This window comes from Microbacterium tenebrionis (assembly GCF_020682665.1).
GTDB classification, from domain to species: Bacteria; Actinomycetota; Actinomycetes; order Actinomycetales; family Microbacteriaceae; genus Microbacterium; species Microbacterium tenebrionis.
This window is the reverse complement of sequence record NZ_JAGTTM010000001.1, coordinates 336338-391860: the sequence shown is the minus strand read 5'-3', so window position 1 is coordinate 391860 and position 55523 is coordinate 336338. Positions and strand designations below refer to the sequence as shown.

Sequence of the window (55523 nt, the reverse complement as noted above, 5' to 3'; positions counted from 1 at the left end):
AGGCGCGCGCGATGAGGAGGTTGTCATCGGAGTGGTCGCCGTTCATGTGGCCGAGGATGGCGTCTGTCACGTCGGCGTCGAAGATGTGAGGCATGGTCATCACTGTACGTCTGCCGCGAGGGCTCCGCCGTGCGCGGGACTTCTCAGCACCGCACCTTAGACTCGGTGGGATAGAACATCGGGGAGTCCGTACATGCACCTTCTCTCGTCGCGCCGGATGCGCGCCGTCGTCGCCGGCGCCGCTGCGCTCGTGCTGGTCCTGACCGGATGCTCCTCTGACGAGACGGTCTCGTACACCCCTCCCGCGCAGGTCGATCAGAAGCTCTCCGACGACACGGCGGCCCAGCTGCAGGCTGCCGTCGAGAACGCGATGCAGAAGACCGGCGCGACCGGCGCGATCGTCGGCGTCTGGGTGCCGTGGAGCGGCACCTGGGTGACGGGCCTCGGGACGCAGTCGGTCGAGGACCAGACCCCGGTGACCAAGGACATGTCGTTCCGCATCGGCGACACCACCCGCCTGATGACCTGCGAGGTGCTGTACGCGCTCGCCGACGAGGGCGTCGTCGAGCTCGACGGCTCCGTTCCGGAGTACGTCTCGGGCGTCGCAGGACTCGCCGATGTCACGCTGCTCGAGCTGTGCAACGGCACGAGCGGGATCGGGTCGTCCGAGGCCGCCGTCAGCGGCATGTGGCAGAACACCCCCGAGCGGGTGTGGGCGCCGCTCGAACTCGCCTCGTACGGCCTGGGAAAGAACCTCGCGGAGTCGGGCGTCTCGTACGGCGACTCGGATGCGGCGTATCTCCTGCTCGGTCTCGCCCTGGAACGCGCATCCGGGATGACGGCATCCGAGCTCATCGCGAAGTACGTCACCGAACCGTTGCAGCTCGAGAACACGTCGCTGCCGTCGAGTGCCGCGGCCGCCCCCGGGGACGACCCGCTCACCGGCAGCTACCTCCCTGCGATCGAGGGCGGTTACGACTGCACCGCGCCGGTCGACATCACGAAGCTCTCGTCGAGCACAGGATTCACCGATTCCGGTGTGGTCTCCACCATCGACGACCTGGGCCGCTTCAGCCAGGCTGCAGCCGCCCAGGCTCTGCGCGAGGGCAAGGAGCCGAGCCAGTTCGCGAATCCGCTCCCGACGGCCACGGACGCGCCATCGTGGTACCAGGCCACCGGCGGTGCATTCCTCGTCGGCCCGCTCATCGGCCAGCACGGCTGGACGCCGGGATACGTGAGCGCATCGTACTCCGACCCGGAGACCGGGTTCACCGTCTCGGTCGTGCTGAACTCGTCATCGATAGGCGGCAGCCCCGCCGCGTACCTCGCCTGGGAGCTCGCGGCGATCGCGTCCAAGGCGCCGGCCGCCGAGGGCCAGACCGCTCCGGAGTTCGGCCTGCCGTTCACCGCAGAGCAGTACCACGAGACGATCTCCAACCTCGCCGTCTGCGCCACGCCGCCCGCCGGCTGAGCGCGCGCTGCGGTCGCCTCTACCCTGAGGGCATGACCCAGACGGAGAAGTCTGATCGTGTCCGTCGTGCCGTCGTCCTCCTGACGGTGGCCGGTTCGCTCGTCGCGGCCGTGATCGGCTCCGGGCTGGTCGGAGGGACGAGCATCGCGGATGCCGCGGGCGGAGCGTTCGCGGCGGACGCCACGGTGCTCGCCCCGGCCGGCTTCGCGTTCTCGATCTGGTCGGTCATCTATCTGGGGCTGCTGGCGTACGCGATCTGGCAGGCCGTGCCCGCACAGGCGGCGAAGCCGCGTCACCGGGCGGTCGGGTACGGCGTCGCGGCATCCGCCCTGCTGAACGCCGTGTGGATCGTCTGCGTCCTGGCCTGGCGGATCGCCGAGTCGTTCGTGATCATCGTCCTGCTGCTGTGCGTGCTGCTCGCGACCTTCGTGCGCGCGTGCCGCAGCCCGCAGCGCCGCACGGTGGCCGAGCTCGTGCTGATCGACGGCGTCATCGGGCTGTATCTGGGCTGGGTGACGGTGGCCGCGGCGGCGAATCTGGCGGCGTGGCTGGCCGACATCGGCATCTCGGCGTGGTCGGAGGCGCCCGGAGTGCCCGGCACGCTGACGCTCATCGCCGCAGGTCTCGTCGCCCTGTTCACGGCGTGGCGCGGCGGGCGCTGGGCGCCGGCGGTCGCGACGGCGTGGGGCCTCGTGTGGATCGCGGTGGGGCGCTGGGCAGAAGACCCGGCTGCTCCCGTCGTGGCATCCACGGCCATCGTGCTCGCGGTGCTGGTGGTGCTGCTCGCGGCGTGGCGCTTCCGGGCGCGCACTCGTGTCGAGAGCGCGGACGCGGCTCGGGAACCCGCCGCGGCTCAGTATGCGACCGAGCGCTGAGCCGGACCCGTCGCCGACATGACGTGCTCGGCGAACAGGCCGGGCCACGCCAGGACGTCGTGCGGGGTGCGGGCGACCGCCAGGTGGCTGCCGCCGATCAGAGAGTGGAGCCGGCGGGCCGTCTTCAGCGGGTGCGCGCGGTCGCCCGTCCACGCGAGGATGAGCGTCGGCACGGTGATGCCGGCGATCACGGCTCTCGCGGGAAGATCCGTGGTCGCAGCCCCGCGCAGCACGGTCGGCAGCAGCTCCGGTACGACCTGGGGAGAGGTCGCGGGAGACCCTGCGATGGCCGGCGGCACAGGTGCGGTGCTGCCCGCCTGCGTCAGGGCGTCGACGCCGTCGCGCTCGACGAGCAGGGCGCCCGCCCGGTAGACGTCGGCCTGCGCCGCTCTGGTCTTCCACGCGGTCGGCGGCACGGCGAAGCAGAGGCTCTGGAAACGATGCGGCTCGCGCGCTGCCGCATGCAGCAGAGTTCCGGTGCCCATCGACGGGCCGACGGCGTGAACCCGCTCTCCGGGCGCGACCTCGTCGAGCAGTCGCAGCAGGTCGTCGGCGAGCCGGTCCCAGCCGTAGTCGGCGGGCTCGGTCGAACCCGTGGAGCGGCCATGACCGCGTGCGTCGTAGCGCACGACGCGGTGCGCGGGCAGCGCCCTCGCCAGATCGAGGCCCAACTGCGCGTCGCGCTCCCTGCTCGATGTCAGCCCGTGCAGCTGGACGACGAGGGGGCCGGTGCCGTCCGTCATGTCGAAGTCGATGGTGGCGCCGTCGAGAATCAGAGATGGCATCGCGGCTCCTGTTCACATGACTGGAATCGAGTGTCCCTAGACTACGGCGATGCGTCTCACCAACGTCGCCCAGATGGAGCTCCCCCAGGGAGAGCTGCACAGTCTGCGCCTGCGCATGGATGAGGGGCGGGGCGAGGATCTGCCGGTGTCGTTCGATCAGCGACGGCACGTCGAGGCGGGGGAGCGGCCGGGGTCGTGGATGGCGATCGCTTTCCGCGTCCGGGGCGCTGATCGCGATGCGCTCGCCGCGGCGTGGATGCAGGTCGTGCGCCGCCACGGCGCGCTGAACACGGTGTTCGATCGCACCGGATCCGGCCGGCTGGTGCTCGAGCGCAGACCGGTGACCGGATCGGTGTGGCGACGGCATCCCGTCCCGGAGGGAACCCGATCACGCGATGCGCTGCGCCGGATCCTGGATGCCGACTGCACGCCGCTCTCGCGCCCGTCGCACCTGCTCGCCCTTCTCGTGCCGGATGACGGCGAGGACGATCCGCGACCGGTCGCGGTGATCGGATCGGATCATGCGCACGTGGACATGTGGTCGCTGCTGATCCTCACGCGCGACCTGCTCTCGGCGAGCGAGGGGATGCTCGACGCGGAGCCTGCTGCGTCGTTCGCCGAGCATTCCGCGCTGCTCGAGCAGGCGCCGTCGGCGCCCGCCGAGATCACGGCGCGGTGGCACCGCGTCCTCGACGACGGCGCGGGGGCGATGCCGCGCTTCCCGCTCGATCTGGGCGACCTCGACGAGCTGAAGGACGAAGTGGTCGTGGTGCGCGACGTCATGGATGCCGCCGAGTTCGCCGACTTCGAGGAGCGGGCCGCCGAGCACGGCGTGCGCCCGACCGCTCTGGCACTGTCCGTGCTCACCGCGCTCACGCGATCGATGGCCGACGCTCCGCTGCGTGCCGTGTTCCCCGTGCACAGCAGGAACGAGTCGCGCTGGCACGACAGTACGGGGTGGTTCATCACCAATTCCGTGATCGAGTGCATCGATGACGACCCGGTCTCGTGCGCTTCGGCCGTCCGCGACGCGCTGACGCTCGGTTCGCACCCGCTCGCGCCGATCCTCGCCCCGTACGGCGGGATGCCGGAGGCCCCGGGGATGTTCGCGATCTCGTGGCTGGACACTCGCCGGCTGCCGGCCGTGCAGGACGATCTGTCCATCCAGTACGTCTCCGCGGTGACCCGCACCGACGGAGTGATGATCTGGTTCATCGTCAACGGTTCCGGCATGCACCTGCGCTGCCGCTACCCGGATACCCCGCAGGCGCGCGCCTCGGTCGGCGCGTGGCTGGACGGCGTCGTGCTCGGAATGCGCGCCACCGCAGGAGCCGCGGCTCAGCCGAGCGGCCAGCCGGTGTAGGCCTCGGCGAGGTAGGTGCGTCCTGCCTCGGAGTCGACGACCGAGCGGAGCTCGCCGAGCTGCCGACGGCTGTCGAACTCACCTGCCTCGGGCAGCTGGTGCGAGCGGACGACTCGGCGCCGCGTGAGCGCCGACCGCTGCGGGCGCATCATCGGGCTCATGCGGCGGCGCCGACGCGATGCGAGTTGCCTGCGTGCACGAGCGCGTCGATGCGGCGCTCGATGGCGTTGAACTCGGGCGAGTTGACATCGCGTTCGGCGGGCAGATCCACCGTGACGATCTCCCGCACATGCCCGGAGATGCCGTGCGCGGTGCCACCGGCCATCACCATCACCCGGTTGCCGAGGTAGACGGCCTCTTCGATGCTGTGCGTCACGAACAGCACGGTGATGCCGGCTTCGCGCTGGATGCGCTGGAGCTCGTGCTGCATCTCGGTACGAGTGAGGGCGTCCAGGGCACCGAATGGCTCATCCATCAGCATGACCGAGGGAGTGTTCGCGAGCAGACGTGCGATCGCCACGCGCTGCTGCATCCCGCCCGAGAGCTGGTGGGGAAAGGATTGGGCGACCCGGCTCAGCCCCACGGAGTCCAGCGCGGCGCTCGCGCGCTCCTTCACCACGGGCCTCGGCATCCGCGCCTGGCGTGGCCCGTACTCGATGTTCTCGCGCACGGTCAGCCACGGGAACAGCCCGTAGTCCTGGAATACCACTGCGCGGTCCGGCCCCGGAGCGGTCACGGCCTTGTCGGCGACGGTGAGCGATCCCGCGGTGATCGGCTCGAAACCGGCGACCATTCGCAGCAGCGTGGATTTTCCGCATCCGGATGCCCCGACGATGCAGACCACCTCACCGGCGGCGATGGTGATGTCGACGCCCTCGACCGCGGCGATCGGCGCTCCGGGGTAGGTCTTTCCCACGCCGCTCATCACGATGTCGGCGGCCTGCTTGACGGGGGTACTCATGAGCGTTTCCTCACTTCTGGATCGGTCGACGCCCGAAGGCGATGGTGAACACGAGCGACAGCAGCCGGTCGGCGATGAATCCGGCCAGGCCGATGACGATCATGCCGACGATGATGAGATCGGTGCGCGACTGCTCGCGGGCCTGCGTGATCAGTGCGCCCAGCCCGGTGCTGATGCCCACCGTCTCGCCGACGACGAGGATGACCCACGACAGCCCCATGGCGATCCTCATGCCGCTGATGATCTGCGGTGCGGCAGCAGGGAGGACGACCTTGTAAAGCGACTGATACTTCGGCGTCCCCAGCATCGCCGCTGCTTCCAGAAGACGTCCGGGAACCTGGTGCACTCCGCTGATCGTGTTCAGCAGGATGGGGAAGACCGCGGCGATGAAAACGAGGAAGACGGTGGAACGGTCGCCGAACCCGATGATCAGCAGCGTCAGCGGCGCCCAGGCCGTGACCGGGATCGGCCGGATGAGGTTGACGGTCGGTTCGAGCATCCGGAACAGCAGCCGGGAGCGCCCCATCAGCACGCCCAGCGGAACGGCGACGAGCACGGCGAGACCGAACCCCTGCAGCACGCGTACGGTCGAGGCGCCCAGATGCGTCCACAGTGTGCCGCTGAACGAGTCATCGAGGATGCCGCCCACGGCGAAGTCGGCGCCGCGTACGGCCACTTCGGCGGGTGTGGGCAGGAACGCCATCTTGATGTCGAAAGGCAGCGTCCATCCGTACTGCACGCCCAGATGCCAGCCGATGAGGATGAGGATGGGGACGGGGAGGGCGACACCCCACCCCCACGAAAATCTTCTCGGCTTCCGGCGCCGCTGCGGAGCCGCGATCGCGCCCTGGGTCGCTTGCGCGGTGACATCCGGTGGGGGTGTTTCGCGGGTCGTGGCGATCGTCGTGGTCATGATGCCCTCTCCTCTGGTCTCACTCGGCGGCGTCGACGAACGACGTGTCGGTGAGCAGGGACTGGTCGACGGCGGTCGAGATCTGATCGAACTCGAGCATCTCCTCGCTCATCGCGCGCAGGGTGTCCAAGTAGTCGGCATCCAGCTCCCATGTCGGCCAGATGTTCTCGATGGCGGTGTCTACGATCGCGCGATCGAGGGCGAACTCCTCGACGAGACCGGACGCCCAGGCGTCGGTGTCCTCAGCCATGTGCTCGACAGCAGCGACGTGGGTGTCGACGACGCTCTGCACGAGCTCCGGGTTGGACTCGATGAGAGAGGCGCTCGTGGCGAGCACGATGTTCGTCCGCCCGATCGCCGTGTCGTACGCCGACAGGAGTTCGTGAGCGCCGCCCTCGATGGCGATCGAGGGTCCGATCTCGGCGGAGATGAACGCGTCGATCTGGCCCGACGCATAGGCGGTCGCCATATCGCTGAACGGCAGGTTCACGAGTTCGACATCCGTCGCCGGGTCGATGCCCTCCGCCTCGAGGGTGCGCTTGAGGAGGATCTCCTGCGTCGCGCCCATCGGATATCCGACCTTGGCGCCCACGAGGTCGTCGGGTGACGTGATCGACTCGTTGGCGACGATGCGGGTGCCGCCGTCGGCTGCGGCGGCGACGATGCGGACGTCCTGTTCTTCGGCGACGCCCGTGATCACAGCCGCAGCCCCGGTGACGCCGAAGTCGATCGACCCCGACACGATGGCGTTCTTGATGTCGCTGGACGAGTCGAACAGCACGATCTCGAAGTCCAGGTCGTCGCCCAGCTGCTCGTAGAAGTAGGGGCTGAACAGGTGCGGCTGGGCGCGGAGAGTGCCGATCGTGATGGTCTGCCCGGAGGATTCGCCGGAGGCGTCGGCTGGCGAGGACGCCGAGCATCCGGCGAGCAGGATCGCGGCCGCGGCGACCGAGGTGAGGGCGAGGGCGGATGTGCGGATTTTCATGTGATCTCTCCAGTGCTGGTGGTCAGACGGCGGCAGGGATGGTGGACGATGCGCGGAAGGCTCGCCATCCCCCGCACTCGGTGATGTCGGGCTGGGTCAGGTCGACGGATGCGGTGAAACCGATCGTGCTGCTGCCGTCGGCCAGTTCGATCTCGCCGAGGGCGAGGGGGGCGGCGATGCTCTGCAGCAGGGATGAGAGGGCAAGCGGGGACATCCGCCACAGCTCCCCGGGGAGCTCCGCCCCGTCCGTCGAACGGACGACGGCCGGTCGCTCGACCTCACCCTCGACCAGCAGCATCCGGAAGTGTGCTGCGGTGCGGATGCTGCGGACGAAGCGCGCACCGAGCGCTTGCAGCTGCGGGTTGAGCGGCTCGCCGGCCATATGCGCACCGAAGACGGCGACCTCGACGCCGTCGATGTCGTAGCCGGTCGTAGCCGTGTCTCCGGTGGCGGTCGTCACGGGAGCCTCATCGAGGAACCGGGCGGCGAGGTCGAGGGCGACCTGGTCGTGGAAGGCGGGGACGACGAACGAGATGCCGAACGCGCCGACACCCGGCACCAGGCCCAGCGGCACGGCGACAGCGGCCATGTCCATGAGATTGACGAAGTTCGTGAAGGTTCCCACGGTGCTGTTGACCCGGATCGGGTCGGCTGCGACCTCGGCCACGGTCGGATGGATCGGCGCCGTCGGGATGAGCAGGGCGTCCGTTCCGGCGAGGACGTTCTCGGCGTGCAGCTTTGCGCGGGCCACCGCCTGCTGCGCGTCGATGACGGCGATGCCCTCCACCGTCATGGCGGCGGTGGCAATCGTCGCGACGGACGGGTCGGCGGATTCCGGATGCTGTGCCAGGAACTCCCCATACGACCAGGCGCGCTCGCTCACGAGGCCCCCGCCGTACAGCAGGGCGGCGGTGGCCAGGAACGGGGCGAGGTCGATCGTTCGCACCTGCGCGCCCATAGCCTCGAGCCTGGCGATTGCCGTGTCGAAGGCGGAGAGCGCGGCAGGGGAGAGGGAGGCGAGACTCGTGCGATCCGGAACGGCGATGGTCGGGCGAGAAGGGGCGGCGTGCCGGGCCGCGGCGCTCCAGGAGCGGCTCTTCGGGTCGCTCGGCGACGGGCCGACGACCTCGCGCATCACCAGCGCGGCGATGGACAGGTCGGCTGCGAACACGGAGACGGTGTCGTACGAGGGTGACGCCGGCACGACGCCGTCGAGCGGGAGCAGTCCCAGCGTGGGCTTGATCCCGAGGATGCCGTTGAATGCGGCGGGAACACGGCCGGAACCCGCCGTATCGGTTCCGAGTGAGAAGTCCACGAGCGCGTGTCCGACGGCCGCCCCGGAGCCCGAGCTGGAGCCGCCGGCCACGCGCTCGGGGTCCAGGGAGCTGGTCACGACCCCGTAGGGGCTGCGCGTGCCGACCAGTCCCGTCGCGAACTGATCCATGTTGGTCTTGCCGATGAGGATCGCTCCGGCGGAGAGCAGGCGCTCGACGACGGTTGCGTCGCGGTCGGCGATCCGGGAGAAGGCGGGATGCCCCGCGGTCGTGGGGAGCCCCGCCACATCGATGTTGTCCTTGACGGCGAAGGCGAGTCCGGCCAGCGGCAGGTGCTCGCCGGCGCGGACGCGCCCGGCGACGGCATCCGCATCGGCGCGCACTGCCGCCTCGTCGCGCACCGTGATCCAAATGGATGCCGGTGCGGCGTCGATCGCCGAGAAGATCTCCGAGATGTCGGCGGCTGCGGCGGCGGGGGCGGTGAGATCGATCATAGGTGCGGGTCCAATCCGGGAGTCATGTGCGAGATCTGCATGGCGCGCGCGGCACGCGCCTCAACGATGGACTGCGACTGACCGACGTGGGTGCGCAGGAAGTCCCGCGCTTCGCTCAGGCGACCGGTGAGCACGAGCTCGAGGATCTCGAGGTGCTCGCTGATCGTCGCGTCGACGCGGTCCTGGGTCAGGTAGTCGTGCATGCGGATGGGGCGGATGCGGCGGTTGACGCGCTCCAGTGCGCTGACGAGCTCGAGATTGCCGGCAGCCCGGAGCAGCGCGATGTGGAACTGCTCGTCGGCGTCCACGAAGCCGGCGTCGGGGGCGACGCCCTGCTCGAGCCGAGTCGTCCACACGAGCTGTTCGGCGGTGATCCTCTCGCGGTCGTGGTGCACGGTCGGGTCGTTCAGTGCCCGATCTATTCCCTGCACCTCGAGCAGGATGCGCAGCTCGTACAGATCCGTGAATTCTTCGAGCGTCGGGGTGTAGCGGAAGAGGGCTCCGTCGCGTTTGATCAGCAGGCCGTCGGCCTCCAGCCGGGCCAGAGCGTCGCGGACCGGGGTGCGGGACACGACGAAGCGTTCAGCGACGTTCTCCTCGGTGAACCGGTGGAAGGGCGAGAACACGGCGCTGAGCAGCTCTGAGCGCAGCTGCTCGTAGATGCGGATCCGGGCGGGGCGCCGATCTACGCTGCCGGGATCCGAAGATGTGGCCAGTGATGTATCCATTGATGGATATCGTGCGGGACGCGTGTTTCGAATGTGTGTACGCACTGTCGCTCGGGTGTAACAGGTGGCGTCCGTTTGTTACAGTCCGTTGAATCCGCGTTCCAACCCGCAGCGCCCAGCCGCGACCTAGAGTGAGCATGTGGCCGAGACCTACATCTATGACGCCGTGCGGACGCCGTTCGGTCGTGCGGGCGGTGCGCTCGCCGGCGTCCGTCCCGATGACCTCGCCGCCACCGTCATGCGCGCTACCGCCCTGCGCACCGGTCTCGACGCCGCGCGCATCGACGACGTGATCTTCGGCGACGCGAACCAGGCGGGCGAGGACAACCGCAACGTCGCCCGCATGGGCGCGCTGCTGGCCGGGTTCCCGACGTCTGTGACCGGTGTGACCGTGAACCGGTTGTGCGCCTCGAGCGTCGAAGCGGTGATCCAGGGGTCGCGGGCGATCGAATCGGGGGATGCCGAGATCATCCTCGCCGGCGGCGTGGAGTCGATGAGCCGCGCGCCGTTCGTGGTCGAGAAGTCCGCGAAGCCGTACCCCGCGACCGGAAACCAGACGATGTGGAACACCGCGATCGGATGGCGCATGACCAACCGGGCCCTGCCGACGGGTTGGACGATCTCGAACGGCGAAGCTGCCGAGAAGACCGCCAGTACGTGGGGCATCAGCCGGGAAGATCAGGATGCCTTCGCCGTCCGCTCGCACGAGCTGGCCGCTGCCGCGTGGGCGGCAGGGGTCTACGACGGCGAGATCGTCCAGGTCCAGGGCGCCGAGCTCGCCCGTGATGAGGGCATCCGTGACGGGTCGACCGTCGAGAAGCTCGCCGGGCTGAAGGCGTTGTTCGCCGAGGACGGCACGGTCACCGCCGGGAACTCGTCGTCGATCAACGACGGCGCTTCCGCCGTGCTGCTGGGCGCCGAGGGCGCCCTCGACATCGAACCGCTGGCGCGGATCGCCGGCCGCGGCGCGCACGGCGTCGACCCGGACGAGTTCCCGACCGCGCCGATCGAGGCCGCGAACAAGGCCCTCGCCCGGGCCGGACGCACCTGGGCCGACGTCGACCTCGTCGAACTCAACGAGGCCTTCGCGTCACAGTCGCTCGCGTGCCTGCGCGGGTGGCCGGAGTTGGACCCCGAGAAGCTCAACATCCACGGCGGGGCACTCGCGATCGGGCATCCGCTCGGCGCATCCGGCGGCCGCATCATCGGCCACGCCGCCCACGAACTCGCCCGCCGCGGCGGAGGCGTGGCCGTCGTCGCGATCTGCATCGGCGTCGGTCAAGGCCTCGCCGTCGTGCTCGAGCGCTGAGGGGGGTCGCCCCGAGCAGAGCAATTCTCGAGCTACGAGCGCGACTCGAGCACGAACCGGTCGCGTCCGGCGAAGATGCCGAAGGCGGTCTGCGCGCTCATGCTCACCAGCAGGATGGTCAGCGGCAGCGTCCAGCTGCCGGTCGCCGCGTGCACGGCGCCGAACAGCGCGGGACCGATCGCCTCGATCGTGTAGCCGACCGACTGCGACATGCCCGACAGCGCCGACGAGGCGGTATGGTCGCGGGCACGATCGGCGATCAGCGTCAGCGAGACGCCGAGCGACAGCCCGGAGGACACGCCGAGCGGCACGACCCACAGGCCGATGCCGTCGGGCCACACCATGAGCCCCGCGAGGCAGGCTCCGCCGAGACCCAGTCTGCGTCCGAACCCGTGCGCGAACGGCGAGACGATGGCCCAGGTGATGAGCACGATCGTCGACAGAGAGCCCAGCAGGGCCAGCGGGACGCCGGTGTCCGCCGAAATGCGGTCGATGACGGGCCCGACGGCCGTGACCGCCGGACGCATCAGCGTCGCGACGAGGCACAGGGCGATGATCGCCGCGAGGGCGCGGCGAGATCCAGTGTCCGAGATGTCCGTGTCCCTCTCTTGCGCAGCGGCGTTCCGTCCAGGTCGCGCTGTTCGGTTGTTCTCAGAATCTCACAGCAGCAGGGTGCGCGAATCCGAGCGCCCCGCCCGCGCGCAATATCACGCGGAACGCCGAATCGCCTCCGAGGACGTCAAGAACAGGCCGTTAGGTTTGACGGCGTTCAAATTCGGCCCAAGGGAGTGATTTCAATGTCCAGCCGAAAGAAAGCGGTCACGAAGCGCAGGAGGCTCGAGGTCGACGACGTCCTGGTCGTCAAGAAGTCGAAGCTGCGCACGGCGATCTCCGGAACCGTCGTCGGCAACTTCATGGAGTGGTTCGACTTCGGAATCTACGGATACCTCGCCGTCACGCTCACCGCCGTCTTCACGTCGGATGCCCCTGGCGGGCTCGGCCTGCTGCTGACGCTGCTCGGATTCGCGATCTCGTTCCTCGTGCGTCCGCTCGGCGGCTTCATCCTGGGGCCGCTCGGCGACAGGATCGGCCGTCAGCGCGTGCTGTTCCTGACGATGACGATGATGGCGATCGCGACCGCGCTCATCGGTCTGCTGCCGACCTCCGAGGCGATCGGCCTGTGGGCGATCGTGCCTCTCTACTTCCTGAAGATGGTGCAGGGCTTCTCGACCGGCGGCGAATACGCCGGTGCGACGACGTACGTCTCGGAGTTCTCGCCCGACCGCTCGCGCGGGTACTGGTCGTCGTTCCTCGACGTCGGATCGTACGTCGGCTTCGCCGCCGGTGCCTCGACCGTCGCGATCACGACCTGGATCGTGGAGGGCATCTCGGGCGCCGGCGCCATGGTCGACTACGGCTGGCGCATCCCGTTCCTCGTCGCGATCCCGCTGGGTGCGGTGGCGATCTGGTTCCGGATGAAGATCCCGGAGACCCCCGCCTTCGAGGCCGAGGAGAAAGACGCCCGCCCGGAGGACGGCAGCGACCCGCTGGGCCGCCTCGGCATCATCGGCATCTTCCGTCACCACTGGCGCGTCATCCTCATCGGCATCGCGCTGGTGTCGGCGACGAACACGGCCGGCTACGCGCTGACGAGCTACATGCCGACGTACCTCGAGACCGAGGTCGGTGTCTCCAACCTCATGGCCGCGATCGCCACCGTCCCGGTGCTCATCGTCATGAGCGCCTGCCTGCCGCTGATCGGAAAGCTCTCCGACAAGATCGGCCGCAAGCCCGTGTACGGCATCGCCGTGGTGTCGACGATCGTGCTGATGATCCCCGCGTTCACGGTCATGCAGATCGGCCAGGAGTGGGCGGTCATGCTGGCGCTGGCGATGGTCGCGATCCCCGTCGCGTTCTACGTCGCGATCTCGGCATCCGCTCTGCCCGCGCTGTTCCCGACAGCCTCGCGCTTCGGCGCCATGGCGATCGCATACAACCTGGCCGTCTCGCTGTTCGGCGGAACGACGCCGCTGTTCAGCCAGGCGCTGATCGATCTGACCGGCAACACCTACATGCCGGCGTTCTACATCATGTTCTTCGCGGCTCTCGGCGGCATCGCGATGCTGTCGATGAAGGAGACGGCCAAGCGTCCGCTGCTGGGCTCGTTCCCGACGGTCGAGACGAAGGCCGAGGCCAAGGAGCTCGTCGCCGAGCAGGACGAGAACGAGCTTCTCGACACGAGCACGATGCCGCTCGAGATCATCGTCCCGGCCGTCGCCGAGATGGAGAACGAGCGACGGGATGCCGATCCCGAGGCCGACCCGTCGGGGAAGAAGCCCGAGCCGGTCTGATCCCGAACATGCCCCGAGTGCGGCCGACGGTTGACCCGTCGGCCGCACTCGTATTGTCTGGAGTGATGCTCTCGCATCCATTCGACCAGCTCACCTCTGCAGACCTGCGTGCCGCGGGAAGTCTCAAGTGGACGATGTTCCCCGACACGATCGGCGCCTTCGTCGCCGAGATGGACTTCGGCGTCGCGCCGGTCATCACGTCGGCGATCGACGAGGCCCTCGCGGCGGGGCTGACCGGCTACCTTCCGCAGCATCTCGACGCCGCGTTGCGGGAGGCGACGGCTCGGCGCTACACCGAGCGCCACGGCTGGACGCTCGCACCCGACCAGGTGCGTCTCGTGCCGGATGTCATCGTGGCCCTCGAGTTCACGATCAAGAACTTCACCTCGCCGGATGCTGCGATCATCGTGCCGACTCCGGCATACATGCCGTTCCTCTCCGTGCCGCCTCGGCATGGCCGCGGAGTGATCGAGGTGCCCAGCATCCGTGACGGAGACCGCTGGGTGATGGATCTGGACGGCATCGCGGCGGCGTTCGCCGCGGGCGGCGAGATGCTCGTGCTCTGCAACCCGCACAACCCGCTTGGCACGGTGGCGACGCGCGACGAACTGGTCCAGGTGGCGGCGGTCGTGACGGATGCCGGCGGCCGGGTCTTCGCGGACGAGATCCATGCCCCTCTCGTCTACGCTCCGGCGACGCACATCCCTTATGCGTCGGTCTCACCCGCGGCGGCGGCGCACACGGTGACTGCGGCATCCGCCTCGAAGGCGTGGAACCTCGCCGGACTCAAGTGCGCGCAGATCATCTTCTCCGCCACGGAGTCGCTCGAGAAGTGGGAGGCAGATGGCGGCTGGACCGGCCACGGCACGTCGACGCTCGGCGCGGTCGCGAACCTCGCCGCGTACACCGCGGGTGAGGCCTGGCTCGACGATGTCGTCTCGTACCTCGACGGCAACCGACGGCTGCTGGCCGAGCTCGTCGAGGATCTCCCGGGCGTGCACGTGAGCATGCCGGAAGGGACATACATCGCGCTGCTCGACTTCCGGGAGACCGGACTGTCGGGCGATCTCGGCGCGTGGTTCCGCGAGCACGCCGGTGTCGCGATGACCGACGGGGCTGCGTGCGGCGAGGCGGCGATCGGATTCACGCGGTTCGTTTTCGCGATGCCGCGGCCGATCCTGCGCGAGGCTATCGAACGGATCGGGCGGGCGCTGCGAGAGCGGTGAGAGCCGGCGCTCTCACGAGCGCGCCTCCGAACGCGTCCCCTGACAGCCGCGTCCCGCAGCACGCGTCAGCCACCGCATGCGGCGCGTGCCGGACGAGCAGCGAGCCCTGCAGCGCGAGGGCGAGGAGAGTGGTGACGAGGCGTCGCGCCGAAGCATCCGGAACAGGGGCGGATGCCACCTCCCGAGCGAGCCCGCGCGTGTGCTCGATCCAGGCATCCAACTGTGCGTCCGCCCCGACGGCGCGCGAGAGCTCGATGTCGAATGCCGTCATCGCGGGCTGGTCGATGAGCACCCGGCCGAACGCCGAGCGGTGGCGAGCATGCCAGGCGGCCTCGGCGGTCGCCTGCCGAGCTTGTCCTTGAGGCGCTGGACGCCCGGTGATTCACGACGTCGTGAGGCATCAGGCCATGCACTCACGCCGCCCCGGATGCCGGAAGGCGCCGCGTCACGCGAAGGAGGAGGTGACAGCGATCGTGCCCAGCGCCGTCAGGGTGACGAGCATCCACAGGATGCCGCCGAGCGCGAGTGGCCGCCAGCCCGCACGCCGCAGCGCCGGGATGTCGGTAGACAGGCCGATGCCCGCGAGCGCCATCGCGATGAGGAAGACGCTGAGAGTCACGAGGACCTCGCGCGGAGCATCCGGTATGAGCCCTGTCGAATTGATCACGGCCACGACGATGAACCCGATGAGGAACCACGGCACGAGCTTCGCGATCCGCTTCCCGTTCAGACGCTGTCCGTTCCCGTCACGACGGGCCTCCATCACGGAGAGGCCGACGCTGATCGGGATGATCATGAGGGTCCGCACGAGCTTGACGACGACCGCGAAGCCGAGGGCGGCGGTGCTGTACGCGCCGGCGGCGGCGACAACGGAACTCGTGTCGTTCACGGCCGTGCCCGCGAACAGGCCGAAGGTGTGCGGGTCGAGGTTCAGGGCGTGACCGATCACGGGGAAGACGATGACGGCGAGGATGTTGAACAGGAAGATCGTCGAGACCGCGTAGGCGATCTCTGCGCTCGCGGCGCCGATGACGGGGGAGATCGCGGCGATGGCGGATGCCCCGCAGATCCCCGTTCCCACGCCGATCAGGGTGGTGAGCCGGCGCTCGGTGCGCAGCATCCGTCCGATCAGCCAGGCGCCCAGCAGGCAGACCGTCAGCGTCGTCAGCATGATCGGCAGCGACTCGAGGCCGACCTGCAGGATGCTGCCGAGCGAGAGCTGCACGCCGAGGAGGACGACCGCGAGCTGCAGCAGGAACTTGCTCGAATACGCGATGCCGGGCTGGATTCGGGCGTCCGTCTTCTCGTGCGTTCTCATGATTCGTGGTCGCAGGAGGGAGAGGAGCACGCCGATGATGATCGCCGGGACGGCGGAGCCGAGGACCGGCAGCACCGATCCGATTCCGGTCGCGACGAGGGCGATCGCCGCCGTGAGCAGGACGCCGGGGAGCACCTCGAGGCCGCGCGAGGTCAGACGCCGGGGGAGGGTGGACGCGGGAGAGAACTGCACGGTTCCACTCTTCTGCAGGCGGTGGCCCAGCGGTACGGGTCTAGGTTCGATAGGGGTACACGATCAGACTGTGGGGTGGGTGATGCAGGGAGTCCCGGACATCGAGGCGCTCGAGCTGCTCGTCGCGGCGGTCCGCCGCGGATCCATCTCGGCAGCGGCGCGCGACTGCGGGGTCACGCAGCAGTCCGCGTCGGTGCGCCTGCGCGGCATCGAACGCCAACTCGGGATGGAGCTGCTGCTGCGCACCCCGCGGGGAGTCGCACCCACGGCGGGCGGGGAGACCATCGCATCCTGGGCCGAGGACGTGCTGGCCGGGGCCGAGCGCTTCCGCGCGGGCGTCGAGACACTGCGCGGCGAGAGCAGCCGTGAGCTCACGGTCGCCGCGAGCCAGACCGTGTCCGCCCACATGATCCCTGAGTGGCTCGTCGCGCTGCGGGATCGACAGGTCCGCGCCGGTCGTGCACCGACCGCTGTGCGGTTACTGACGGCGAACAGCACCGAGGTCGAGGCGCTGGTCCGCGAAGGCACGGCCGACCTCGGCTTCATCGAGTCGTCCGCTGTGCCTGCCGGGCTCTCCCGCACGACCGTCCGCATGGACGCGCTCACTCTGGTCGTCGCGCCGTCGCATCCGTGGGCTCGGCGGCAGGCGATCCCGATCGAGGAGGTCGCCGGCGCAGAACTCGTCGCCCGCGAGGCCGGCAGCGGCACGCGTCAGACGTGGGAGGACGCGGTGCGCAGGATCATCGGGCGGGATGCCGTGGCGCCGGCCGTCGTGCTGCCGACATCGGCTGCTGTGCGCATGGCCGCAGCCGAAGGGCTCGCTCCTGCCGTGCTGTCCACGCTCGCCGTCGCCGACGACATCAGGCTCGGGCGACTCGTCGAGGTGCCGCTGGAGGGGCTCCCGATCGCTCGCCCGATCACAGCGCTCTGGCGTGGTGGTGCGCGGGATCTCGCATCGGTCAGCCGTGAGCTCGTCGAGGTCGCGGCGGAGTGACGGCGGTGCGTCGAGGGACTGACGGGAATCGAACCCGCGCTGTCTGCTTGGGAAGCAGAAGTTCTACCATTGAACTACAGTCCCGGAGCCTTGCGGCGTCTGGCCAGCATAACAAACGCACGAGGCGTGCCCGACACTCGACAGGCTCAGCCTTCGGCATCCCAGTAGGCTGATTCCCGTGCTTCTCAGCGATCGCGACATCAAGGCAGAACTCGCATCCGGCAAGATCGGGCTGAGCCCGCATGAGCCGGAGATGATCCAGCCGTCGAGCATCGACGTGCGCCTGGACCGGTACTTCCGTCTGTTCGACAACCACAAGTATCCGTTCATCGACCCGGCCGAGGACCAGCCCGAGCTCACCCGCCTGATCGAGGTCAAGCCGGACGAGCCGTTCATCCTGCACCCCGGAGAGTTCGCTCTCGGCGCCACCTTCGAGCAGGTCAGCCTCGCCGACGACATCGCAGCACGGCTCGAGGGCAAGTCCTCGCTCGGCCGCCTCGGCCTGATCACGCACTCCACGGCGGGGTTCATCGATCCCGGCTTCACCGGGCACGTCACGCTCGAACTCGCGAACGTCGCGACGCTGCCGATCAAACTGTGGCCCGGCATGAAGATCGGTCAGCTCTGCTTCTTCCGGCTGACCTCGGCCGCTGAGAATCCCTACGGCTCCGGGCCGTACGGCAACCGCTACCAGGGGCAGCGCGGGCCGACGGCATCCCGTTCGTTCCAGAACTTCCACCGCACCGACGTCGGCACGATCGACGCCGGATCCCTCGGCGGCTGACCGTGACTCGGGCGCGCCGCGCCCGTAGGATCGAGGCGTGACCGGCGACGAAACCGAGAACGTTCCAGACCCGACGACGGATGCCGCGTCAGCGGCTCCCTCCTCGGACGCAGCCGCTGCGGCCGCGGAGCCGCCAGCGCCACCGGTGGCATCCGGTGCCGTGGATCCTTACGCCGTCCCGGCGCCCGAGACCGTCGCCACCCCCGACGCGGAAGCGGCCATCGAGGGTTTCGAAGTCCCGCCGCCGCCTGAGTTCGAGGCGGCGCCGCCGCCTCCCATCCCGGAACCCGTCATCCCGCCGTCCTCGACGGAGGACGCCGAGCCGGCGGATCCGGATGCTGCCCCAGGACTGCGCAGGCGCCGCACCTGGGCGCCGAACGACACGTGGACGACGGCGTCGTCGCACAAGCACGAGGGTGTGCTGCCGACCGCGGCCGAGAAGGCCCAGACGAGGGCGGCCGCATCCCGGGCGGCGACCGAGCGTGACGAGGCGACCCGGAACGACGTCCCCAGCCCGGCCGCGGGCGGAACAGAGGGCAACAGCTATCGCGGCTGGACCGTCGCGATCTACGGCGGCCTCGCGGTGCTGTTCCTCGGCGCGATCGGCCTGATGGCCTTCCTCGGCCTCAGCGGCTGACCTCGTCCGCGACCGCGTCCGGTCGCACGGGTTGAAAGAAGGGTTTCCGGGCCGGCGATGCACCGTGAGCCCGGAAACCCTGCTTTCATGGAGCGGATTCAGCGGTCGTCGCGACCGCGGCTGAACCCGGCGTCGAAGCCGCGTTCGTAGGCGCCCTGCACGAACCGTGCGACGCGCGCGCGGCCCTGGCCGTGGCGCTTGTAGCCGTGACCGTGCGGGCCGTGACCCGGGTGCGGGTGGCGGCCGTGCTCGGCGTCGTGCGCGAACGCGTGCTCGCCGTGGCGGCACTCGTCGTGTCCGTCGAAGCCGTGTCCGTCGAAGCCGTGCTCGCCGTGAGCATGCTCGGCATCGCGCGGACCGAATCCGCGGCCGAAGCCGCGTCGGAATCCGCGCGGACCGAACGCGGGGCCGAAACCAGGACCGAAACCACGGCGCCCGTGGCGGTGTCCGCGGTCACGTCCGCGCCCCCGGGGCAACGGAGTGTTCTCGTCCCAGCCGAACGCGCGAGCGATCTGCTCGAGCGTGGCAAGGGCGGTGGCGAGGTCCTCAGCGGGAACCGCTTCGCTGACCTTCGCCCGGATGCCGTCGACGATCGCGCCGAGGCGCTCCTTCGCCTCGCGGCCCTCGTCCGTGAGGTTCCAGGTGCCATCGGCATCCGTCACCCAGCCGAGCTCGAGAAGCCGGCCCATCTTGTGCGCCGGGATCGGCTGGCCGTCGGAGACGGTTCGGTCGATGCGGTTCAGCATCCGCCAGTCGCGACGGGTGATGCTGAACGACTCGAAGGCAGTGGCGAACTCGGCGGCCATGAGGCGGTCGACGGCCTTCAGCCAATAGCCGAACGGACGGAGGTTCTGTTCGTTGTTCTCAGTGGTGTTCATGGGGGAATCCTTTGCTTGTAACTGTGCATGTATATGTAGTGTGACATGCAATGCGAATGCATGTCAAGTCGCATGTAATATCACAGATGTGAGCACCGACAACCCGGACCCTGCCGAAGCCATCGCACACGCCCTCTCGCGCCTGCGCGGGCGCCGATCCTCCGGCCCGCGAGGACGCGGCCACGGCGGTACGTTCGGCGAGCACGGCCCGCACGGCCACGACCACGGACACCACGGTGCGCCGCCGTTCGGTGGGCCACCGTGGGGCGGCCCCGGCGGACGCATGGGCGGAGGCCCCGCGCTGTTCCGCATGCTGGATGCTCTGGCTACGGCATCCGAACCGCTCAGCGTCAGCGAGATCGGCGAGGCGATCGGCGTCGATCAGCCCCGGGCGTCGCGCCTCGTGCAGCAGGCGGTCCAGCGCGGACTCGTCCAGCGCGAAGCCGATCCCGAAGACGCGCGCCGCACCCGCATCGCCCTGACCGACGACGGGCGCCGCATCGCCAAGGGCATGCGCGGTGAACGCCGTCAGGTGCTGAGCAAGGCCCTCGAGTCGTTCACCGAAGCGGAGAAGGCAGAGCTCGCCCGACTGCTCGGCAAGCTCGCCGACAACTGGGACTGAGGGCTCAGACCCCGACGTCCTTCGGGAACCGCACGAACAGCAGCAGCACGAGGCCGATGAGCAGGATCAGCCCGATCCCGAGCACTCCGTAGACGATCCCGCCGAACCACATGAGGAACAGCGACCAGGCCAGAGGCGAGAGGAACGACGCCACGCGCCCCGTCGTCGCATACAGTCCGAAGATCTCGCCCTGCTGGCTCGGCGGCGTCAAACGCGTGAGCAGACTGCGGCTGGCCGCCTGCGTCGGCCCGACGAATGCGCACAGCAGCAGGCCGCAGATCCAGAAAACGATGGTTCCGAGATCCTTGAGCGCGTAAACGACGAACGCCATGGCGACGAGGCCCGAGAGGGCGATGACGATGAGGCGACGCGGTCCGATCCTGTCGTCGAGGCGCCCGGCGAGCAGCGTCGAAACGCCGGCGACGAGGTTCGCGGCGAGGCCGAAGACGATGACCTCGAGGAACGAGAAGCCGAACCCTTGCGCTGCGAGCACGGCGCCGAAGGCGAACACCCCGGCCAGGCCGTCGCGGTAGACGGCCGCCGACAGCATGAACCAGAACGTCGAGCGGTTGGTGCGGAACAGCTTCGCGATGTTCTGCCCCAGCACGACGTAGGAGCGGAAGAAGCCGACCTTCTGCGAGGTTCCGTGCGCGGGCGACTCCGGAACGTTGCGGAACATCGGGATCGAGAACACGATCGTCCACACCGCGCAGATGACGGCGACGAGCTTGAACGACAGCGGGTCGCTCTGGCCGACGATGAACAGCACCGGGATGCAGACGATCAGGGCGACCACGCCGCCGATGTAGCCGAGGCCCCAGCCGAGACCCGAGATGCGCCCGACGTTCTTCGGCGTCGACACCTCCGAGAGCATCGCGTAGTAGCTGACATTGCCGATCTCGCTGACCACGGCGGCGATCGCGACGGCGAAGGCGCCGAACCAGAAGTACCGCGGATCGGCCTCGACGAAGAACAGCGCGAACTGCAGCAGGGCGACGCCGATCGTCGCGCCGATCACCCACTTCTTCTTGTTGCCGCGGGCGTCAGCCTGCTGACCGAGCACCGGCGCCAGCACGAGGATCACGATGCCGGCGGCGAAGTTCGCCCAACCCCACCAGGCCGACAGGTCGGTGAGGCCCCGGCAGTAGTCGGATCCGATGTACTCGGCCTGGTTGCAGTTCATGTAGCTGCCGTCGGCGAGCTGCCCGGATGCGCGGACGTCCTCGTCGAGGAACATCCGCGACGTCAGGTAAAGCGCGATCCAGACGAAGGTCAGGATGACGGTGTTGAACGGCTGCATCGCCCAGTCCCACATCGCCCACGAGACGACCTGCTTGCGCGTGGCCTGCGGCGCGCCCTCGTGCTCGCGGCCGAAAGCGGTCATCGCGGCCGTGGTGACCGGCGTATCCGCAGGCTCGGCGTGCTCATCGGTCATGTTCGAAGTCTGGCGGGGGCCGGTGAACAGCGGGTAGCGGCGCGCCGACGGCGCCTCGCTGCCCCCAGTCCGTGTGGATCGGCCTGAGGACGCGGGTGCTCCGTCGGGTGCATCTCCTCTGCCCCTGCGACCGTGGAAGCGTGACAACGACCGTGCGCATCCTCGTCGCCCCGTGACGCCCATGCAGCGCATCCGAGGCGATGCTCCGGGTAGCGTGGAACACACCGCCGACGAACGAGGAGCGCGATGTTCAGAACCCCCGCCCGCCTGTACCGAGTCCTCGCCGTCGCCGAGGCGATCACGTGGACTTTGCTGATCTCGGCGCTCATCGCCCGGGCTGTCGGAGCTCCGGGAATCGTGGTGACAATCGCCGGCGGCATCCACGGGTTCGTGTTCCTCTCCTACGGCGCGACCGCGATCCTCGTCGCCTTCAACCAGCGCTGGTCGATCGGCGTCGGCATCCTCGCCGTCGTCAGTGCGATCGTGCCGTACGCGACGATTCCGATGGAGATCTGGCTGCACCGCACCGGGCGGTTGACCGGCCCGTGGCGGCTCGAGGCGAGCGACCACCCGCAGGACCGCACCTGGTACGACCGGACGATGCGCTGGTTCCTCAATCGCGCGTGGGTGCTCGTCGCGCTCATCGCGGTCGCCGTCGTGGCGCTGTATGTGATCCTCCTGATCGCGGGGCCCCCCGGCGGGAAATGATTCCCGCCCACCGCGCGGAGTCAAAGTTGAGCCAATTCATATCAAGTTCACTTGACACCGCGAAGGGGCGGGAGTACAGTTGAGCCATCGCGGCTCAGGTTTCTGAGTTGCCCTGAACTTCATCCACGTACTTCCGACCAGAAGGAGAATCACATGGCACGTGCTGTTGGAATCGACCTCGGAACGACGAACTCCGTCGTCAGCGTCCTCGAGGGTGGCGAGCCTAAGGTCATCGCCAACGCCGAGGGCTTCCGCACGACCCCCTCGGTGGTCGCATTCACCAAGGACGGCGAGGTGCTCGTCGGCGAGACCGCCAAGCGCCAGGCCGTCACCAACGTCGACCGCACCGTTGCATCCGTCAAGCGACACATGGGCACCGACTGGACCTTCGACGTCGACGGCAAGAAGTGGACGCCGCAGGAGATCTCCGCGCGCATCCTCATGAAGCTCAAGCGCGACGCCGAGTCGTACCTGGGCGACACGGTGACGGATGCCGTCATCACCGTCCCCGCGTACTTCAACGACGCCGAGCGCCAGGCCACCAAGGAGGCCGGCGAGATCGCGGGCCTGAATGTCCTGCGCATCATCAACGAGCCCACAGCCGCGGCCCTCGCCTACGGCCTCGACAAGGGCAAGGAGGACGAGCTCATCCTCGTCTTCGACCTCGGTGGCGGAACGTTCGACGTCTCGCTGCTCGAGGTGGGCAAGGACGACGACTTCTCGACGATCCAGGTCCGTTCGACGGCCGGTGACAACCGCCTCGGCGGTGACGACTGGGACCAGCGCCTGGTCGATCACCTGATCAAGCAGTTCAAGGAGACCAGCGGCGTCGACGTGTCGGGCGACAAGATCGCCCTGCAGCGTCTGAAGGAGGCCGCGGAGCAGGCGAAGAAGGAGCTGTCGAGCTCGACCAGCACCTCCATCAACCTGCCCTACCTGTCGCTCACCGAGTCGGGCCCGGTGTCGCTGTCCGAGACGATCACCCGCGCGAAGTTCGAGGACCTCACCAAGGACCTGCTCGACCGCACGAAGAAGCCGTTCGAGGACGTCATCCGCGAGGCGAACGTCAAGGTCTCCGACATCGACCACGTCGTGCTCGTCGGTGGCTCGACCCGCATGCCCGCCGTCGCCGAGCTCGTCAAGCGCGAGACCGGCAAGGAAGCCAACAAGGGCGTCAACCCGGATGAGGTCGTCGCCGTCGGCGCCGCACTCCAGGCCGGTGTCCTCAAGGGCGAGCGCAAGGACGTGCTGCTGATCGACGTCACCCCGCTGAGCCTCGGCATCGAGACCAAGGGCGGCCGGATGACCAAGCTCATCGAGCGCAACACGGCCATCCCGACCAAGCGCAGCGAGACCTTCACCACGGCCGACGACAACCAGCCGTCCGTCGCGATCCAGGTCTTCCAGGGCGAGCGCGAGTTCACCCGCGACAACAAGCCGCTGGGCACCTTCGAGCTGACCGGCATCGCGCCGGCTCCCCGCGGTCTGCCGCAGATCGAGGTCACGTTCGACATCGACGCGAACGGCATCGTGCACGTGTCCGCCAAGGACAAGGGCACCGGCAAGGAGCAGTCGATGACCATCACCGGCGGCTCGTCGCTGTCGAAGGAAGACATCGACCGGATGGTCCGCGAGGCCGAGGAGAACGCCGCTGAGGACAAGAAGCGTGCCGAGGCCCTCGAGCAGCGCAACCAGGCCGAGACCCTCTCCTACTCGATCGAGAAGCTGATCAAGGAAAACGAGGACAAGCTCCCCGCCGAGGTCAAGGACGAGGTCCAGGCCGACGTCGACGCTCTGAAGACGGCTCTGGCCGGCGATGACGACGACGCGGTCAAGACCGCTCTCGACAAGCTGAACGAGTCGCAGAGCAAGCTCGGCGAGGCGATCTATGCGCAGTCACAGGCGGATGCCGCGGCCGGCGCATCCGCTGAGGGCGAGGCTCCTGCGGGCGACGCATCCTCCGACGAGGATGTCGTCGACGCCGAGGTCATCGACGACGAGGACGAGAAGAAGTAACCATGACGGACAAGAACTTCGAAGAAGTTCCTGAGGACGCGGGGTCGGATGCTGCGGCATCCGGCCCCGCGCCGCAGGAGAACGCCGGAACCGGGCAGAACCCGGCCTCCGCCGAGGCGAAGGCTGCCGAGGGATCGGATAGCGACCTCACGGTCGACGACATCCTGAACGCGGGGCAGACAGATGAGGCAGCAGCCTCTGACGACGCCTCGCTCGCTGATGCCGAGAATGCGCTGCTGACCGACCTCAAGCGTCTGCAGGCGGAGTACGCGAACTACCGTCGCCGGACGGAGGAGCAGCGGCACATCGAGATCGCCCGCGCCAAGGGCGAGGCCGCCAAGGGCCTGCTGCCCGTGCTCGACGACCTCGACCGTGCCACGCAGCACGGCGACCTGGTCGAGGGCACGCCTTTCTACGTGATCGGCGAGAAGGTGCGCGCCGTCGTGGAGCGTCTGGGCGTGGTCTCGTACGGCGAGGCGGGCGAGGAATTCGACCCGCAGCAGCACGAGGCGATCTTCCAGCAGCCGACCCCGGGTGCCGAGAAGTCCACGATCCTCGAGGTGGTCGAGGTCGGCTACCGCCTGGGCGATGTCGAACTGCGTCCTGCGAAGGTCGTCGTCGCCGTTCCAGCGGAGTAGGTGATCGATGGCCAGTCAGGATTGGTTCGACAAGGACTTCTACAAGACGCTCGGCGTCGCCAAGGATGTCAGCGATTCGGACCTGAAGAAGACGTACCGCAAGCTGGCGCGCAAGTATCACCCCGACTCCAATCAGGGCGACGCTGCGGCCGAGGCGAAGTTCAAGGAGATCAGCGAGGCCTACTCGGTTCTCTCCGATCCGGAGCAGCGTGCGGAATACGACGAGATCCGGGCCATGGGCTCGGGTGCGCGTTTCACCGCCGGCGGCACCGGCGCAGGCGGCTTCGAGGACGTCTTCAGCCGCTTCGGCCAGGGCGGACGCGGCCAGAGCGCGGACTTCGAGGACATCTTCGCGATGTTCAATCAGGGCCAGGGCGGTTCGTTCGGCTCCGGCCGTTTCGGGCAGACGAGCGGCGGGTTCCGCGGGTTCGGCGGCCCGCAGAAGGGCGCCGATGTCACCGCGCGCACGACGCTCGACTTCGCCACGGCCGTGCAGGGCGAGACGATCACCCTGCAGGGCGAAGACGGCAAGCCGTTCAAGGTGAAGATCCCCGCCGGTGTCAAGGACGGGCAGAAGATCCGTCTGCGCGGCCGCGGGCGCCCCTCGCCCGACGGCGGCGAGAACGGCGACATCGTCGTGTCGATCACGGTGCGTCCGCATCCGGTCTTCACCCGTGATGGCCTGAACCTGCGGCTGACCGTTCCGGTGAAGTTCACCGAGGCGACGCTCGGTGCAACGATCGAGGTGCCGACGCTCGGCGGCGATGTCGTCAAGCTGCGCGTCGCACCGGGAACGCCGTCGGGGCGCGTGCTGCGCGTCAAGGGGCGAGGCGTGAAGAGCTCGAAGGGCACGGGAGACCTGCTCGCCGAGCTCCAGGTCGCGGTGCCGGCGCACCTCGACGATGCCGCGCGTTCCGCGCTCGAGGCGTTCGCCGCCGTGGAGCCGAAGGAGAACCCGCGCGCTGAGCTGATGGCCAAGGCGCGCGCGTGATGATGATCGCGCCCGAGATCAGGAGACTCGCCCGAGATCAGGAGGATTCCTCGCGGATGCTCCTGATCTCGGCGCATCTCCTGATCCGAGGCTCGGCGCGAGGAGGCGAGTGCTGTGGTTGACGATGAGGATGCCCCCGTCTTCGCGATCACCGTCGCGGCCGAGCTCGCGGGCATGCATCCGCAGACGCTGCGACAGTACGACCGGATCGGCCTCGTCGTCCCCGGTCGTACGCGCGGAGGATCCCGTCGATACTCGGCACACCACATCGAACAGCTCCGCGAGGTGGCGCGACTCTCCGGCGAGGGCATGAGCCTGCCGGCGATCGCGCGGCTGCTCGATCTGGAGGACGAGGTGCGGATACTGCGTCGCCAGGTTCGCGAACTCGAGGGCGCGCTGCGCGCCGAGCGGCAGAATCGCCCCGGCATGCGCGTCTTCGCCGCCGGCGCGACCGGGGTCGTCCCCGTCACCGGTGGCCGCCGCATCCGCCGTTCGACGGAAGTCGTGCTCTGGCGTCCTGCGCCGCGCGCCGACGAGGACTGACCGAAACAGGTCCTGTCAGCTGATACAGGCCGTGCCACGACCCGTCTCGGGTGGTCGGACCCGTTTCGACGAGCCGTGTATTCTGTTGACAGTCGACAGGGAGGTCACGGTGACCCAGACAGTGAAGCGCGGCGAGTCGCTCGGCGCCCAGATTGCGCGCGTGCTGCGGCACCGGATCGTCCGTGGAGAAATCGCGCCGGGTGAGCGCATCACCGAGGAGGCGCTCGCCGACGAGTTCGCCGTCAGTCGCGGACCCGTGCGCGATGCCCTGACCCAGTTGAGCTTCGAGAAGCTCGTCGAGGTGCAGCGCCCGCGCGGCGTCTACATCGTCGGACTGAGCCGGGACGACGTCGATCAGCTCTACAGCCTGCGCGGCGCACTCGAGCAGCTCGCCCTCTCGCGGGCCATGCGCGTCGAGGATCCGGCGCGCTGGACAGGCATGGCTGCGGCGGTGGGCCGCATGGGAGAAGCGGCGGATGCCGGAGATCACGCCGCCTTCGTGGCGGCAGACCTCGACTTCCACTCGCAGATCTACGCGCTCGCCGACCATCCGCGTCTGGAGGGCGCGTGGAGTCAGTACCTGCCGACCTTCGCGGCACTGCTCGAGGTCACGATCAATCACGACGAGGACCTGCACGAGTCCTCCGGCGATCACGTCAAGCTCATGGACGTCATGCGCAGCGGCAGCACCGAACAGGCCGCGAAGGTGCTCACCGATCATCTCGACGGCGCCCGCGATCGGATGCTCAACGAGCTCGAGCAGCGCCGGTCCTGAGCGGTCGTCCGCCGCCATCGCCGACTGCGCGTTGACTGTTAACAGTAAACACTGCTAGCCTGACGATGCCGCACAGGTCCCTGCCTGTGCGACCCGCCTGCACTCAACGAGGAGCGAAGATGACTACCCAGCGCCTGAAGCGCGTGCTCACCGCAGCCGCAGTCTTCACCACCGCAGCGATCGTGCTGTCCGGCTGCACCAAGGTCGAGGAGGGCGATGCCGCCTCGACCTTCCCCGAGAAGGACATCCGGCTGATCATCCAGGCCAACCCCGGCGGTGGATCCGACCTGTCCTCGCGAGCGCTCGCCACTGAACTCGAGGGCATCCTCGACGTCAGCGTCATCCCCGAGAACATGCCCGGCGCCGCCGGCGCGCTCGCGATGGAGTACGTCGCCGAGCAGGACCCCGACGGCTACGTGATCGGCTTCGGGCCGGTCGAGATCGCGATGCTCAACACCACGCAGGACGCGAACGTCCTGCCCGAGAACTTCGACCTGCTCGGTCAGATCATGCTGGCGCCCGGTGTCATCACGGTCTCGGCATCCAGCGACATCGAGACCCTCGAAGACCTCGTCGAGCAGTCCAAGACGGCTCCCATCACCGTGGCCAACTCCGGTGCCGGGTCGATCTGGGAGGCGGCGAGCATCGCTCTCGGCCAGGAGGCCGGCGGCGAGGTGACCCCCGTCCCGTACGACGGCGGCGCTCCCGCTGTCGCCGCCGCGGCATCCGGTGAGACGGTCGCGGCCGTCTCGGGTCTCGGCGAAGCGCTCTCGCAGGGCAGCGCGGTGCGCATCCTCGCCGTCATGAACGACGAGCGCCACCCTGACGCACCCGATGTGCCCACGGTCGAAGAGGCCATCGGCGCCGACGTCGTCTTCGGCGGCTGGGGCGGCATCTACGCACCCGCAGGCCTGCCCGACGACGTGCACGCGACGCTCGAGGCAGCGATCAAGGAAGCCGTCGAGTCCGACACCTACACGACGTTCCAGGAGGACGCCGGAAACCTCGTCGTCTACCGCGACTCGGCCGAGTTCACCACGTTCGTCGAGGACCAGTTCGCCCTGTTCCAGGAGCTGCTGGGCTGACACCGGTGGGGCCGGCTCGACCGGCCCCACCACCCGACCCGTACCGACCATCGTCCGAGGAAGCACATGTCGACGTCAGAAGTCGCCGAGAGCGACGAGTACCAGGGGGCGACGCCGTCGCGTCCCCTCGAGATCGGGTTCGCGGCCGCCGCCCTCGCATTCACCGCCGGATACCTGGCACTGTCGACGCAGATCGATCTGCGTCGCGAAGCGGCACCCGGACAGATCGACGCACGATTCTGGCCGATGGTCCTCGGCGTCTCCGGCGTCGCCGTCGCCGTCGTCCTGCTGGTCATCGCGATCACGCGCCCGGCGCCGGGGCGCGAGGACATCGAGCGGATGCAGCGCGACGGCGTCATCCGCGTCGGCGCCACGCTCGTGATCGCGGGGGCGTTCATCGCCCTGTGGTCGCTGGGCTCCGTCATCCTGTTCGGCTACCGCATCGAGGTGTTCCCGATCGCGACGGCCCTGCTCATGGCCGCGCTCATGCTCCTGTACGGGCACCGGCGCTGGCTGAGCCTCATCATCTACACCGTGTCCGTGACGGCCTTCGTCTACGTCGTCTTCGGCATGCTCCTGAGGATCCCGCTGTGACTCCGCTGCTGGAGGGGCTGAACTCGCTCCTCGACGTCTCGATGCTGCTCTACGGGGGAGTCGGGCTCGTGCTCGGTTTCATGGTCGGAGCGTTCCCCGGCATCACCGCGACCATGGCCGTCGCGCTCGCCGCAGGATTCACGATGACGCTCGAGCCCGTCCAGGGCCTCGCCGTGCTGCTGACGATCTACGTCGCCGCGAACTTCGGCGATCGCGTGCCGTCGATCCTCATCAACACGCCGGGCACCCCGGCATCCATCGCCACCACTCTCGACGGCTACCCGATGGCCAAGCAGGGGCGCGCCGGACTCGCGCTCACGATGTCCGCGATCGTCTCGGCGATCGGCATCCTCGCCTCGCTTGTGCTCTTCTCGGTCGCCGCCGTGCCGATCGCCAGCTTTGCCCGCGACTACTTCAAGTCGCCCGAGCTGTTCGCGCTCGTCATCTTCGGCATCGCGATCATGATCGGCATCTCGTCGAAGTCGATGCTGAAGGGCATCCTCGCCGGACTCTTCGGGCTCATGCTCGGAACGGTCGGCACGTACGCCGCGACCGCGGACAAGCGCTTCACCTTCGGCGTGCTCGAACTCGTCGAGGGCGTGAACTTCATCGCCGTGATCATCGGGCTCTTCGGCATCGCCGAGCTCTTCGACCAGCTGCTCACCTACCGCAAGAGCAACGTCCGGCCGATCTCGAGCCTGGGCCGCTGGTGGCCGAACCGCTCGGAGCTCAAGCAGAGCGGACGCGCGACGGCCGTCGGCGGCGCGGTCGGACTCGGCGTGGGGCTCATCCCCGCCGCCGGCGGCGACATCGCCGGCCTCATCGGATGGGAGCGCGCCCGCAAGGCCTCGAAGACCCCCGAGCAGTTCGGCAAGGGCTCGATCGAGGGCGTCGCGGCATCCGACACGGCATCCAGCGCGACGCTCGGCGGATCGCTCACGACCACGATGGCGCTCGGCATCCCCGGCGACTCGGTCATGGCCGTGATGATCGGCTCCATGATCATCTGGGGCATCACCCCCGGCCCGACGCTCTTCACGGAGCGCCCCGACCTCGTCGTCTCGATCGTGGGCATCATGCTCGTCGCGACGCTCCTCTCGCTGGCGTTGAGCCTGGTCCGCATGCGCGGCATGGTGAGGCTGCTCGACGTGCCGCAGCCGTACCTGTGGACCGGCATCCTGATCTTCTGCATCATCGGCACGTATGCGACCTCGAACAGCCTCTCGACGGTCGTCACCATGCTCGTCTTCGGAGTCATCGGCGTGCTGCTCAAGCGCATGCAGGTTCCGGCGGGCCCGGTCGTGCTCGGCCTCCTGCTGGGTCCGCTCGCGGAGGAGAACCTCGCTCGCACGCTCGCGATCCTGCCGACGCGGCCGTTCTTCGAGGTCGTCAGCCCCATCGCCATCGTCCTGCTCGTGCTCGCGGTGCTCTCGATCGTCATGCCGGCGATCCGAGCCGCACGCAAGCCCCGCGCCGAGCGGGCATCGTTCGCCGACTCCGTGCTCGACACGGACAGCATCACGCAGATCTCGAAGGCGCACGACGAGCTCGCCGCGAACCCCGACCTGCTCACCTCGACGGTGCGCAGCATCGGCAAGAAGAACATCGCCGAGAAGAAGAGCTCCAAGGAGAAGAAGAAGTGACCCGCTACGACATCCTCACCGCGATCCCCACGGCGTTCCACCGCGATGGGAGCCTGGACGTGGACGGGTCGCGCGCGATCTTCCGGTTCGTGGGGGAGTCGGGCAACGAGGGAGCATTCGTCCTGGGCACGACGGGGGAGTTCCCCTCGGTGGATGTCGCGGAGTTCACCGCCCTCGTCGGCGCAGCCATGGACGAGCTCGCCGACAAGATGCGCGTCATCGTGCACGTCGGGCAGCCCAGCGCGTTCGAGGCCGTGCGCCTCGTCAAGATCGCCCGCGGACTGGGTGCGCGCGAGTTCGCGGCCCTCACCCCCTACTACCTGCGCTCGGCCGATGACGCGGTGTTCGACTACTTCCAGGCGGTGTCGGATGCCGTCGGCGACGGCCGCCTCTACGTCTACATCTACCCGGCGCGCAGCGGCAACCCCGTGACGCCCGAGCTGCTTGCCCGCCTGGCGGAGCTCCCCAACGTGGTCGGCGCGAAGATCAGCGAGCTGTCGCTGGACGACATCGCGGCGTACCGCGCGGTGGTCCCCGCCGACTTCGACCTCTACACCGGCGCCGACCGCGAGCTCATCGCCGCTGTCGAGGTGGGCGCGCAAGGCGTGGTGTCCGGTGTCTCGTCCGTCACGCCGAAGCCGTTCCGTGCGCTGGCGGATGCCGGTCGATCCGGCGACGCATCGGCGATCGCCGCGGCGCAGGCGGACGTCGACGACGTCGTCTCGCTCATCGGCGGCGACATGGCGCGCATGAAGGAGGCGTACCGGGTGCTCGGCGTCACGGACGCGCATTGCCGCATGGCGATCGCCGAGCCGACGGATGCCGAGCGCGAGGCCGTCGCGCAGGTCGTGGCGCGGCACCGCTGAGGCCGGAGCTGTTGCTCTCGAGTTCCTCGCTGTTCCTCTCGAGACGGGGTTTGCTGCACGAAACGAGGGCTGCTGGCTCGGGTCTCATGCCGCAAACTCCGTTTCGTCGTGCGGGATGCCGCGCCTCAGACGAAGCGGACCCAGTTCGCCTTGCGGCCGACCTCCGCGCGGTCCTGAAGCTCGAGGCGGTCGCCGTCGACGGCGTACAGCGACACCGTCGTCGATCGCTCTCCGGCGGCGACGAGGCGGGTGCCGCCGGCGTTCAGTGCGAAGCCCCGCGGTTGCGGTTCGGTGACCGTGAAGCGTGCCGGCGCCGACACCGACCCGTCGGGTGCCACGGGCAACGCGCCGAGCGTGCTCTCCGTCCGTTCGGATGCCCACAGGTGGCGCTCTCCCGCGCCGAAGTGCAGGTCCGCGCCCCAGATGTAATGGTTTTCCATCGGGTCGGCGCCGAACTCGCTGCGGGCGAGGCCCTTCGTGGTGTCAAAGGCCGTGGCCGCCCCCCGGAACTCGAGCCCGCCCGCGGCGGTGTCGCGTGCGTAGTGCAGCACTTCGCCGGAGAACTCGGTGAGCACGTAGACGGCGTCCTCGGCACGGTTCAGCACGAGGTGCCGTGGCCCGCTCCCCGCGGGTGCCGGAACCGTCTCGGGCGACAGCGGCTGCAAGCCCCCGTCGCCGCCGAGCGCGTACTGCGCGATCAGATCGGCCCCGAGTGAGACGAAGTACGCGAACCGTCCGTCGCTGCTGGGCAGCACCGAGTGCAGGTTCGGGAAGTCCACTCGTGCGACCGGGCTGCTGACGACACCGTCGCTCACCGTGCAGCTGATGCCGTACCCGCCGCCGTATGACGCGCCGAGGAGCCGCGTGCCGTCGGCGGTGAGCGCGAGATAGTTCATGCCGCCGTCGGGCAGATCGAGACGGGACTGCGGCGTCAGGCGACCGGTCGCACGATCGAGGGACAGCGTCCGGATGCCGGCAGGGGAGCCCTTCACACCGGCGTAGACGAGGTCACGGGCGGGGTCGACGGCGAACGTGGAGCACCCGTCGAGGCCCTCCGCGGCGGCGAGGCGCTCGAGGCGATCGCCGTCGAGACGGTACGTGACGATGGCGCCGTCCCCGGAGGCGGCGACGAGCACGAGCGGCGAGTCTGTCATGCCTCGATCGTAGGGCCGGCTCGGGCGGAATCGGTTTCAGATACTGTTTCATGACGACGGGTCGCACCGGGGCGGGAGAATCACATGGCCACGATCTACGACGTCGCGGAGTTGGCGCGGGTGTCTCCGGCGACCGTGTCGCGCGTGTTCAATGGGACCAACGTGTCTCCGGAGAAGCTCGCGGCGGTGCGAGCCGCCGCCGAGAAGCTCGACTTCACCCCGAACCGGGCCGCCCGCACGCTGCGCCGACAGAGCTCCGAGGTCATCGCGCTCGTCATCCCCGACATCGAGAACCCGTACTTCACCGAGATGGCCCGCGGCGTCGAGGACGTCGCCTCGGAGGCCGGTTACTCCGTCGTCCTGTGCAATTCGGACGCCCAGGTCGACAAGGAGTCGACGTACTTGCGGATCGCGATCGCTGAGAACATGTCCGGAGTCATCATCGCCACGGCATCCGAGACCTCCGACCTCGACCCGATCCTCGCGACCGGGCGTCCGGTCGTGGCCGTCGACCGCGGCACGGCCTACGACGTCGACGGCGTTGTGATGTCGAACCGGGCCGCCGGAGCCGCCGCCGCTCAGGAGCTCATCCGCGCCGGGTACCGCCGGATCGCTTACATCGGAGGACCGTCCCACATCGACACGGCGGCTGAGCGCGCCGCCGGCTGGCAGGACGCGCTCACGGCGGCGGGTCGCGCTATCGATCCGGAGCTCCAGCGCTTCAGCACCTTCGGCGTGGAGGGCGGACGCGAGGTGATGGCGGAGCTGCTGGCTCTTCCGGAGCCGCCGGACGCCGTCGTCGCCGGCAACAACCTCATCGGAGTCGGAGCCATCCAGGTGCTCACGGAGCACGGGCTCACTCCTCCGGCCGTGGGTGTGGCGGTCATCGGCTCCCTGCCGTTCACGACGCTGTCGCCGAACGCGGTGACCGTGGTGCGACTGCCCGCCCGGCACATGGGAGTGACGGCGGCGCGGATGCTACTCGAACGCATCCGCGGCGACGATCAGCCCGCGCGCATGGTCGTGCTGCGCGGCGAGCTGCGGTCGGCCAGCATCCCGCGCTGAACGCACGCCCGGCTGACGTCGGGGTCGCAGTATGTCGCCATGAGCGTCGGATGACGACGTTCTCCGCGACCTGGACGCGGTCCCGCTTGCGGCGTGAAATCGATTTCGCGTAGTCTGTCATCACAACTCGCGATCGAGGAGGACCGCCATGCGCTGCACCCTGGGCGTCGACGTCGGCACGTCGAGCACGAAGGGCGTCCTGGTCGCTGACGATGGGACGATCGTGGCATCCGCGACCCGTGCGCACGACGTCGTCCGGCCCCGCTCCGGCTGGGTCGAGATGGATGCCGACGTCTGGTGGGACGAGTTCGTCTCGATCGCGCAGGAGCTCGTCTCCGCGATGCCGGATGCCGAGATCGCGGCGGTCGGCGTCAGCGGCATGGGGCCGTGCGTGCTGCTCGCGGATGCCGACGACCGCCCGGTCCGCCCCGCGATCCTCTACGGCGTCGACACCCGCTCCGGCGCCCAGATCGCGCGCATGAACGACGAGCTCGGCCTGGACGAGATCACCCGCATCGGCGGCTCGGCCCTCACCTCCCAGGCCGCCGGCGCGAAGATCGCGTGGGTCGCCGACGAGGAGCCGGATGCCTACGCCGCAGCCGTGCGCCTGTTCATGCCGGCATCCTGGCTCGCCCGCAGGCTCACCGGCGCCTATGTGCTCGACCATCAGTCCGCCAGCCAGACCACACCGCTCTACGACATCGAGAACGAGCGCTGGTACGAGCCCTGGTGGCAGCGCTACGCCTCATCGATCGAGCAGCCGCGCCTCACCTGGGCGGGCGAGATCGCCGGTGAGGTGACGGCCGCGGCGGCCGACGTGACCGGCATCCCGGCAGGCACGCCCGTCATCACCGGCACGATCGACGCGTGGACCGAGGCCGTCAGCGTGGGCGCCCACGAGGCCTCTGACCTCATGCTGATGTACGGCACCACCATGTTCATGGTTTTCACGGACGCAGTGGCGACGGGGGAGGAGACGCTCCGCACCCCGTCGATGTGGACGACCGCGGGCGCGTTCCCCGGCACTCGCAACCTCGCAGGCGGCCTGTCGACGTCGGGCGCGCTCACGGCCTGGTTGAAAGACCTCACCGACGCCGACTACCCGCAACTGCTCGCCGAGGCCGAGGCATCCGGTCCCGGTGCTCGCGGGCTGCTCATGCTGCCGTACTTCGCGGGGGAGCGCACGCCCATCCAGGACCCGGACGCTCGTGGCGTCGTCGCCGGGCTCACCCTGCAGCACACGCGCGGCGACCTCTACCGCGCCGCCCTCGAGGCGACGGCGCTCGGCGTGCGCCACAACGTCGAGACGATGCGCGCCGCCGGTGCGGACATCCGCCGGATCGTCGCGGTCGGCGGCGGCACGCAGGGGCGGCTGTGGATGCAGGTCGTCTCCGACGTCACCGGGCTCGTCCAGGAGGTCCCGGCGACGACGATCGGTGCCAGCTACGGCGCGGCGTTCCTCGCGGCATCCGCCATCGCCGCGGACGGCGAGGCGCCCGTCATCACCGACTGGAACCCGATCGCCGAGACCATCAACCCCGACCCCGACCTCGCCGACTTCTACGACACTCTCTTCGACCGCTACGTGCGGCTGTACGAGGCATCGAAGGACGTCGTCCACGAACTGGCTGCGCAGCAGCGCGACTGACCCCCACGGAGGAACCATGACCTACACCCTTCCCACCCCGGCGACCCGCCCGGCATCCGCACCCAAGACCGCCTACCTGATCACGTCCGGCGACCTGCGCGAGTCGGCGAACACGGCCGGCTGGCCGACCCAGCAGGCCCTTGAAGCCGGGGTCACCGGCGTCTTCGAAGACCTCGGCTGGAGCGTCATCCGTGCCTTCGACGTCGACCCCGAGACCGGCCACGGCTTCATCTCGAGCCAGCGCATGGGCATGGAGGTGTTCAAGAACATCCCGGTGGACACGCCGCTCATCGTCGCGATCGCGAACTGGCAGTACTCGCACCACGTGCTCGCGGGCCTGCGCACGCACGAAGGGCCGATCCTCACCGTCGCGAACTTCGCCGGCGACTGGCCGGGTCTCGTCGGACTCCTCGGGCTCAACGCGGGACTGACCAAGATGGACAAGCCGTACTCGACGACCTGGTCGGTCGACTTCACGGACGACTGGTTCCGCGAGGGGATCAAGGAGTGGACAGAGTCCGGCACCATCACGCACGACTACTCGCACGTGCGCGAGCTGCCCGCGCTGCCGGACTCTCCCGAGAAGGAGCTCGGCGAGGCGCTCGCCGCCCAGCTGCGCGATGAGAAGGCCATCATCGGCGTCTTCGACGAGGGCTGCATGGGCATGTACAACGCGATCTTCGACGACGAGCTGCTCAACCACACCGGCATCTACAAGGAGCGCCTGTCGCAGTCGGCCCTGTACGCCGAGATGCTGAACGTCACCGAGGACGAGGCCGACGCCGCCTACGACTGGCTGATCGATCACGGCATGACGTTCAAGTACGGCGAGGACGGCGCCACCGAACTCACCCGCGAGCAGGTGCAGTGGCAGATGAAGATGTACATCGCAGCCCTGCGCATCGCCGACGACTTCGGGCTGGACGCCGTCGGAATCCAGTACCAGCAGGGTCTCAAGGATCTCGTGCCGGCATCCGACCTCGCCGAAGGCATCCTGAACTCGACCGAGCGTCCTCCGGTGACCTCGCGCGACGGCTCGCGCATCCTGCACGAGGGCCGCGCGTTCCCGCACTTCAACGAAGCGGATGAGGGTGTCGCGGTCGACGCGCTCGTCACCGACCGCGTCTGGCGTGCGATGGGTCTCGTGCCCGACAACACGCTGCACGATGTGCGCTGGGGCGAGGACTACGACGGCCGGTTCGTGTGGGCGTACGAGATCTCGGGCTCCGTTCCCGCCTCGCACCTCGGCGGCTGGGACAAGGCCGAGGGCTGGCGCCAGGGTCACGTGTTCTTCCCGGCCGGCGGTGCCACGATCAACGGCGTCTCCAAGCCCGGGGAGGTCGTGCTCTCGCGCGTCTTCATCGCCGACGGCATCCTGCAGGCGGACATCTTCCGCGCCTCGGTCGTCGAACTGCCCGAGGAGGAGACCCAGCGCCGCCACGAGGCGACCAACCCGGAATGGCCGATCGCCCACGTCGTGCTCCACGGCGTCTCGCGCGACCAGTTCATGGCTCGTCACAAGGCGAACCACGCGCAGCTCGTCTACGCCCCGGATGCCGAGACCGCTGACAAGGCCCTGATCGCCAAGGCCGCGATGTTCGACGGCATGGGCATCAAGGTCAACCTGATCGGTGACGTCGCAATCTGAGGTCGCCCCTGCCGGGACAGGCCCTGCCGCGCCGAACAGGTCGTGGCAGGGCCTGTCTCGTGCTACAAGGCCTGTCTCACGCGCGAGGGAGGGCTACGGCAGCAGACCCGCCACCAGCGCATCCACGATCTCGTCCGTCGTCGTGTCAGGGTCGATCGGTCGCGTCAGCCGATCGAGGATCAGCCCGTCGATCGCGTAGTGGAACAGGGCGATCTCTCGGCGGCTGCCCGGGAGCCCGGCCCCTTCGTTGAACGCGACGTCCGCGTCGAAGCCCTCGCGCTGCCAGGCGCTGAGGGATGCCGCGAGTTCAGGATGCCGCGCCGCCTCGAGACGGAGCTCGAGCAGCGCGAGCGTCACCTCGCGCTGCTCGAGAAGCCGTCGGACGATGTCGCGGACGTAGTCGGCGAACAGCTCCCGCGTCGGGGGAGCGGATGCCCGCGCGGCGAGGTCCTCGTCGGTGGGCGCGAGCCGCGTGCCGATCCGTTCGAAGATCCCGGAGATGAGCTTCTCGCGGCTGCGGAAGTAGTTGGATGTCGTGCCGATCGGCACTCCCGCCGCAGCGTCGATCGCGCGATGCGTCAGGCCGCGCGAGCCCTCGGCGGCGAGCACGGCGATGCCGACGTCCGCGAGCAGGTTCCGCCGCGCCTCGTTCTTCGCCATACCTTGACCCTAGCGCAACCACTGCACCTGTTGTAGTCTCTCAATCACTGCACCTGTGGTGATTGGAAGATGATGCGAGAACTCACTTACTACGTGGCCGTCAGCATCGACGGCTACATCGCGGGGCCCGACGGCGAGTTCGACCGCTTCCTGGTCGAAGGTGATCATGCTGCGCCCATCTGGGCGCGGTACGGCGGCACGGCTCCGACCGCGCTGGCCGAAGCCGCCGGTCTCCCGGTCGAGGGCGGCCCCTTCGACACGGTCCTCATGGGCTGGAACACCTACGCCGTCGGCCTGCCGCAGCTCCCGAGCCCGTACCAGCATCTTCGGCAGATCGTCTTCACGCGCGGGCACGAGGCGCCGGCCGGGGCGGAGGATGTCGAGTTCACCGATCGCGACCCCGTCGAGGTCGTGCGTGAGCTCAAGGCCGAGGAGGGCTCTGGCATCTGGCTGTGCGGAGGGGGTGCTCTCGCCGCGGTTCTGCGCGACGAGATCGACCGGCTGGCGCTCAAGCGGAACCCGGTCGTGTTCGGTGACGGCATCCCGCTCTTCGCTCGCAGCTCGTACGCACCCGAGGCGTTCCGCCCGACAGCCGTGACCGCGTTCGACTCGGGGGTCGTGCTCGCCGAGTACGCCCGGGGCTGAGAGCGCACGGAGCACATCGACGCGAGCAGGTAGTCTGGCGCGGGTGAGGATGACGCGTCGCGAACTGCTGGTCGGCGCCGGTGCCGGAGCGCTCGGCGTGCTGCTCGTGTCGTGTTTCCCGGAGCCCGCCCCGACGCCCACGACGACGCGCACGCCGTCCCCACTGCCCACCACCGCCGTTCCCGCACCGGCGGCGAGTCTGCGCAGCACGTGGGCGAGCGACCCGTTCTCCCGCGGCGCCGTCAGCTACACGCGCATCGGCGTGCAGGGCGGCGTGCGCGACCAACTGGCCGCACCGGTCGAGGATCGCGTGTTCTTCGCCGGCGAGGCGACGGATGTCGACGCCCCGGGCACGATCCTCGGGGCGATCCGTTCCGGGGGGAGCGTCGCGATGCGCGTGCGCGCAGCGGCCGAACCGGGTGAGCGGATCGCCGTGATCGGCGCCGGCCTCGCCGGAGCCGCCGTTGCCGCGAAACTCAAGGATGCCGACCTCGAGGTCACCGTCTTCGAAGCCCGCGACACCGTCGGCGGGCGAACGCCGTCGCGCTCCGACGACGCCTGGGGGATGCCGGTTCAGCTCGGTGGCTGGTTGCTGCCCGCGCTCGCCGAGGGCGAGGACCCCGCGCGCGAAGAGCTCGACCTCCCCGAGACGGCAGACCTGCCATCCGCCCTGTGGCGCACCCCCGAAGCCGACCTCGAGGCCGTCGACGACGCCCCGCTCGCCGCCGCCATCACCGCCGCCGCCACCGGACCGACCGATGTCTCCCTCGCCGAGGCGCTCACCGCCGCCGGTGCCGACCTCGAGGATCCGAGCCTCGCGGCTCTCCTCACCTATCTCGCGACGACCGCGGGTGCGGATGCCGACGCCCTCTCCTCCTGGTTCCCGCCCGCCCTGCCGTCCGCTGCGCGCCGTGCCGTGATCGGCGACTTCGAGGAGCTGATCCGGGAGCAGCTCTCGGACGCCCAGCTCACGCTGTCGAGCCCCGTGACGCGCATCGCCTACGACGACGCCGGCGTCAGCCTGAGGCTGGGCACCGGCGAATCCACCTCATTCGACCGCGTCGTCGTCACCGCCCCGCTCGGGGTCCTGCAGAACGAGCGGATCGAGTTCTCCCCGCCGTTGCCGTTCGCGCACCGCGGCGCGATCAACGCGCTCGGCATGGGGCACATCGAGAGCATCTGGCTGCGCTACGACGAGCCGTTCTGGGATACCGAGGCCACGCTCTGGCATCTGGCCGGGGGTGATGACGACCAGCCAGTACGCACCTGGATCAACCTGCAGCCCGTCACCGGCGACAGCATCCTCGTCGGCATCCTCGGCGGAACCGCCGCTGAAAAGTTCGCCGAGCTCGACGAACGCGACGCGCTCGTCGCGGCTCTCACGTCGCTGTCGCCGTTCCTGCCTTCCGAGACCGACTGAGCTTCCCCTCGCGCCGCGACGCCGCACGATCGACCTTCGCCGGGCTGATCCTGCTGATCAGCGCGAGCACGGTCGCGATGAGGGCGAACATCGCCAGGGCGAGACCGCTGGTCACGGCGAACTCCCCGAAACCGCTCACCTGGCGGAGATCCAGGAAGTAGTACGGGTACCAGCCGATCTGCGGCCCGCGCCACATCGTCACCCCGCCCCACGCCAGCGGGAACAGCAGGCAGCCCGGCACGATCCACCACGTGACCGCCCGATGACCGGGCGTGAGAGTCCAGACGATCGCCGTGAACGCCGGCAGCCAGAAGTGCAGCACCTGATCCGACCACGGCACATCCACCCGGATGCCGCGCAGCCCCGCCTGCCAGACGATCAGCGCGAACGCGATCCCGGCGGTGATGGTCCAGGTCAGCACCAGAGAGAGCGCGACGCTGAACCAGCGCGGATCGTTCGCCCGGCGCAACGCCACCACACCCCCGAAGACCAGCACGACGACGAGGGCGATGTTCGATTCCACGGTCAGGTAGGCGAGGAAGTTGCGCCCGGCGATGGTCTGCGAGCTCAAGCCCCAGAACAGACGGTGCACCAGTGCGATCAGGCAGACAGCAGCCGTCAGCAGGCGCAGCATGCCGAATGCGACCCGTGAACTCACCGCCTCGCGCACTCCTTCCCGACGCGTGGGAACGTCATCCCGCGAGTCTACGGAGTGGGCCGAACGGCGGCGAACGCGACGTTCGGCTCGGCCGGTGACAGCGCGGACGGACCTCGTCTCGCGCTCAGGCGGGCGGGAGGCGCAGGACGTCGGGGGACTCCCCGCCGGTGAGGTCGTCGGCGATCCGGATGCTGCGCGCGAGGTCGTCGAGGGCGGGGATGAGGGTCCCGAACCGCTCGCGATCCCCACCGACGGCCGTGAGTGTGATCAGGTGGCTGCCCGTATCCCACGTGTACGTCGCGAACGGCGGCTGACCGGGCTGCGTCGGGAACGACATGACGAGCTTCTCGCCGGCGCCGAGCGGTGTGGTGAAGGTCTCGGTGTCGTCGTACTCGATCGGCATCATGGCGCGGGCTCGGCGCACGTCATTCGTGAGCTCCTGCGTGTTCGCCATCGCCACGACGAGCTCGGGGTCGGCCTTCCACGTCCAGACGAGCACACGGCCGTCCGCCCGCTTCATCATCGCGGGCGCGAACTGGCTGATCAGCCACGCTCCGGCGCCGGCGGCGCGGGGGAGAGGAGTCTGGCCGCGCTGCAGGGCCTGGCCCATCAGCATCTTGATCGCGGCCTTGCGGTGGCGTCGCCCCTTCCAGCCGAACGAGTCGGTGACGGGGATCCAGAGCTGCGGGTCTGCGGAGCTGGTGAGGCGCATGCTCACACGGTACCTGCGCCGGCTGTGGGCGGGCCCGGCGGGGGAGCCGGGCCTGCTCAGACCCCTCGGGTAGAGTGGCCAGCGCCCTGATCCGGGCTCCCGCGTAACCGAAGGCTGCATATTCGTGACCTCCCCTGACGCCCCGCTGAAGATCCTCATCGGCTGCGACACCTTCGCTCCCGACATCAACGGGGCCGCACGGTTCGCTGAGCGCCTGGCTGCCGGCCTCGTGCAACGAGGGCACGACGTGCACGTCGTCGCCCCGAACCAGAAGTACCGTCGCACGGCCCCTGCGACCGAGGTCATCGAGGGCGAGCCGATGACGCTGCACCGCCTGCCGTCCGTGCGCTGGGCTCCGCACGACTGGCTGCGCTTCGTGTGGCCGTGGCGCTCCAAGCACTACGCCCGCAAGGTGCTCGACCGTGTGAAACCCGACGTCGTGCACATCCAGTCGCACATCGTGATCGGCCGCGGCCTGTCGCGCATCGCGCACCAGCGCGGCATCCCGGTCATCGCCACCAACCACGTGATGGCCGAGAACATCCTCGATCACACCACGATGCCGAAGTTCATCGACGACATCGTGCTGAAGCTCGCCTGGGCTGACGCCAAGCGCACGTTCGACCTGACCCGTGCGATCACGACGCCGACCCGCCGCGCCGCCGACTTCCTCGAGCGCACGGTCGAGGTGAAGGACGTCATCCCGGTCAGCTGCGGCATCGACCGCACCCAGTACACCGCGGTCAAGGGACCCCGCGAGAAGAACCGGATGGTCTTCGTGGGGCGCCTCACCGCCGAGAAGCAGGTCGAGGTCATCCTCGATGCCATGACCAAGCTCGATCCGGCTCTCGACGTCAGCTTCGACATCGTCGGCGGCGGCGATCAGCGCAAGAGCCTCGAGCGTCTCACCGGCGAACTCGGTCTCGCGGATCGCGTAACCTTCCACGGTCGCACCACCGACGAGCAGCTGCGCGCGCTCCTCACCCGCGCGAGCCTGTTCGTGATCGCCTCGATCGCCGAGCTGCAGTCCATCGCGACCATGGAGGCGATGGCATCCGGGCTCCCGATCGTCGCCGCCGACGCCGTCGCCCTGCCGCACCTGGTCCACCACGGTGAGAACGGGTACCTGTTCGAACCGGGCAACGCTGACGAGCTCGCCGCGCGGCTGACCGATGTGTTCACGGCCGAGCCCGCGGAGTACGAGCGGATGCAGCAGGTATCCCTCGACGGCGTGATCGTGCACGACATCAACCGCACCCTCGACACGTTCGAGGCGCTGTACCGCGACCAGCCGCTGCCGAAGTAGCCGCATGCACATCGTCTTCTTCGGCGATCAGCACCTCGCATCCCTCGGCGGCGCGCAGGTGTCGATGCGGCTGCAGAAGCAGTACCTCGAGCGCGCCGGCCACACCGTGACCGCGGTGGCCCCCCGGATGCACGGCACAGGCCGTCCGTCCGACCACGATTACGTCGACCTGCCCTCCGTCCCGATCACCGGCGACCGCGAGTACTCGATGTCGTGGCCGGGCCGCCGCACCGACCGCTTCCTCGATCGTGCGCTGGCGTCGCGGCCGCCGGTCGACCTCGTGCACGTGCAGGCCGACTTCTGGGGCGCGTTCATCGGCCACCGATTCGCGCATCGTCACGGCATCCCCGTCGTCCACACCATGCACAACCGAGTCGACGTCGGCATGGCCGCGGTCACGCCGCTGCACCGCCAGGTGCTCGCGGTGCTCAACCTCTGGCGCCGGCGGACGATGCGCGGCATCGGGACGCCCGTCACGGGACGGGACGGCTGGGCGTTCCTGCGCGGCATCGCCCAGGAATCGAGCGCCGTCACCGCCCCGTCGGGGCATTTCGCGCGTCGCCTCGAGCAGCACGAGGTGTTCCCGAAGGTCGATGTCGTCTGGAACGGGATCGACGACGATCTGCGCACCGAGGTGCTCGCCGACGTGCCCGAGGGTCGCGCCCCGGGTCGCCCCCGCTTCGTATGGCTCGGGCGCATGAGCCCGGAGAAGCGCCTCCTGCCGTTCCTCGAGGCGGTCGTCGAGTCGCGAGTGGATGCCGAGATCGAGGTCATCGGCGGCGGCGGTCAACTGCGCGCCGCGCAGCGCATCGCCCGTGGTCATTCCGGCATCCGCTTCGCCGGTCGCCTGCCCTACGCCGAGACGCTCGCGCGGATGGCGGCGGCGGATGCCGTGGTGCAGACCTCGATCGGATTCGAGACGCAGGGCATGACGCCCTTCGAAGCCGCGACTCTCGGCACGCCCACCGTCGTCAGCGACCCCGACATCGCCGCCGAGCTGCGCGGCGGACTGTGGTCGGTGCCCGACGCGTCGGTGGCCGCGCTCGCCGACACGCTGAACCGCGCAGCCTCCGACATCCGCTCCGGCACCGCACCGATTCCCGACCGCGAGGTCGCCGCGGCCTTCCGGCAGTCGTCGCGGACCGCCGCGATGATCGAGATCTACGAACGCGTGCTGGCCGCCGACGATTCGCTGAGCCGATGAGCTCCGACCCGCAGGTCCGCCCCGAGCCGTCCTCCGACCGCGGACTCTCCTCGAGTCTGCGCGTGCTCCTGACGCTCGCGGCGGCGGTGATCGTGATCGCCGGGCTCTCCTTCGCGCGCGAGGTCGTCGGGCCGATCGCGCTGGCGATCGTGATCGTCGTGATCTGCGAGCCCGTGCGGATGCCGCTGATGCGCCGGGGGATGCCGTCGTGGCTGGGGTCGACGGTCGTGATCGCGCTGGCCTACGTGATCCTGCTGGCGATGGGCGCGCTGCTCTGGTTCGCGGGCAATCAGTTCGCCCGACTGATCGTCGATCTCACCTCTGACGGGCAGGTCGCCCGCCAGCTCGACGTCTTCGTCACCTGGCTCGACGACGTCGGGTTCGGGCAGGAGGCGACGGATGCCGTCACCTCGCTGCTCGCCCCCGCCAACCTTCTGCGGGTGGGGCAGAGCGTCGGCGGTACCGTGATCGCCGTGGCGACAGCCCTGTTCTTCGTGTTCGCGTACATCATCTTCATGGCGGTGGACGCCGCCCGCTACCGCCACGCGCCCGCGGTCTTCGGCGCGACGCGGAGCCACGTGATCGGCCGGATCACCGTCCTCAACCGCGGCATCCGGCGCTACTACGTCGTCAACGCCGCGTTCGGAGCGATCGTGGCGATCATCGACGGGCTGGCGCTGTGGTGGATGGGCGTCCCCGCCCCGATCGTGTGGGCGATCCTCGCGTTCGTGACGAACTTCATCCCGAACATCGGGTTCATCCTCGGGCTCGTCCCGCCGGCGATCCTCGCCTATGCGGTCGGCGACTGGCCGCTCCTGCTCGGCGTGATCGCCGTGTACTGCGTCGCCAACGTGGTACTGCAGGTGCTGGTGCAGCCGAAGTTCGTCAGCGACGCCGTGGACCTGAGCCTCACGCTGAGCTTCTTCTCGGTGATCTTCTGGACCTTCGTGATCGGTCCGCTCGGGGCCATCCTCTCGATCCCGCTGACACTGCTCGTCCGCGCCATCGTGCTCGAGGGCAACCCCGATGCGCTGTGGCTGCGGTGGGTGAGCGGCGACCGGACGGCCGTGCCGCCTCCGCCCGAGCCCGAGCCGGTTCTCGTGCGCCGCCGGCGGCGCCGATGGATCTGGCAGCGCTGACGTCGAGGATGCGCTGATGCCGGCGGTGCCGGGTCAGCCGGCTCTCAGAAGTAGAGACTCTCAGAAGTAGAGGAACGACCCGACGACAGTCGAGAGCCAGCCGAACAGGATGCTGATGATCTGGGCGATGCCGATCCCGACGGCGATCCCCGCGGCGGCGTGCGGGGCATCGACGCGGCGGATCCCGATGAGCCCGAGGATCAGCGCGGCCACCGCCGCACCGAGCGCGAGCAGGGACCCGATCCCGTTCGCGATGCTGTAGGCGCCGAACATGCTGTAGTCGGCCGTCCGGATGAGCACCTGCACCAGGATGCTGGTGACCAGCGAGATCGCCAGCGCGACGAAGCCGAGGATGAGGCCGGTGCGCCCCGCGGGGTTCGCGTTCGAACCCGATGGGGCGCTCTGCATGCTCTGTCCGTTCAGCACGTACCCTGTTGCGGGTTGCCGTGGCGCGGCGTGCTGCGCGGACGGCGGCTGCGCCGGGTGGTGCAGCTGATCGGGGAAGCTCTGCTGCTGCATCTGCGGAACGTACGGCGGAACCTGCGGCTGCTGGGGATCGCTCATGGGGCCGAGCCTATCCGCGGGCGTGTGCCCTGCGGTAGGTGCGGGAGCGGGCAGGACTGCCCTGCGCGACCGTGCTTGGCTTCAGCCCCAGTGGCCGGGCGCGGTGAGGTTCGACTCCTCGATCTCGACGCCATGGTGTCCGATGTCGGCGACGCAGTACAGGAGCGACTGCGTCGGGTAGCCGTGGGGGCGGTTGTCGCGGATGATCGCGGCGTCGTCGGTGGGGTCGAGTTCGGCGGATGCCGCCAGCAGGGCGGTCCAGCGCTCCTGCCACCCGTCGGCGCGGGCGGGGCGCTGACGGAACTCGGGCAACCACCGGGCGATCCGGGCGGTGGCTGGGTCGTCGAGCTCGTCATGCGCGATCATGTGCACGCCGGTAGGCACGGGAGTCTCGGTGAGGGTCTGCCCATCCCACGACAGCACGCGCGCAGCGTCCGGTCCGACCTCGACCAGATTGAATCCGTGCATCGGCAGCGGTGCCTCGGGCGAGCGGCCGGCCACGGATTCCAGAGCGAGGCTGCCGCGGCTGCGCACCCCGCCCTCCGGCAGATCGAGCACGTCGGCGCGATTGAGCAGGACGGCCAGCCGATGGGCGTCCCGGTCGATCGCGAGCCATGCGCCGCCGGCCCGACGATCACGGATGCCGATGACGCCGGGATACTGCTGCGGCCACCACGGGCCGAGCGAGTCCCATTCGCGCTCCGGGTCCTCGTCCCGCACGGCGAGCAGACGGGAGCCGCCGGGTTCGGCGACATCGATCACGACCGTGCACACGCAGTTCAGCCTACTCACCGTTCAGGTAACGCAAATGGCCCTATCCGAACTGCGGATGCGGTCATTTGCGTTACTTGAGGGTCGACAGGAGGGCAGAATCGAAGCCATGAACATCGTCGTCGGAGTCACGGGCGGCATCGCCGCGTACAAGACGGTGCAGCTCGTGCGGCTGCTGATCAAGGCGGGGCACGAGGTGACGGTCGTTCCCACCGAGGACGCCCTGCGCTTCGTCGGGCTTCCGACCTGGGAGGCGATCAGCCGCAACACCGTCACCACCAGTGTCCACGACGACGTCGAGCGCGTGCGGCATGTCGCTCTCGGTCAGGCCGCCGACCTCGTGATCGTGGCTCCCGCCACGGCCAACACGATCGCCAAGATGGCCGCGGGCCTCGCCGACGACCTCCTGGGCACGACCCTGCTCGCAACGACCGCTCCGGTCACGATCGCCCCGGCCATGCACACCGAGATGTGGCGGCACCCGTCCACGCAGGCGAACATCGCCACACTGCGCGAGCGCGGCGTGCACATCCTCGGGCCCGGCGACGGCGAGCTCACCGGTGGAGACTCGGGGCCGGGGCGGATGCTCGAGCCCGAAGAGATCTTCGAGCACGCCCTCGCCCTCCTCGCGCCGCAGGATCTCGCCGGCCGGGCGGTCGTCGTCTCGGCCGGCGGCACCCGCGAGCCGATCGACCCGGTGCGCTTCCTCGGCAACCGCTCCAGTGGCCGGCAGGGTGCCGCGCTCGCGGCAGAGGCGGCGGCTCGCGGAGCGCAGGTCGTGCTCGTCGCCGCGAACATCTCCGCCGACGTGCTCGTCGTCGCGCGGCATCCGCAGGTCGAGGTCCGGCCGGTCGGCACGGCCGCCGAGCTCGGTGACGCGATGCGGGATGCCGCGGCATCCGCCGATGTCGTCATCATGGCCGCCGCCGTCGCCGACTACCGACCGGCCGCCGCGGCAGACCAGAAGCTGACCAAGGAGGATGGCGTCCTCGACCGCATCGACCTCGTCGAGAACGAGGACGTCGTCGCGGGCCTCGCCGCCGCACGCCGCCCCGACCAGATCGTCGTCGCGTTCGCAGCCGAGACCCTGGCCGATCCGGATGCGCGCCGCGAGCGTGCCCGGCGCAAGCGCGACCGCAAGGGCGTCGACCTGCTGGTCGTCAACCGTGCCGACGCCGAGCACGGTTTCGAGAACGCCCACAACGCGGTCGAGGTCGTCGGGGACGGCGGTTCGATCGTCGCGGAAGGGTCGGGATCCAAACGCGATGTCGCTTCCCTGATCTGGGACGCTGTGTTAAACTTGAGTCAACAACGCTCAACTTTATGAGGATCACGTCTGGGAGGGCGCAGATGACAAACCCCGCACAGCAGGAAGAACAGCAGTCCCCGCTCGAGCAGTTCGGCATCAACCTCACCGACCGCGCCCGCCAGGGCAAGCTCGACCCGGTGATCGGCCGCGACAACGAGATCCGTCGCGTCAGCCAGGTGCTCACCCGCCGCACGAAGAACAACCCCGTGCTCATCGGTGAGCCCGGCGTCGGCAAGACCGCCGTGGTCGAGGGCCTCGCCCAGCGCATCGTCGAGGGCGACGTCGCGGAATCGCTGAAGGACAAGGAGCTCATCTCGCTCGACATCTCGGCTCTCGTCGCCGGTGCGATGTACCGCGGGCAGTTCGAGGAGCGCCTCAAGAGCGTGCTCAAGGAGATCACCGAGTCCGAGGGAAAGATCATCACCTTCATCGACGAGCTGCACACGCTCATGGGCGCCGGCGGCGGAGAGGGGTCGGTCGCGGCATCCAACATGCTCAAGCCGATGCTCGCCCGCGGCGAGCTGCACCTCATCGGCGCGACGACCCTCAACGAGTACCGCGAGTACATCGAGAAGGATGCCGCACTCGAGCGGCGCTTCCAGCAGGTGTACGTGGGAGAGCCGTCCGTCGAGGACACCATCGCCATCCTGCGCGGGCTGAAGGGCCGATACGAGGCGCACCACGGGGTCACGATCTCCGACAGTGCGCTCGTCGCCGCGGCCGCGCTCTCGCACCGCTACCTGCCCAGTCGGCAGCTGCCCGACAAGGCCATCGACCTCATCGACGAGGCCATGTCGCGGCTGAAGATGGAGATCGACTCCTCGCCGGTCGAGATCGATCAGCTCAAGCGCCAAATCGACCGGATGAAGCTCGAGGAGCTCGCCCTGAAGCGCGAGAAGGACGCCGCATCCAAGGAGCGTCTCGGCACCCTTCGCGAGCAGCTCGCGGAGATGGAGAAGGAACTCGCCGGTCTGGAGGAGCGCTGGTCGCGCGAGCGCTCGGACCTGAACCGCGTCGGTGAGTTGAAGAAGCAGCTCGACGACGCGATCACCCAGCGCGACCTCGCCATGCGCAACGCCGATTACACCAAGGCGTCCAAGCTCGAGTACGAGACGATCAAGCGCCTGGAGCGCGAGATCGCCGAGGCCGAGAGTGCCGAGGCTTCGGTTTCGTCGGAGGGCCGTATGGTCAACGAGCAGGTCACCGACGAGGACATCGCCGCCGTCATCGCGGCGTGGACCGGCATTCCCGTCGGCCGGCTCCTGCAGGGCGAGAGCGAGAAGCTGCTGAACCTGGAGAGCGAGCTCGGCCGTCGGCTGATCGGTCAGAAGGACGCCGTGCGCGCCGTGTCGGATGCCGTGCGCCGTTCGCGTGCGGGCATCAACGACCCCGGGCGCCCGACCGGTTCGTTCCTGTTCCTCGGTCCGACAGGTGTCGGCAAGACCGAGCTCGCCAAGGCGCTCGCCGAGTTCCTGTTCGACGACGAGCACGCCATGGTGCGCATCGACATGTCGGAGTACGGCGAGAAGCACTCGGTGTCGCGTCTGGTCGGCGCCCCTCCCGGATACGTCGGTTACGAGCAGGGCGGACAGCTGACCGAGGCGGTCAGGCGTCGCCCGTACAGCGTCGTGCTGCTCGACGAGGTCGAGAAGGCGCACCCCGAGGTGTTCGACGTGCTGCTGCAGGTGCTCGACGACGGCCGCCTCACCGACGGCCAGGGCCGTACGGTCGACTTCTCGAACGTCATCCTGATCCTCACCAGCAACATCGGCTCGCCGATCCTCATCGACCCGGTGATGCCGGTGGAGGAGAAGCGCGAAGCCGTGATGGCGCTGGTCCGTCAGTCGTTCCGACCGGAGTTCCTGAACCGACTCGACGACATCGTGATGTTCCAGGCGCTGTCGGAGGACGATCTCGCGCAGATCGTGGAGCTGTCGATCGATCAGCTGCAGCGCCGGCTGCACGAGCGGCGTCTGTCGCTCGCCGTCACGCCGGACGCCCGCTCGTGGCTGGCCGAGCGCGGGTACGACCCGGTGTTCGGGGCGCGTCCGCTGCGGCGGCTCATCCAGACCGAGGTGCAGAACCGGCTCGCCACCGCGCTGCTGTCGGGCGGCGTGCGCGACGGCGACACGGTTCGGGTTGACGTCGCAGCCGACGGCTCGGGTCTTGTGTTGACCGCGGAGCGCTGAATCCTCCAACCTGCGCCGAGGCCCCCTCTGGTCGTCGACGCCCCTCCTGAAACACGCGAATCAGGAGGGGCGCAGACGATCAGGAGGGGCCTCGGCGTTTCCCATCCGGCAAGAACTCCAGAACTTTCCGGATCGCACAGGGGAAACGATCTCTTTCGCACCAGCACGCGTCGATAGAGTCTCGTCTCATCCGTGTCGACGGCCGACCGTGAGGTCTGCCCCGTCGACGAGAGACAGGAGCAGTGGATGACGCGTATCGGCATCGTGCGTGAACAACCGGGTGAGACGCGGGTCGCCGCGACTCCCCAGACCGTCGGCGCACTGCGAGGGCTCGGGTACGAGGTCGCCGTCGAGACCGGAGCGGGTGCGGCATCCGCCTATCCGGACGACGCCTACGCGGCTGCGGGTGCGGCGATCGTCACCGCGGATGAGGCGTGGGCGGCGCCGATCCTGCTCAAGGTGAACGCCCCGACGGATGCCGAGATCGCGAGGATCGCGGACGGCGCCACGCTCATCGCGCAGCTGAGTCCGAACCTGCGTCCCGAGCTGCGCGAGGCGCTCGCCACGCGCGGTATCACGGCGCTGGCTCTGGATGCCGTGCCGCGCATCTCGCGCGCGCAGTCGATGGATGTGCTGAGCTCGATGGCGAACATCGCCGGGTACCGGGCCGTCGTCGAGGCCGCGCATGAGTTCGGCCGATTCTTCACCGGACAGGTCACGGCGGCCGGCAAGGTGCCTCCTGCCAAGGTTCTCGTCGCGGGCGCCGGTGTCGCGGGGCTGGCGGCGATCGGAGCGGCATCCAGCCTCGGCGCGATCGTCCGGGCGACGGACCCGCGCCCTGAGGTCGCCGACCAGGTGAAGTCGATCGGCGGCGAGTACCTCGAGGTCATCGTCCCCGACGAGCAGAAGGAGGTCTCGAGCGACGGCTACGCCAAGGCCACCAGTGAGGCCTACGACCGCCGCGCGGCCGAGCTGTACAGCGAACAGGCCGCCGACGTCGACATCATCATCACGACCGCGCAGATTCCGGGCCGGGCCGCACCGCGGCTGATCACGGCGGCCGACGTGGCGAGCATGCGCTCGGGCAGCGTCATCGTCGACATGGCCGCGTCGTCCGGCGGCAACGTCGAGGGCTCTGTCCCCGGCGAGCGGGTCGTCACCGAGAACGGCGTGATCATCCTCGGGTACACCGACCTTGCCGGGCGGCTGCCCACCCAGGCATCGCAGCTGTACGGCACGAACCTCGTCAACCTGCTGAAGCTGCTCACGCCCGAGAAGGACGGCCGGCTCGTCCTCGACTTCGAAGATGTCGTGCAGCGAGCTGTCACCGTCGTGCGCGACGGCGAGGAGACGTGGCCGCCGCCTCCGGTTCATGTCTCGGCGGCGCCCGTCGCCAAGGCCGCGGATGCCGCGCCCGCTGTTGCCGAGCAGCAGAAGGGCCTGTCGGCCGGTGCGAAGGTCGGCCTCGTCGCCGCCGGCATCGCCGCGCTGTTCCTCGTGAACGCGTTCGCGCCCGCGCCGCTGCCGCAGCACTTCACCGTGCTCATGCTGTCGGTCGTCGTCGGCTTCTACGTGATCGGCAAGGTCTCGCATGCGCTGCACACTCCGCTCATGAGCGTCACGAACGCCATCAGCGGCATCATCGTCGTCGGTGCGATCGTGCAGATCACGACGCCGAACGTGGTGGTGCAGATCCTGTCCGCGATCGCCGTGCTCGTGGCATCCATCAACATCTTCGGAGGGTTCGTGGTCACCCGCCGAATGCTCAAGATGTTCTCGAAGGGAGCCGAGCGTTGAGCACCCTGGAGATCTCCGCGTCTGTCGCGGGCGCCGCGTACATCGTCGCCGCGCTGTTGTTCATCATGAGCCTGGCAGGGCTCAGCAGGCACGAGTCCTCGCGCGCCGGCGTCGCCTACGGCATGGTCGGCATGGCCATCGCGCTCGTCGCGACCATCTGGGTCACCCTGCAGGGAGCCTGGGGGCAGCCGCAGGCCGCCGCCGGTCTCGTACTGCTCCTCGTCGCGATGCTCGTCGGAGCGGTGATCGGACTGTGGCGGGCGAAGAAGGTCGAGATGACCGGGATGCCCGAGCTCATCGCCCTGCTCCACAGCTTCGTGGGCCTCGCCGCCGTCCTCGTCGGGTGGAACGGGCACCTGCACAGCCCGGGCCTCACCGGTGCGCTGGCCGACATCCACCACGCCGAGGTCTTCATCGGCATCTTCATCGGCGGTGTGACCTTCACCGGTTCCATCGTCGCGTTCCTGAAGCTGTCCGGGCGGATCACGTCCAAGCCCCTCATGCTGCCCGGCAAGAACGTGCTGAACCTCGGCGCGATCGTGGTGTTCATCGCGCTGACCGTCTGGTACGTCATCACGCCCTCGCTCGTGCTGCTCATCGTCGTCACGGCACTGTCGCTCGCGCTCGGCTGGCACCTGGTGGCGTCCATCGGCGGCGGCGACATGCCCGTCGTCGTCTCGATGCTCAACAGCTACTCGGGTTGGGCCGCCGCCGCGGCCGGCTTCCTGCTCAACAACGACCTGCTCATCGTCACCGGTGCGCTGGTCGGATCGTCGGGTGCCTACCTGTCGTACATCATGTGCAAGGCGATGAACCGGTCGTTCATCTCGGTGATCGCCGGCGGGTTCGGCATCGCCGCGCCCGCTTCTGATGATGTCGATCACGGCGAGCACCGCGAAGTGGATGCCGCGACCGCTGCCGACATGCTTGCGAACGCGTCGACCGTCGTCATCACCCCCGGCTACGGCATGGCGGTCGCGCAGGCGCAGTATCCCGTCGCGGAGCTGACGCAGAAGCTGCGCGATCGGGGAGTGGACGTGCGCTTCGGCATCCACCCTGTCGCCGGGCGCCTGCCCGGGCATATGAACGTGCTGCTCGCCGAGGCCAAGGTGCCGTACGACATCGTGCTCGAGATGGACGAGATCAACGACGACCTGGCATCCACCGCCGTCGTCCTCGTGATCGGCGCGAACGACACCGTCAACCCGGCGGCCGCCGAGGACCCCGGCAGCCCCATCGCCGGCATGCCGGTGCTGCGCGTCTGGGAGGCCGAGAACGTCATCGTGTTCAAGCGGTCGATGGCCTCCGGATACGCCGGCGTGCAGAACCCGCTGTTCTTCCGCGAGAACGCGCAGATGCTGTTCGGCGACGCCAAGGAGCGCGTCGACGACATCCTGCGGGCGCTGTAGGCGGGCGCGCCGCGCCGCGCCCGGCGCGCGCCCGCCGCGGGGAAGCTACGCTCGGGGCCATGAACTTCTCGGGCAATCGGTTCGTGCGGGTGTTCCACTGGATCGCGCCGGTGCTGCTGACGTTCCTCGTCGTGTTCGGGCGCGGCTTCTTCGGCGCGCCGATGGGGTGGATGGCGCTGATCGGGTTGTTCGTCGGTCCGTTCGTGATCCTCGCGATGTACGTCGCGCCGATCGTGGTCGTCTTCGACCGCGACGCGAGAGCGGCGCGCAGCACCCGGCTGTTCTACGACATCGCCAGCTGGGTGACCTGGGCGGCGCTGCTCGTGATGATGTTCACGCTCGAAGACGGCGGGGATGCACCGCCGTTCGGCTCGGTGCTCTCCACGTGGGGCTGGATGAGCAGCGAGGCGTCATCGAACATCTTCGCCGTTGCGCTGATCATCGCGTTCCTCGGCTGGGTCGGCACGATCGTCACCGCGATCATCGGGGTCGTCGACTCCCGCCAGGGAAAGCGCATCTCGGTCACGACGCTCACCGACCGGTGAACTCCGGCCGCCGCTTCTTCTGGAACGCCGCGAAGCCCTCGCGGTAGTCGGCGGTGTCGCGCAGGGCCGCCTGGTTCGCGTTCTCGGCGGCGACCGCATCCCACAGCGCGAGGCGCTCGTCGCGCAATCGGGCGATGAGGCGCTTGCTCGCGAGGAACGCCTGCGTCGCGCCGGCGGCGGCGCGGGATGCGGCATCCTCGGTCGCCTGCCGAACCTCGTCCGCCGGCAGCACCTGCGAGAACAGCCCGGACTGCACGGCCTCGGAACCGCTCATGAGCCGGCCCGTGTAGATGAGGTCGAGGGTCTTGTGGGCGCCGAGCCGCTCGTAGAACAGCGCATGCCCGCCGGAGTCGAGCGTCGCGCCGAGGGCCGCGAACGGTGAACCGATCCTCGCGGATTCGGCGACGTAGACGACATCAGTGGCGATCAGCAGACCGAGGCCGACACCGAGGCACGCGCCGTGCGCGGCGGCGAATGTCGGCGCGGGGAACGCCGACATCTTCTGCACCAGCGGAGTCACGAGCCCGCCGAGGAAACCTGTGACGTCATCCGTGGCGGGATCGACACCCGCGATATCGCGACCCGCGCAGAAGCCCGGTCCCTCGCCGCGCAGCACCAGGGCTCGGACGCGGGCGGCCTCGGCATCGTCGTAGGCGGTGCTGAGATCGGCGAGCGCCTGCACGTCGAGCGCATTGCGCTTGTCCGGAGCGTTCAGCACGACGTGGGCGACGTCGTCCGCGATGGTGAGGTCGATCATGGTCGCTCCGGTCTGCTGCATCAGGCGTCGTAGTCGACGACGACTCTTTCGGTGGTCGGATGGGACTGGCACGTGAGCACGTAGCCGCGTTCGAGCTCATCGGGCTCGAGTGCGTAGTTCTCGGTCATCCGCACCTCGCCTTCGAGGAGGCGCGCGCGGCAGGTTCCGCAGACCCCTCCTGCGCACGCGAACGGCACGTCGCCGCGGACGCGGAGCGCGGCATCCAGGATCGCCTCGTTCGCCGGGACCGGCGACTCGACCGTCGATGAGAGGCCGTCGAGCGTGAACTCGATCGTCCGCACCTCGTCGCCGTTGTCGATCACGACGGGGCGGCCGCGATCGACGCGCGGTCCGTCGGCGTCGTTCGTGAAGAGTTCGAAGCGGATGCTGCCGGCCGGAACGCCGCGCCGTTCGAGCATCTCGCGGCAGAGCGCCACGAGCTCGAACGGCCCGCACAGGAACCACTCGGTCACACGTGCAGGTGGGAGCAGCCCGTCGAGGATCGCCCCGAGCTTCTCCGCGTCGATGCGCCCCGACAGCAGGGGCGCGGTGCGCTGCTCGCGCGAGAGCACGTGGTGCAGCGCGAGCCGCGATGGGTAGCGGTCCTTGAGGTCGGCGAGATCGTCGAGGAACATGACGTCCTGCGTGGCGCGGTTCGTGTAGACCAGGCTGAACTGCGCCGTCGGCGAGGATGCCAGCACGTGAGCGGCCAGCGACATCATGGGCGTCACGCCGGAGCCTGCGGCGAGGCCCGCGATGTGCGCGTGATCGAGGTCGGGGAGGTTCGTGGTGAACGTGCCCTCGGGACTCATGACGTCGATGCGATCGCCGGACTTGAGGTTCTCGTGCGCCCAGACCGAGAACAGCCCGCCGAGGTCGCGCTTGATGCCGACCGAGATGCGGCTGTTCCCTGAGCCTGTCGAAGGGGCCGGCGGCCGGCAGATCGAGTAGCTGCGGCGCACCTCATGCCCGTCGACGTGCGCGCGCAGCGCCACGTACTGCCCCGGCAGGTAGTCGTAGTCGCCTTCCAACTCGGGAGGGACCGCGAAGGTCACCTCGATGCTCTCAGCGGTCAGCGGCCGGACCTCGGCGATCTCGAGTTCGTGGAAGCGCCCGCGGCGGCGCGTCGTCGTCGTCATATCGCTTTGAAGTGGTCGAAGGGCTCGAGGCACGCGCGGCACTCGTAGAGGGCCTTGCACGATGTCGAGCCGAAGCGGGAGACCTCGCGGGTGTCGATCGACCCGCAGCGCGGGCACTTAACGGCAAGGCGCAGCCGGATCGGCCCCTGAGCCAGCGCCGCGCGTCCCGACGGGGGAGCGATGCCGAACTCGGTGAGCTTGCGCTTTCCGGCATCCGTCATCCAGTCCGTCGTCCACGCCGGTGACAAGGTGGTGCGCACCTCGACGTCGTCGAAGCCGCCCGCAGTGAGGGCGAGGATCACGTCGTCGCGCATGGCGTCGAGTGCGGGG

General features: G+C 69.0%; 55 protein-coding genes and 1 tRNA gene (2 of these 56 running past the window's edge). 33 read left to right on the top strand and 23 right to left on the bottom strand.

From position 1 onward, the window contains the following. Nucleotides 1-94 carry the beginning of a DUF2470 domain-containing protein gene (locus KEC56_RS01975; protein WP_175987609.1) on the bottom strand. Its footprint begins 221 nt before the window's first position, so only the first 94 of its 315 coding nucleotides appear in the window; its start codon is at nucleotides 92-94; its stop codon lies beyond the left edge, outside the window. A gap of 99 nt (nucleotides 95-193) precedes the next feature. Between KEC56_RS01975 and KEC56_RS01970 the strand changes: the two genes are divergently transcribed. Together KEC56_RS01970 and KEC56_RS01965 are read left to right on the top strand one after the other, a co-directional pair. Further along, on the top strand, nucleotides 194-1471 hold the full coding sequence (locus tag KEC56_RS01970; RefSeq protein ID WP_227529598.1) for a serine hydrolase domain-containing protein: 1278 nt from the start codon (nucleotides 194-196) through the stop codon (nucleotides 1469-1471). A gap of 32 nt (nucleotides 1472-1503) precedes the next feature. Further along, nucleotides 1504-2346: a TspO-related membrane protein gene (locus tag KEC56_RS01965; protein ID WP_227529597.1), complete on the top strand. Its 843-nt coding sequence runs from the start codon at nucleotides 1504-1506 to the stop codon at nucleotides 2344-2346. On the opposite strand, the gene KEC56_RS01960 is transcribed toward KEC56_RS01965, so the two are convergent. Further along, entirely contained in the window at nucleotides 2325-3131 is an 807-nt protein-coding gene (locus tag KEC56_RS01960; RefSeq protein ID WP_175987602.1) for an alpha/beta fold hydrolase, read from the bottom strand. The two genes, KEC56_RS01965 and KEC56_RS01960, sit on opposite strands and share 22 nt — an antisense overlap. 49 nt (nucleotides 3132-3180) lie before the next feature. On the opposite strand from KEC56_RS01960, the gene KEC56_RS01955 reads away from it, so the two are divergent. Continuing rightward, nucleotides 3181-4494, top strand: coding sequence for a condensation domain-containing protein (locus tag KEC56_RS01955; protein ID WP_227529596.1), 1314 nt, complete (start codon nucleotides 3181-3183; stop codon nucleotides 4492-4494). Here KEC56_RS01955 and KEC56_RS01950 read toward each other — a convergent pair. Genes KEC56_RS01950 through KEC56_RS01925 form a run of 6 tightly spaced genes read right to left on the bottom strand, consistent with a single transcriptional unit; the run spans nucleotide 4470 to nucleotide 9849 of the window. Continuing rightward, nucleotides 4470-4655: a hypothetical protein gene (locus KEC56_RS01950; RefSeq protein WP_227530144.1), complete on the bottom strand. Its 186-nt coding sequence runs from the start codon at nucleotides 4653-4655 to the stop codon at nucleotides 4470-4472. The genes KEC56_RS01955 and KEC56_RS01950 overlap by 25 nt on opposite strands. After that, a complete protein-coding gene (locus KEC56_RS01945; RefSeq protein ID WP_227529595.1) occupies nucleotides 4652-5455 on the bottom strand; it encodes an ABC transporter ATP-binding protein in 804 nt (267 codons plus the stop codon). Before KEC56_RS01945 ends, KEC56_RS01950 begins: the two co-directional genes overlap by 4 nt. Before the next feature lie 10 nt (nucleotides 5456-5465). Beyond that, nucleotides 5466-6368: an ABC transporter permease gene (locus tag KEC56_RS01940; protein ID WP_227529594.1), complete on the bottom strand. Its 903-nt coding sequence runs from the start codon at nucleotides 6366-6368 to the stop codon at nucleotides 5466-5468. A gap of 19 nt (nucleotides 6369-6387) precedes the next feature. After that, nucleotides 6388-7353: an ABC transporter substrate-binding protein gene (locus tag KEC56_RS01935; RefSeq protein ID WP_227529593.1), complete on the bottom strand. Its 966-nt coding sequence runs from the start codon at nucleotides 7351-7353 to the stop codon at nucleotides 6388-6390. A 22-nt stretch (nucleotides 7354-7375) separates the two neighbouring features. After that, a complete protein-coding gene (gene atzF, locus KEC56_RS01930) occupies nucleotides 7376-9121 on the bottom strand; it encodes an allophanate hydrolase (protein WP_227529592.1) in 1746 nt (581 codons plus the stop codon). Continuing rightward, nucleotides 9118-9849 carry a GntR family transcriptional regulator gene (locus tag KEC56_RS01925; RefSeq protein WP_227529591.1) on the bottom strand — a complete coding sequence of 244 codons (732 nt, stop codon included), beginning with the start codon at nucleotides 9847-9849 and terminating at the stop codon, nucleotides 9118-9120. Before KEC56_RS01925 ends, atzF begins: the two co-directional genes overlap by 4 nt. A 139-nt stretch (nucleotides 9850-9988) precedes the next feature. On the opposite strand from KEC56_RS01925, the gene KEC56_RS01920 reads away from it, so the two are divergent. Further along, nucleotides 9989-11158: a thiolase family protein gene (locus KEC56_RS01920; protein WP_227529590.1), complete on the top strand. Its 1170-nt coding sequence runs from the start codon at nucleotides 9989-9991 to the stop codon at nucleotides 11156-11158. A gap of 32 nt (nucleotides 11159-11190) precedes the next feature. Here KEC56_RS01920 and KEC56_RS01915 read toward each other — a convergent pair whose 3' ends face one another. After that, on the bottom strand, nucleotides 11191-11685 hold the full coding sequence (locus tag KEC56_RS01915) for an MFS transporter (protein WP_227529589.1): 495 nt from the start codon (nucleotides 11683-11685) through the stop codon (nucleotides 11191-11193). 270 nt (nucleotides 11686-11955) lie between these two features. On the opposite strand from KEC56_RS01915, the gene KEC56_RS01910 reads away from it, so the two are divergent. Then, nucleotides 11956-13509 carry an MFS transporter gene (locus tag KEC56_RS01910; protein ID WP_175988972.1) on the top strand — a complete coding sequence of 518 codons (1554 nt, stop codon included), beginning with the start codon at nucleotides 11956-11958 and terminating at the stop codon, nucleotides 13507-13509. Nucleotides 13510-13574: 65 nt separating this feature from the next. Continuing rightward, on the top strand, nucleotides 13575-14735 hold the full coding sequence (locus KEC56_RS01905) for a MalY/PatB family protein (protein ID WP_227529588.1): 1161 nt from the start codon (nucleotides 13575-13577) through the stop codon (nucleotides 14733-14735). Here KEC56_RS01905 and KEC56_RS01900 read toward each other — a convergent pair. Together KEC56_RS01900 and KEC56_RS01895 are read right to left on the bottom strand one after the other, a co-directional pair. Further along, nucleotides 14698-15006: a hypothetical protein gene (locus KEC56_RS01900; protein WP_227529587.1), complete on the bottom strand. Its 309-nt coding sequence runs from the start codon at nucleotides 15004-15006 to the stop codon at nucleotides 14698-14700. The two genes, KEC56_RS01905 and KEC56_RS01900, sit on opposite strands and share 38 nt — an antisense overlap. A gap of 174 nt (nucleotides 15007-15180) precedes the next feature. After that, nucleotides 15181-16245, bottom strand: a complete 1065-nt coding sequence (locus KEC56_RS01895; RefSeq protein ID WP_227529586.1) for a YeiH family protein — start codon at nucleotides 16243-16245, stop codon at nucleotides 15181-15183. An 82-nt stretch (nucleotides 16246-16327) separates the two neighbouring features. Here KEC56_RS01895 and KEC56_RS01890 point away from each other — a divergent pair, with 82 nt between their 5' ends. Beyond that, on the top strand, nucleotides 16328-17239 hold the full coding sequence (locus KEC56_RS01890) for a LysR family transcriptional regulator (RefSeq protein ID WP_227529585.1): 912 nt from the start codon (nucleotides 16328-16330) through the stop codon (nucleotides 17237-17239). A gap of 13 nt (nucleotides 17240-17252) precedes the next feature. Here the strand turns inward: KEC56_RS01890 and KEC56_RS01885 are convergent. Beyond that, nucleotides 17253-17323 (bottom strand) — tRNA-Gly (locus KEC56_RS01885). A 94-nt stretch (nucleotides 17324-17417) separates the two neighbouring features. Here KEC56_RS01885 and dcd point away from each other — a divergent pair. Both dcd and KEC56_RS01875 read left to right on the top strand, forming a co-directional pair. Continuing rightward, entirely contained in the window at nucleotides 17418-18023 is a 606-nt protein-coding gene (dcd, locus tag KEC56_RS01880) for a dCTP deaminase (protein ID WP_175988558.1), read from the top strand. 37 nt (nucleotides 18024-18060) lie between these two features. Beyond that, nucleotides 18061-18660, top strand: coding sequence for a hypothetical protein (locus tag KEC56_RS01875; protein ID WP_227529584.1), 600 nt, complete (start codon nucleotides 18061-18063; stop codon nucleotides 18658-18660). Between the two features lie 98 nt (nucleotides 18661-18758). On the opposite strand, the gene KEC56_RS01870 is transcribed toward KEC56_RS01875, so the two are convergent. Then, nucleotides 18759-19538, bottom strand: a complete 780-nt coding sequence (locus KEC56_RS01870; protein WP_227529583.1) for a winged helix DNA-binding protein — start codon at nucleotides 19536-19538, stop codon at nucleotides 18759-18761. Nucleotides 19539-19626: 88 nt separating this feature from the next. Between KEC56_RS01870 and KEC56_RS01865 the strand changes: the two genes are divergently transcribed. Next, nucleotides 19627-20160: a MarR family winged helix-turn-helix transcriptional regulator gene (locus tag KEC56_RS01865; RefSeq protein WP_227529582.1), complete on the top strand. Its 534-nt coding sequence runs from the start codon at nucleotides 19627-19629 to the stop codon at nucleotides 20158-20160. A 4-nt stretch (nucleotides 20161-20164) separates the two neighbouring features. On the opposite strand, the gene KEC56_RS01860 is transcribed toward KEC56_RS01865, so the two are convergent. Further along, entirely contained in the window at nucleotides 20165-21595 is a 1431-nt protein-coding gene (locus KEC56_RS01860) for an MFS transporter (RefSeq protein ID WP_227529581.1), read from the bottom strand. Between the two features lie 246 nt (nucleotides 21596-21841). On the opposite strand from KEC56_RS01860, the gene KEC56_RS01855 reads away from it, so the two are divergent. From KEC56_RS01855 to KEC56_RS01810, 10 genes are all read left to right on the top strand, one after another. Further along, complete coding sequence (locus KEC56_RS01855) at nucleotides 21842-22303, top strand: DUF3817 domain-containing protein (RefSeq protein WP_227529580.1); 462 nt, start codon at nucleotides 21842-21844, stop codon at nucleotides 22301-22303. 153 nt (nucleotides 22304-22456) lie between these two features. Next, a complete protein-coding gene (gene dnaK / locus KEC56_RS01850) occupies nucleotides 22457-24319 on the top strand; it encodes a molecular chaperone DnaK (RefSeq protein ID WP_175988549.1) in 1863 nt (620 codons plus the stop codon). A 2-nt stretch (nucleotides 24320-24321) separates the two neighbouring features. Beyond that, on the top strand, nucleotides 24322-24957 hold the full coding sequence (locus tag KEC56_RS01845) for a nucleotide exchange factor GrpE (protein ID WP_175988547.1): 636 nt from the start codon (nucleotides 24322-24324) through the stop codon (nucleotides 24955-24957). 7 nt (nucleotides 24958-24964) lie between these two features. Continuing rightward, nucleotides 24965-25948 (top strand): DnaJ C-terminal domain-containing protein, encoded by a 984-nt coding sequence (locus KEC56_RS01840; protein WP_175988545.1) that lies wholly within the window; start codon nucleotides 24965-24967, stop codon nucleotides 25946-25948. A 114-nt stretch (nucleotides 25949-26062) separates the two neighbouring features. Further along, nucleotides 26063-26491: a heat shock protein transcriptional repressor HspR gene (locus KEC56_RS01835; RefSeq protein ID WP_175988543.1), complete on the top strand. Its 429-nt coding sequence runs from the start codon at nucleotides 26063-26065 to the stop codon at nucleotides 26489-26491. Nucleotides 26492-26600: 109 nt separating this feature from the next. Next, on the top strand, nucleotides 26601-27266 hold the full coding sequence (locus KEC56_RS01830) for a GntR family transcriptional regulator (RefSeq protein ID WP_175988541.1): 666 nt from the start codon (nucleotides 26601-26603) through the stop codon (nucleotides 27264-27266). Between the two features lie 119 nt (nucleotides 27267-27385). Then, the gene (locus tag KEC56_RS01825; protein ID WP_175988539.1) at nucleotides 27386-28351 is read left to right on the top strand and encodes a tripartite tricarboxylate transporter substrate binding protein; all 966 of its coding nucleotides are present in this window, start codon (nucleotides 27386-27388) and stop codon (nucleotides 28349-28351) included. A gap of 66 nt (nucleotides 28352-28417) precedes the next feature. Continuing rightward, nucleotides 28418-28945, top strand: coding sequence for a tripartite tricarboxylate transporter TctB family protein (locus KEC56_RS01820; RefSeq protein ID WP_175988537.1), 528 nt, complete (start codon nucleotides 28418-28420; stop codon nucleotides 28943-28945). Next, nucleotides 28942-30588, top strand: a complete 1647-nt coding sequence (locus KEC56_RS01815; protein ID WP_227529579.1) for a tripartite tricarboxylate transporter permease — start codon at nucleotides 28942-28944, stop codon at nucleotides 30586-30588. Before KEC56_RS01820 ends, KEC56_RS01815 begins: the two co-directional genes overlap by 4 nt. Beyond that, a complete protein-coding gene (locus tag KEC56_RS01810; protein WP_227529578.1) occupies nucleotides 30585-31454 on the top strand; it encodes a dihydrodipicolinate synthase family protein in 870 nt (289 codons plus the stop codon). The genes KEC56_RS01815 and KEC56_RS01810 overlap by 4 nt, the downstream gene beginning before the upstream one ends. A 125-nt stretch (nucleotides 31455-31579) precedes the next feature. Here the strand turns inward: KEC56_RS01810 and KEC56_RS01805 are convergent, their stop codons facing one another. Further along, entirely contained in the window at nucleotides 31580-32608 is a 1029-nt protein-coding gene (locus KEC56_RS01805) for a lactonase family protein (RefSeq protein ID WP_227529577.1), read from the bottom strand. An 84-nt stretch (nucleotides 32609-32692) separates the two neighbouring features. On the opposite strand from KEC56_RS01805, the gene KEC56_RS01800 reads away from it, so the two are divergent. The 3 genes from KEC56_RS01800 to KEC56_RS01790 all read left to right on the top strand — a co-directional run bounded on the left by KEC56_RS01800 (nucleotide 32693) and on the right by KEC56_RS01790 (nucleotide 36969). Then, the gene (locus KEC56_RS01800) at nucleotides 32693-33673 is read left to right on the top strand and encodes a LacI family DNA-binding transcriptional regulator (RefSeq protein ID WP_227529576.1); all 981 of its coding nucleotides are present in this window, start codon (nucleotides 32693-32695) and stop codon (nucleotides 33671-33673) included. A gap of 148 nt (nucleotides 33674-33821) precedes the next feature. Beyond that, nucleotides 33822-35321, top strand: a complete 1500-nt coding sequence (locus tag KEC56_RS01795) for an FGGY-family carbohydrate kinase (RefSeq protein ID WP_227529575.1) — start codon at nucleotides 33822-33824, stop codon at nucleotides 35319-35321. Between the two features lie 16 nt (nucleotides 35322-35337). After that, nucleotides 35338-36969 (top strand): fucose isomerase, encoded by a 1632-nt coding sequence (locus KEC56_RS01790; RefSeq protein ID WP_227529574.1) that lies wholly within the window; start codon nucleotides 35338-35340, stop codon nucleotides 36967-36969. A 93-nt stretch (nucleotides 36970-37062) separates the two neighbouring features. Here the strand turns inward: KEC56_RS01790 and KEC56_RS01785 are convergent, their stop codons facing one another. Then, nucleotides 37063-37629 (bottom strand): TetR/AcrR family transcriptional regulator, encoded by a 567-nt coding sequence (locus KEC56_RS01785; protein WP_227529573.1) that lies wholly within the window; start codon nucleotides 37627-37629, stop codon nucleotides 37063-37065. Nucleotides 37630-37701: 72 nt separating this feature from the next. Here KEC56_RS01785 and KEC56_RS01780 point away from each other — a divergent pair, with 72 nt between their 5' ends. Beyond that, complete coding sequence (locus tag KEC56_RS01780) at nucleotides 37702-38274, top strand: dihydrofolate reductase family protein (protein WP_175988570.1); 573 nt, start codon at nucleotides 37702-37704, stop codon at nucleotides 38272-38274. A 49-nt stretch (nucleotides 38275-38323) separates the two neighbouring features. Beyond that, nucleotides 38324-39694: a flavin monoamine oxidase family protein gene (locus KEC56_RS01775; protein ID WP_227529572.1), complete on the top strand. Its 1371-nt coding sequence runs from the start codon at nucleotides 38324-38326 to the stop codon at nucleotides 39692-39694. On the opposite strand, the gene KEC56_RS01770 is transcribed toward KEC56_RS01775, so the two are convergent. After that, nucleotides 39654-40352 (bottom strand): Pr6Pr family membrane protein, encoded by a 699-nt coding sequence (locus KEC56_RS01770; protein ID WP_227529571.1) that lies wholly within the window; start codon nucleotides 40350-40352, stop codon nucleotides 39654-39656. The two genes, KEC56_RS01775 and KEC56_RS01770, sit on opposite strands and share 41 nt — an antisense overlap. Before the next feature lie 124 nt (nucleotides 40353-40476). Then, a complete protein-coding gene (locus KEC56_RS01765; RefSeq protein WP_175988504.1) occupies nucleotides 40477-41064 on the bottom strand; it encodes a hypothetical protein in 588 nt (195 codons plus the stop codon). Between the two features lie 124 nt (nucleotides 41065-41188). On the opposite strand from KEC56_RS01765, the gene KEC56_RS01760 reads away from it, so the two are divergent. The 3 genes from KEC56_RS01760 to KEC56_RS01750 are packed head-to-tail and all read left to right on the top strand — an operon-like array spanning nucleotide 41189 to nucleotide 44713. Then, entirely contained in the window at nucleotides 41189-42370 is a 1182-nt protein-coding gene (locus KEC56_RS01760; RefSeq protein ID WP_175988502.1) for a glycosyltransferase, read from the top strand. Between the two features lie 4 nt (nucleotides 42371-42374). Next, nucleotides 42375-43574 carry a glycosyltransferase family 4 protein gene (locus tag KEC56_RS01755; RefSeq protein WP_227529570.1) on the top strand — a complete coding sequence of 400 codons (1200 nt, stop codon included), beginning with the start codon at nucleotides 42375-42377 and terminating at the stop codon, nucleotides 43572-43574. After that, a complete protein-coding gene (locus KEC56_RS01750) occupies nucleotides 43571-44713 on the top strand; it encodes an AI-2E family transporter (protein ID WP_227529569.1) in 1143 nt (380 codons plus the stop codon). Before KEC56_RS01755 ends, KEC56_RS01750 begins: the two co-directional genes overlap by 4 nt. 60 nt (nucleotides 44714-44773) lie before the next feature. Here KEC56_RS01750 and KEC56_RS01745 read toward each other — a convergent pair whose 3' ends face one another. Continuing rightward, a complete protein-coding gene (locus KEC56_RS01745; RefSeq protein WP_227529568.1) occupies nucleotides 44774-45277 on the bottom strand; it encodes a hypothetical protein in 504 nt (167 codons plus the stop codon). Between the two features lie 81 nt (nucleotides 45278-45358). Beyond that, nucleotides 45359-46051 carry an NRDE family protein gene (locus tag KEC56_RS01740; RefSeq protein ID WP_227529567.1) on the bottom strand — a complete coding sequence of 231 codons (693 nt, stop codon included), beginning with the start codon at nucleotides 46049-46051 and terminating at the stop codon, nucleotides 45359-45361. Between the two features lie 55 nt (nucleotides 46052-46106). Between KEC56_RS01740 and coaBC the strand changes: the two genes are divergently transcribed. From coaBC to KEC56_RS01715, 5 genes are all read left to right on the top strand, one after another. Then, complete coding sequence (gene coaBC, locus KEC56_RS01735) at nucleotides 46107-47375, top strand: bifunctional phosphopantothenoylcysteine decarboxylase/phosphopantothenate--cysteine ligase CoaBC (RefSeq protein WP_504871043.1); 1269 nt, start codon at nucleotides 46107-46109, stop codon at nucleotides 47373-47375. A 23-nt stretch (nucleotides 47376-47398) separates the two neighbouring features. Beyond that, a complete protein-coding gene (locus tag KEC56_RS01730; RefSeq protein WP_227529565.1) occupies nucleotides 47399-49546 on the top strand; it encodes an ATP-dependent Clp protease ATP-binding subunit in 2148 nt (715 codons plus the stop codon). 246 nt (nucleotides 49547-49792) lie between these two features. Further along, on the top strand, nucleotides 49793-51343 hold the full coding sequence (locus tag KEC56_RS01725) for a Re/Si-specific NAD(P)(+) transhydrogenase subunit alpha (RefSeq protein ID WP_227529564.1): 1551 nt from the start codon (nucleotides 49793-49795) through the stop codon (nucleotides 51341-51343). Further along, the gene (pntB, locus tag KEC56_RS01720) at nucleotides 51340-52752 is read left to right on the top strand and encodes a Re/Si-specific NAD(P)(+) transhydrogenase subunit beta (protein WP_264674991.1); all 1413 of its coding nucleotides are present in this window, start codon (nucleotides 51340-51342) and stop codon (nucleotides 52750-52752) included. The genes KEC56_RS01725 and pntB overlap by 4 nt, the downstream gene beginning before the upstream one ends. A gap of 59 nt (nucleotides 52753-52811) precedes the next feature. Further along, complete coding sequence (locus KEC56_RS01715; protein ID WP_227529563.1) at nucleotides 52812-53297, top strand: hypothetical protein; 486 nt, start codon at nucleotides 52812-52814, stop codon at nucleotides 53295-53297. Here the strand turns inward: KEC56_RS01715 and KEC56_RS01710 are convergent. The 3 genes in view from KEC56_RS01710 to paaD are tightly spaced (at most 20 nt apart) and all read right to left on the bottom strand, a layout consistent with a single transcriptional unit that may run on beyond the window. Beyond that, nucleotides 53284-54054: an enoyl-CoA hydratase/isomerase family protein gene (locus KEC56_RS01710; RefSeq protein ID WP_227530123.1), complete on the bottom strand. Its 771-nt coding sequence runs from the start codon at nucleotides 54052-54054 to the stop codon at nucleotides 53284-53286. The two genes, KEC56_RS01715 and KEC56_RS01710, sit on opposite strands and share 14 nt — an antisense overlap. Before the next feature lie 20 nt (nucleotides 54055-54074). Beyond that, nucleotides 54075-55193, bottom strand: coding sequence for a 1,2-phenylacetyl-CoA epoxidase subunit PaaE (gene paaE, locus KEC56_RS01705; protein WP_227529562.1), 1119 nt, complete (start codon nucleotides 55191-55193; stop codon nucleotides 54075-54077). Continuing rightward, nucleotides 55190-55523: the 3' portion of a 1,2-phenylacetyl-CoA epoxidase subunit PaaD gene (gene paaD / locus KEC56_RS01700; protein ID WP_372456221.1), read on the bottom strand. 164 nt of this gene lie beyond the right edge of the window; 334 of the gene's 498 nt are visible here — the last part of the coding sequence; its start codon lies off the right edge, out of view — the gene reads right to left on this strand; it ends in the stop codon at nucleotides 55190-55192. The genes paaE and paaD overlap by 4 nt, the downstream gene beginning before the upstream one ends.

Coding starts and splice junctions, on each gene's coding strand:
- KEC56_RS01785 (WP_227529573.1), bottom strand. CDS start 37,629: ATGGCGAAGAACGAGGCGCGGCGGAACCTGCTCGCGGACGTCGGCATC.
- atzF (WP_227529592.1), bottom strand. CDS start 9,121: ATGATCGATCTCACCGCCCCCGCCGCCGCAGCCGCCGACATCTCGGAG.
- KEC56_RS01905 (WP_227529588.1), top strand. CDS start 13,575: ATGCTCTCGCATCCATTCGACCAGCTCACCTCTGCAGACCTGCGTGCC.
- KEC56_RS01725 (WP_227529564.1), top strand. CDS start 49,793: ATGACGCGTATCGGCATCGTGCGTGAACAACCGGGTGAGACGCGGGTC.
- KEC56_RS01890 (WP_227529585.1), top strand. CDS start 16,328: ATGCAGGGAGTCCCGGACATCGAGGCGCTCGAGCTGCTCGTCGCGGCG.
- KEC56_RS01915 (WP_227529589.1), bottom strand. CDS start 11,685: ATGCGTCCGGCGGTCACGGCCGTCGGGCCCGTCATCGACCGCATTTCG.
- KEC56_RS01970 (WP_227529598.1), top strand. CDS start 194: ATGCACCTTCTCTCGTCGCGCCGGATGCGCGCCGTCGTCGCCGGCGCC.
- KEC56_RS01730 (WP_227529565.1), top strand. CDS start 47,399: ATGACAAACCCCGCACAGCAGGAAGAACAGCAGTCCCCGCTCGAGCAG.
- coaBC (WP_504871043.1), top strand. CDS start 46,107: ATGCGGTCATTTGCGTTACTTGAGGGTCGACAGGAGGGCAGAATCGAA.
- KEC56_RS01755 (WP_227529570.1), top strand. CDS start 42,375: ATGCACATCGTCTTCTTCGGCGATCAGCACCTCGCATCCCTCGGCGGC.
- KEC56_RS01845 (WP_175988547.1), top strand. CDS start 24,322: ATGACGGACAAGAACTTCGAAGAAGTTCCTGAGGACGCGGGGTCGGAT.
- KEC56_RS01935 (WP_227529593.1), bottom strand. CDS start 7,353: ATGAAAATCCGCACATCCGCCCTCGCCCTCACCTCGGTCGCCGCGGCC.
- KEC56_RS01910 (WP_175988972.1), top strand. CDS start 11,956: ATGTCCAGCCGAAAGAAAGCGGTCACGAAGCGCAGGAGGCTCGAGGTC.
- KEC56_RS01945 (WP_227529595.1), bottom strand. CDS start 5,455: ATGAGTACCCCCGTCAAGCAGGCCGCCGACATCGTGATGAGCGGCGTG.
- KEC56_RS01955 (WP_227529596.1), top strand. CDS start 3,181: ATGCGTCTCACCAACGTCGCCCAGATGGAGCTCCCCCAGGGAGAGCTG.
- KEC56_RS01750 (WP_227529569.1), top strand. CDS start 43,571: ATGAGCTCCGACCCGCAGGTCCGCCCCGAGCCGTCCTCCGACCGCGGA.
- paaE (WP_227529562.1), bottom strand. CDS start 55,193: ATGACGACGACGACGCGCCGCCGCGGGCGCTTCCACGAACTCGAGATC.
- KEC56_RS01870 (WP_227529583.1), bottom strand. CDS start 19,538: ATGAACACCACTGAGAACAACGAACAGAACCTCCGTCCGTTCGGCTAT.
- KEC56_RS01745 (WP_227529568.1), bottom strand. CDS start 45,277: ATGAGCGATCCCCAGCAGCCGCAGGTTCCGCCGTACGTTCCGCAGATG.
- KEC56_RS01765 (WP_175988504.1), bottom strand. CDS start 41,064: ATGCGCCTCACCAGCTCCGCAGACCCGCAGCTCTGGATCCCCGTCACC.
- KEC56_RS01775 (WP_227529572.1), top strand. CDS start 38,324: ATGACGCGTCGCGAACTGCTGGTCGGCGCCGGTGCCGGAGCGCTCGGC.
- KEC56_RS01925 (WP_227529591.1), bottom strand. CDS start 9,849: ATGGATACATCACTGGCCACATCTTCGGATCCCGGCAGCGTAGATCGG.
- KEC56_RS01715 (WP_227529563.1), top strand. CDS start 52,812: ATGAACTTCTCGGGCAATCGGTTCGTGCGGGTGTTCCACTGGATCGCG.
- KEC56_RS01790 (WP_227529574.1), top strand. CDS start 35,338: ATGACCTACACCCTTCCCACCCCGGCGACCCGCCCGGCATCCGCACCC.
- KEC56_RS01960 (WP_175987602.1), bottom strand. CDS start 3,131: ATGCCATCTCTGATTCTCGACGGCGCCACCATCGACTTCGACATGACG.
- KEC56_RS01795 (WP_227529575.1), top strand. CDS start 33,822: ATGCGCTGCACCCTGGGCGTCGACGTCGGCACGTCGAGCACGAAGGGC.
- KEC56_RS01805 (WP_227529577.1), bottom strand. CDS start 32,608: ATGACAGACTCGCCGCTCGTGCTCGTCGCCGCCTCCGGGGACGGCGCC.
- KEC56_RS01965 (WP_227529597.1), top strand. CDS start 1,504: ATGACCCAGACGGAGAAGTCTGATCGTGTCCGTCGTGCCGTCGTCCTC.
- KEC56_RS01940 (WP_227529594.1), bottom strand. CDS start 6,368: ATGACCACGACGATCGCCACGACCCGCGAAACACCCCCACCGGATGTC.
- KEC56_RS01950 (WP_227530144.1), bottom strand. CDS start 4,655: ATGAGCCCGATGATGCGCCCGCAGCGGTCGGCGCTCACGCGGCGCCGA.
- KEC56_RS01800 (WP_227529576.1), top strand. CDS start 32,693: ATGGCCACGATCTACGACGTCGCGGAGTTGGCGCGGGTGTCTCCGGCG.
- KEC56_RS01710 (WP_227530123.1), bottom strand. CDS start 54,054: ATGATCGACCTCACCATCGCGGACGACGTCGCCCACGTCGTGCTGAAC.
- KEC56_RS01855 (WP_227529580.1), top strand. CDS start 21,842: ATGTTCAGAACCCCCGCCCGCCTGTACCGAGTCCTCGCCGTCGCCGAG.
- dnaK (WP_175988549.1), top strand. CDS start 22,457: ATGGCACGTGCTGTTGGAATCGACCTCGGAACGACGAACTCCGTCGTC.
- KEC56_RS01780 (WP_175988570.1), top strand. CDS start 37,702: ATGCGAGAACTCACTTACTACGTGGCCGTCAGCATCGACGGCTACATC.
- KEC56_RS01840 (WP_175988545.1), top strand. CDS start 24,965: ATGGCCAGTCAGGATTGGTTCGACAAGGACTTCTACAAGACGCTCGGC.
- KEC56_RS01860 (WP_227529581.1), bottom strand. CDS start 21,595: ATGACCGATGAGCACGCCGAGCCTGCGGATACGCCGGTCACCACGGCC.
- KEC56_RS01820 (WP_175988537.1), top strand. CDS start 28,418: ATGTCGACGTCAGAAGTCGCCGAGAGCGACGAGTACCAGGGGGCGACG.
- KEC56_RS01900 (WP_227529587.1), bottom strand. CDS start 15,006: ATGACGGCATTCGACATCGAGCTCTCGCGCGCCGTCGGGGCGGACGCA.
- KEC56_RS01825 (WP_175988539.1), top strand. CDS start 27,386: ATGACTACCCAGCGCCTGAAGCGCGTGCTCACCGCAGCCGCAGTCTTC.